Genomic DNA, 56449 nt, shown 5'->3' with positions numbered 1-56449 from the left:
CTTATATCTGCCAGTTCGCGAATATGATCAGGATGATAGGGCGCATAGAAGCTGGGCCAGCCGGATCCCGACTCGAACTTGCAGGCGGACGAAAACAGCGGCAGAGCGCACAACCGGCAGATGTAGCTGCCTTCCTCATGGTTATCAAGCAAGCCGCCACAAAAGGGGGGCTCTGTGCCCTGGCTCAGCAGAATGCGGCGTTCTTCCGGGCTCAGCTGTTCGGCCAGAGCCTGCAGCTGAGCCTGGCCAGGTGCTGAAAGATCATACGGGCTGGGAGTCTGGGCCATGATTCAGATGTCCTTTTTCAACCGGTTTTTATAGTAGTGATGCACCTTGGCTACCTTGGGCTGAGCCACGGCGGCGATATAGGGCTGGTTCGGGTTCCGGGCCGCATAGTCCTGATGATAGTCCTCGGCCGGATAGAAGATATCCAGCGGCTCCAGGGTTGTGACAATGGGCCGTTTGAAAGCACCGGCCTGCTCCAGCCGGGCAATATAGTCTTCCGCCAGCTCCCGCTCCTGCTCGTCTTGCCAGAAGACGGCTGAGCGGTACTGAGTACCGGTATCATTTCCCTGACGATTAAGCTGGGTGGGATCGTGAGCGATACCGAAAAATACCTTCAGCAGGGTGGCAGGGCCGATCAGGGCACTGTTGTAGCTGATGCGAATGGCTTCTGCATGCCGGGTGGTGCCGGTGCAGACTGCTTCATAATTTGCATTTTGTGCTTCGCCACCGGCATAACCGGATATGACATCCATCACACCGTCGAGCTGGCGATAGACGGCTTCAGTGCACCAGAAACAGCCACCGGCCAGTATCAGGCTGCGTTCACCCGTGTTATGGAAGGCACTGTCGTCGATATCGGGAAAATCGCTGGGCAGCAGACCCAGAACGGAATCTGTCATCGTTAACTGTCTCCTAGGTAGGCATGGGCCTAAGTTATCACAGCGTGAGCCCGGGACAAGAGTGCATGGGGAATTGGAGGGTGTGATAGGGCGGTAAATGCCAGCGACGAGGTGGGTCCTGAGTCAGGCAAAACGCCGGTAAGAGCCGGGTTTTCAGATTATAAGTAAATATCAAAAAAAGAGCATGAAATGGAAATGATTTGCGTTTCTTTTTATAGAGTTTTTGCTATTGTTTATATATTCTTCAATGTTCTGAAAAACATTTTCAATATCAAGTACCCGAATAAATAGGACGCTGTGCCGTCTCGGCAACGGGATCGGGCCTGATGGTACCTGAGCAGGATGCGATCCGGCTGATGGTCGACAGCCGGGGAACCCTTGCCAACATACTGGTACTCGAAGGCAAGGAAGCTGAGTCTGGCGCTCTGTTTTATCGGCAGGATATCGAGGATTATAACAATATGCGAATGACCGATCTGGATGTAGAAGCAGAAAAAATAGTGCAAGAAAACAGGCTTTTTATGGCGCTTGTTGGTAAATCCAGTATTTTTGCGATGGTCTTTATTCTTCTGGGGGACGAAGTAAAAAGCTTGGGGTTAAGCAGTGATGTAATGAATTATATAGATATATGGCTGTCCTTTTCCATTATCTGTCTTTGTGTAATGGGAACCTCAATCAGCTCATTTGTTCAAGGGAAGTTTGATGGACAGAGAGAAATAAAAGAAACAGAAAGTAAAGCAAGAATTTTTTTGGAGTATGCCTTCTATATTGGGATGATGATATCAGGGGGGCTGTTACTCAGCGTGGTGCCCGAGTTTTATGAGGAAACATATACTTCCATAACCTGTGGCTTTGTGCTGGCAGGAGCAGGGTTCTCCCTGTTTTACTGGAACCTCAGGCTGCGTATAAAAGGGTAATTCCAGCGGTGAATACGCGTTAGTTATTATTGTGAGTACTTGCAACTCCGGATTTTTGATATGTGTAATGTAGATAATGAGCTTTTGTGTAATCTTGCCAAAACCGACGGGCTGTGGATCTTTTGCTTCGCGATAGCAGCATCAACCCTTCTCAGTCTGGCCTACCGGCTTTCCATTGCGATGTACGTTTTTATAACAGGTAATAAGGGAAGCATGTCTCATAAAAAGCTTCATTTCTTTTTCGTTGCCTTTTGTATTGCCATTTCAGGAGCAGTAAGAGACTTCATTTTAAAGTAAGCAGCGTTGGTGAGGCAGTTTGGCTAAGGGGGATCCGGACATGTTCACCCGCGATGATGTTTACCCGGTATCTGGCAGAGCGATAGCAGTATAGCCGGGCAAGAGAACGAACATGTTATGGTCGGCCCGGGTGTTAACGTCTTCGGGCCAATCGACGCAAACGACCGGTCGTTTGCGTTATCACAGTCAAAGGCCGGGGCAAGGCTCACTGTTTCCTGAAGGCGCATCCTGTTAATCTTGGCACCCTTCATTCTTTTGAGTCCTGCATATCATGGAACTGGATTTACTTACCCTGGGGTTACTGGCACTGGCGGCGTTGCTGGCAGGCTTTATCGACGCCATTGCCGGCGGTGGTGGCCTGATCACGGTGCCGGCGTTGCTGGCCACCGGCATGCCGCCCACCATGGCACTGGCCACCAATAAGTTGCAAGGCTGCTTTGGTTCTTTTTCGGCATCTGTTTATTACCTCCGCCGTGGCCTTATTGACTGGCGCAATATGAAATGGGCCGTGGTCTGTACCTTTGTGGGGAGTGTGCTGGGTACCCTGCTGGTGCAGTATATTGATGCCTCAGTGCTGGAAAAGGTACTGCCTTTTTTGCTGGCGGTATTTGCCCTGTATTTTTTGTTTTCGCCCCGTATTGGAGATGAAGACCGCCAACGCCGGCTGGGGGTTATTCCGTTTGCGTTGCTGGTTGGCACCGGTGTGGGTTTTTATGACGGCTTTTTTGGCCCGGGGGCTGGCTCTTTCTTCGCGCTCGGTTTTATTGCGCTGGCCGGTTACAGCATGGGCAAGGCCACGGCTCACACCAAGGTACTGAATTTTACCTCCAATATTGCGTCGTTATTGTTTTTCATCCTGGGCGGCCAGGTGGTGTGGGTGGCCGGGCTGGCCATGGCCGGTGGCCAGTTCCTGGGGGCGCGGCTGGGTTCTAACATGGTGGTGACCAAAGGCACCCGCATTATTCGTCCCATGCTGGTCACGGTGTCACTGATCATGTCGGTACGGCTGCTGTGGCAGCAATACCCGCAATGGTTCAGCTGGATCAGCTGAATATGAGTGCCCACAGGAATGGACTGCACGGCCTGTTTGGTGCTCAGCAACGGCGTTATCGCCGCTGGTTGCTAAGCCTTGCGGTGGTGCTGATGGCTGCCGTCGTACTCAGCCTGCAGTCCGGTGCCGTAGGCGTGGGGCTGGATGTGCTGTGGCGGCCGGTGTCGGCGCTGGAGCAGCAGGTGTTCTGGCAGTTACGTCTGCCGCGTACTCTGTTGGCAGTGCTGGTAGGGGCCAGTCTTGCGCTGTGTGGGGCCGTGTTGCAGGTGCTGCTGCACAACCCGCTGGCAGAGCCCGGGCTGATAGGTATTTCCAGCGGTGCCAGCCTGGCGGCAGTATTAACCTTGTCACTGGCAGCATGGCTGGGCTGGCATTTGCCCCACTGGGGGGTGTCGCTGTCCGCCTTTGCCGGCGCGCTGGTGGTGACTTTGCTGCTGATGCTGTTGTCCCGGCGTCGGCTCGGGCAGGGAGCGCTGCTACTGTTTGGAGTGGCGGTGGGCATTTTTGCCAATGCCATTCTTACCTGGTTGTTGTATCTGGCCGACGATGCCTCGCTGCGCACGTTTCTGTTCTGGATGATGGGCAGCCTGGGCTATGGTCAGCGCCTGCCCTGGGGCTGGTGGCTGCCGGCGATTTTTGCGTTGTTGTGGCTGGTGCGCCAGGGGCGCCGGCTGGATCTGCTGGCACTGGGGGAGCAACAGGCCCGGTTGCAGGGGCTGAATGCTCACCAATTGCGGCCCCGTCTGGTGCTGGCGGTGTGCCTGCTTACCGCGTTCAGTGTGGCCATGTCCGGCGTCATTGGTTTTGTTGGGCTGCTCGTGCCGCATTTGCTGCGGCTGCTGGCCGGTGGCCGCCAGCGCTTTCTGTTACCGGCCTCGGCGCTGGCCGGTGCCGCCCTGCTGGTGCTGGCTGATGTACTGGCCCGGCAAACGCTGGTAAGTGGTGAGCTGCCGATTGGGGCGGTGACGGCGACGCTGGGAGCACCGGTATTTGTCTGGTTATTGGTGAAACGCCATGCTGACGCTTGATGCGCTTAATGTCAGTGATCGGGTCGGGCCGGTAAGCGGTTGCCTGGCTGCCGGGCGTCTGACTTTGCTGGCCGGTCCCAACGGCAGCGGCAAGTCGAGTCTGCTGCTGGCGACGGCCGGACTGCTGGCTGCCGAAGGCCATGTGCAGCTTGACGGTGAGCGGATGGATTTGTTGGATCTGACCGAGCTGGCCCGCTATCGCGCCATGCTGGTACAGCATTCCGTTTTGCCGGCAGGGCTGAAAGGGTATGAGCTGCTGGCGTTGGGAATACAGGGGGAGGTCAGTGAGGCTGCCTGTGAGCAAATGGCATGGCTAAGCGGTTTTCTGAAACTGGATTCCCTTTATGCCCGGCCGTTGTCGGCGCTGTCCGGCGGTGAACAGCAACGGTTATTGATTGCCAAAACACTGCTTCAGGTCTCTCCCCGGCTTAACCCCAGCGGTCGTGTGTTGCTGCTGGATGAGCCGCTGGCCGGGCTCGACTGGCAACATCAGCTGACCACCTTGCGGTTATTGCGCCACTATGCCGGGCTGGGCCTGACGGTGGTTGCCTCCATTCACGATATCAACCTGGCCGCTCAGTTCGGTGATGACATCTGGTGCCTGCATCAGGGGCGGCTGGTAGCCTACGGCGGCCCCGAGGTGCTCACACCCGAGCTTGTTGCTGAGGTATTTGAGGTGAAGGTGAAGCTGCTGGAGCAGGATGGACAGCGGTTGCTGTTACCGGAATAGAGCCGGAAGTCGTGCTGAACGGGGCTCCGGCGTTATGCTTGCAGGGGGTGAGGTCGGTGATACAGACGCCGGATTATGCCCCGCCTGACGCGGGGCCTGTCATTTTCCGGCTTTCAGCTTCCTGACGGGGTTGCCTGATATAACCGTTCCAGCAGCCGTTCGCTGTCGTCCCAGCCCAGACAGCCATCAGTGATGCTTTGGCCAAAGACCAGGGGCTTGCCCACCTCAACGTTCTGACGTCCCGGCTCGATAAAGCTTTCTATCATCACGCCAGCGATATAGCGGCTGCCATTCTCCAGCTGACGGGCAATATCGTCCGCGACCTCCAGCTGGCGCTGATATTGTTTCTGGCTGTTGCCGTGACTCAGGTCAACGACCAGTCTGGCTGGCAGGTCTGCACTTTTGAGGCCATCGGCGGCCTGAGCAATGCTGTGCTCATCGTAATTGGGCCCTTTACCGCCACGTAAAATGATATGGCCGTAGGGGTTGCCATCGGTCTGGTAAATGCTCATCTGGCCATGTTTGTCGGGAGAGCCGAAGATATGGCCGTGAGCGGCAGCACGCACGGCATCCAGGGCAATCTGAATATTGCCGTCGGTCCCGTTTTTAAAGCCGACCGGGCATGACAGGGCTGACGCCATCTCCCGGTGGATCTGAGATTCAGTGGTGCGTGCGCCAATGGCACCCCAGCTGATGAGATCGGCAATATACTGGCCGGTGACCATGTCGAGAAATTCGGTGGCAGTGGGCAATCCCAGCGCATTGATATCGCACAGCAGCTTGCGGGCCAGGGCCAGGCCGGTGTTCACGTCAAAACTGCCGTCGAGCTGAGGGTCGTTGATCAGACCTTTCCAGCCGACAATGGTGCGGGGCTTTTCAAAGTAAGTGCGCATCACGATACACAGCCTGTCGGCATAGCGTGCTCTAAGCGGAGCCAGCCATTTGGCATAAGCCAGGGCAGCCTCAGGATCGTGAACGGAGCAGGGGCCGATGATGACCAGCAGCTTATGGCTGTGACCAGTCAGGATGGCTTCAATCTCGGCGCGGGCGGTGGTGACCGTCTCGATCATGGCGGGGGTAAGCGGGTAACGCTCGGCGAGTTGGTGTGGCGTGATCAGGGCCGCCAGCGGGCGACTTCTCAGTTCGTCGGTAGATGAGGGCATTATATGGCCTGCTTGAATGATGACGTGCAGCAGCACAATGCCCTTAACATAACCAAAAGCCGTGGCAGGGAAAACCACGGCTTTGGAATTTTATGATTTAATTTATTTTTTCGGGACTTAGCTAAAGCGTTGGCCGGAAATGGCCGGATGATAAATAGGCTGGATCACATTGCCGGCAGGATCGGTAATGTGGAAGCTGCGGGCACCGTCACGGTGATCGTGGGGTTGATCCAGCATGGTCACGCCCTTGGCCTTGAAGTAATTGAACCAGGCATCCAGCTGTTCTTTGGTGTCCACGATAAAACCGAAGTGATCCATGCTCTGCACGCCGCTGGCGGGCAAGTCGGAACGGCCCAGAGACAGATTATCGTTGCCGCAGGTGAGGTACACCAGATTGTCGCTGGCGTGGTTAAGAATTTCCATGCCCATGATCTCGGTGTAGAACTGGACGCATTCCTCCAGATTAGGCATGGTAAAGGCGATATGGCGCATGCCGTTAAAACGACCGGGTCTTTCCATTGCTGGGCTCCTTGGCACTGACACTTGTATTTGTGTACTATTTGTTGAAATTAGTTAAACAATTGGAGTTTACAATGTATTCAATTATTGTCAAAACCAAGCTCAAGCCGGGCACCAGTCAGGCTTTTCTGGATGCCATGCTGCCTAATGCCGCCGCTTCCGTGCGAGACGAGCCCGGTTGCCACACCTTTGACGTGCTGCAGGACCGTGCCGATCCCGAACTGTTTTGGCTCTATGAAATTTATCAGGATGAAGCGGCTCTGGCCGCGCATAAGGAAACGCCGCATTACAAGGCCAGTCGTGCGGTGGTGACCGAGCTGATTGCCGAGCAGTCGGTGATCCGCGCCGATGTGCTGGCGGCTAATCCGGCGCGTTAAGCTGATGGATATCATGGAGCGGCTGGCAGGCTGGCATATTACCCCGCCGTTGATTGAGCACCCGCCGTTGCACACCTGTGATGATGCCGACCGCCTGCTGGTCAACCGGCCCGGTACCCGGCTTAAAAACCTGTTTCTGCGGGACAACTATGGTCGCCGGCATGCACTGTTGCTGACGCCGCCGGACAAGCAGGTGGATCTTAAGGCACTGTCGCGCCAGCAGGGCTGGTCGCGGCTGGGCTTTGCCTCTGCCGAGCGGCTTGATCGCTATCTGGGGGTGGCCCCGGGCCATGTATCGGTGCTGGCGCTGATCAACGACCGGCAGCAGCAGGTGGAACTGTGGCTGGATGAAGAGTTGCAAAATGGAGATGACTTTCACTGTCACCCGCTGCGCAATACCGCTACTGTTTTGCTGAGCCGTACCGATCTGCTTACATTTACCGAACAAACCGGCCATACACCTCTCTGGCTGCCGGTTCCTTCTCGATAAGGGGTTGGGGATTAGATAATGGGGGGAATAGGGGGTCTTCTGCAGGCCCCCATTTATTGAGTTTATTGGGGCAACCCCTGCATCATGTAGCACTGTTGCCCCGTTTAAATGGCGTTAAAACAGCGCCTTGTACTTGTCATTCCGGCCTGTATTTTAGTCACCAATATTATCCTTTGCAGAGCAGTGCGCTACCGTCGGTCAAGGCGCACTGGTGCTTCGTTGTGCATATCCTCCAGAGCTTATAGTGCTTCGATTTTTGCCGGCAGTCCCTGCCGTACCGCCGCGCCACTGGTCCAGTCGAGCCAAACGTTGGCCACTTCCTTGCGGGTAGGGTCCATCAGCCCCAGCTCGTTCTGGTTTACTCCGGCACCCAGCCGAGGGTTGGTGGGAGTGGGTTCGCCGTTGATCACATGCTCTCGGGCTCCCAGCTCGGTGTGGCCATAGCCATGTTCAATGGCCACGGCACCTTCCACAATGCCGTCGCGCACCAGGGCAATGCCTTCCACACTGCCACCCGGCGTGGTAATCCGCACCGCCTGGCCGTGCTGAATGCCAGCCCGTTCGGCATCCTTGCGGTGAATACTGACGGGATTTTCCGGATGGATCATACGCAGCCGTTCGGCTCCGATACTGGAGGAACTCATCAGGTGTGATTTGTAGGAGGTGACCAGCAGCGGCCATTCGGCTTCGGAATAGTGCGTCCGCATGGGGCTGCCGTCGGCAAAGCGTGGCTCATAGAGGGCGGCACATCCCGACAGCCGTTCACCGGTCATGGAATGAATACTGGTGCCGATGGTAGGGTTCCAGATGCACAGGCTTTCTTTGGTGCGTTTGTTCATCAGCTCGCCCTGCCAGCCCGATTCAAAGGGAGCAAAGCGGCCGCCCCGGCTGAATACAAAGCCGGCCTTGCGTCGTTCGTCCGGAGCCAGAGTGTTATCGATAAGTGGCATTAACCGGGCGGCGTTGGTCAGCACCAGATCATCTGCGCTGGCATCGGGCACAGGAGTGCCTGCAAAAGCCAGGTTGGCGGCGGCGCGCAGGTAAAAGTCGGCTCCGGTATGCAGACCGTGCAGTTCGCCCTGGTGATCACGAATGGCATTATCACCATAGCCTGGCAGCCCCATGGTTTTTCCGAGGTTGATGATAAAGGCTTCCAGCCCCAGATAATCGCCATTGGCCAGTTTTGGGGTGGCCGGGGTAACCACCGGCCAGCGTGCCGTGGTAGTGGCCTGGGGCACACCGCTCCAGGGCTTGGTAAAGCCATAGCTTTCATAGGTGAGTGTGTCGGGCACAATGTAATCCGCCAGCGCCGTGGTTTCGTTGATAAAGCCATCCACGGCAATAAACAGCGGCAGATTTTTCGGATCCTTCAGTTTTTCACCCAGAAAGGCCTGGGCACCGCTGATGCCGTACAACGGGTTGGTCATGTGGCTGATCCAGGCCTTGAGCCTGTAGGGGTAGCCGGCAAAGGCCGCCGCCAGATGCTCGGTGAGCAGGGGCGAGGAGAACGAAAACCAGGGCGCTTTGGACGGATAAGGGGCGTCACCGGCAGCCACCTTGCGCTGATATTCGCTGCTGTTTTCATAGGCAAAGCGGTTGCGGGACAAAAACAGGCCTTTGGGGGCGACCATGCCGTCGAACTCGGCCAATTGATATCGGGGGCCGTTTTCCACCGCGGCCACGCCACCGGCCCCCAGCGCCAGGCCGCCTCTGGCATTAACGTTACCCAGCAACGTATTCAGCGTCATGACCGCCATGGCAGTATAAAAGGCGTTGCCGCTCATCATGCCGCCATGGGCATCAATCACGGCTTTGGGACCATGGCGTTTCAACTCCCGGCCCAGTCCTTCAATAATATTGACAGGTACACCGCAGCGCGCACTGTAGTCATCGAGAGAATGCGCCAAGGCAGATTCCCGCAAGCACTGCAGCGCCGATTTCACCCGCACCGGATTACCGTTGAGTTGTACCTCCTTGTTTACCCAGAGCGCGGCGGCACGGCCGTTGCTATGCTCAGTCAGCTCGCCGCTTTGGGCATCCACCACCAGCAGGGTATCGCTATCGCCCAGGCTCAGGTCGGCAGCAGTCAAAAAACGGCCGGCTTGCGGATGAGGGGCCTGCAGTACCAGGTGGGTGGCATTGCTGTAGCTCGGCTGACCGGCTTTTGCCTGAGCCTCGGGGCCGGGCTGTGCCAGATAGTCCGCATTAATGCCGTCGTTTTCCATCAGCCAGCGTATCAGCGCCAGCGCCAGCGCATCATCGGTGGCAGGTTTGATTGGTACCCAACGGCCCCGGCCATCGTTCAGCCGGCTGATGCTGTTGGGCAGAGTGGGGGCCACCACTACATAGTCCAGACCACCGTCGCTGCGGGCGGAGGCCAGCTGTCGGCCCTGACGTTTGAAGGGGTTACCTGCCTGGGCCGGTGAGGTGCCGATACACAGTACAAAGTCGGTGTGCTCCCAGTCGGGTTTGCCGTGGGCGAATTTTTTCAGATCGTTAAATACGGCCCCGGCCCCGGCACGAAAACCAAATCCGCAATAGCCTCCATGGTGGCCGAAGTTGCGGGTACCAAAGCTGTTAAAGGCGAAGCGCTTGAGAAAACTGTCCCGGCCTTCATCACCGGCATTGGTAACCAGCAACTGGTTGGCTTTGGGGCCGAACTCCGGATTGCCGGCATCCACGGGGGTACCGAGATCGCGAATGGCATTCAGGCCGTCGACATGGCCTTCTCCAAAGAGGTCGCCTCCTTCGGTGACCTCCTGCAACAGTTGCTCAAACGAAATGGTCTGCCATTTGCCTTCGCCCCGTTTACCGGCGCGTTTCAGTATCTGAGTCACCCGGTAGGGGCTTTGCAATTGCTCAGCCAGCGCAGCCCCCCTGGCGCAGGCGGTAGAGCGCTGCTCCAGCCCAGCCTCGCCGGCCAGACCGCTATACACTTCCCGCACCGGTGTTTCCTGGGCAGGTGGCTTGAGATTGGATAAGGGATGGTAAGGGTTACCGGCAATGCGCAGCACCTTGTTTTGGGCAAGGTCCACCCGGGCGCGCAGACCGCACTGGGTCCAGCAACCAAAACACTGTACCGGGCTGACTACCTGGTTTTCTGCCATCACCAGTGTGCCGGCAGCATCAACCATAAACTCCGGAGCCAGGGCGTTACCGGCTATACGATCATTGGCGGGGACGCCACTGGTGCCGTTCAATATGCCATTTACCGCCTTGCTTACCGGGGTGGCGTAGCCCAGGGCAAAAGCACCGGTGCCACCGGCAATCATGCCCGCCTGTAACAGGGCGCGTCGTTTTTTATCCATGGCGGACTCCTGAATTATCCAGCAGGGCCCATACTGCGCCGGCCAGCGCCAGCCACAGGCCCAGGGTGCCGGCAACAATATAGCCGGCGGAAGAAAGCATCTGAGAATCGAGGTGATACAGGCCGGCTCCGTATTTGGGGACGGTCTGTACGTTCATCAGCACCACCCAGCGAAAGCCCCAGGCGCATAATATGGCCAGGCCCGCAGGCAGCAGATCAAAGGAAGAAAGCGAGCTGTTCATACGCCATACCGCCAGCAGCCAGAGCACCATGCCGCCGGCAACAGAGAGAAACATCAGGTGACGCCAGAACGGAAAGTGTACAAACAGGCGCTGGGCTTCCTGCCAGGATCCGCTGTCCTGCCAGTGCCCGGTGACCGCCCATAGCAGCATGGTGACGGTCAGCGCTGCCAGCACCATGACCAGTGTGCGGCGCAGCAGAGCGGTGTTTTGGCCACGTGGCTGCAGGCATTCCAGCATCATCAGTAGTCCAACCAGTGCCAGCAAGGCGGTGAGCAGCAAGTTGACCGGCAGCCAGCCGGTATGCCATAGCGGCCGGGAACGGACCACCATAATTTCCATGCCGGTATAAAGCAAAATGCCTACTGCCGACAGTGCACACAGCCAGACCAGACAGGTGAGCAGACGGCCTTGTGGCCAGAACGGCAGGTTCAGCCACCATTTCAGCCAGGGCTGTTCAAAACGCAAATGTGTCCGCAACAGGCTGAGGGTGATTATCAACGCCAGGGTGACAAACACAGGTAAGATAAGTGCCCCCAGCCACATCCAGGAACTGGGAGTCAGCTGGGTGTAAAAATGCCAGAAGCGGGCGGGCTGGTGCAGATCTGCCAGCAAAGCCACCGGGCCTACCAGCGCGCTGATGCCCAGAATCAGCGCAAGCCGGTCGCGCCAGGGGTGCCAGACACTGCCTGTGTTCAAGGCCAGGGGCAGCAGCAAGGCTGCACCGGCAGCCAGACCGATAAAAAAGAAATATTGCACGGCCCAGGGCAGCCAGGGGGCTTCGGCATGGGTGGTTAACAGTTCAAGCATGATGCGCTCCTTGACTGAGGAGTAAGTTAGGCATGAGACGGAGACCAGAGCCCTGGCTGGCCATCGATGCGCTCGAGAAATTCGTCGCCCAGCCCGATGTAGTACACTTGCGGGCTGGTGCCCTGCTCGGGCTTGAGCACTTTGATGTCATCGGCATGGTCGGTCAGCAGCCGGCGGGCCTGGCTGTCGGGATCGTTCAGATCACCAATGATCCGTGCTCCTCCTACGCAGGACTCCACACATGCCGGTAGCAGACCTACCTCCAGCCGGTGTACACAAAAGGTGCATTTGTCGGCAGTCTGGGTATCGTGGTTAATAAAACGGGCATCGTAAGGACAGGCCTGCACACAGTAAGCGCAGCCCACACATTGCTGGTTATCCACCACCACAATGCCATCGTCACGCTGATAGGTGGCCTGTGTGGGACACACCGGAATGCAGGGCGGGTTGGCGCAATGGTTGCAAAGCCGGGGCAGCATGACCTGAGTGGGGATGTCGTGGTTTTCCACCTGTACTTCGTATTGTTGTACCGTGGTACGGAACTGGCCTACCGGTGGCAGGTTTTCCATACTGCAACTGACGGTGCAGGCCTGGCAGCCAATGCATTTTCGCAGATCGATCACCATGCCGTAGCGTTTGCCGGAGGTGTCCGGCGCTGCCTGCACCTGAGTGACGGGAATAAGGCTGGCACCGGCGGTCAGGCCGGTCATTTTTTTAAGAAACTGTCGTTTGCTGGTGTCCATCTCAGACTCCTTTAATAAGGAACAGGGCTATTGTCTTGGCGGGACGGAGCGGGCTCTATTGTGGTTTTCCACAATAACGACGTGGCCTTGATCCAGGACAAGTTATCTTTGATACCAAACTATTTAATTACCCAAATGAGACTATTTTTTCGGCACTTGTATACCTTTGGCATCTGTTGTCTGCTGTGCCTGCCGTTGCAGGCCAAAGAGTATCGTATTGGCTTTCTGGCATACCGGGGCGAGGCTCAGGGACGGGCGGAGTGGCAGCCGGTGCTTGACGGGTTGAACCGGGCACTGCCGGCGCATGTCTTTAGTGGTGTTTTTCTGACTCAGCAGCAGCTGGACAGGGCGCTGGCCGATCAGCAACTTGATTTTGTGGTGACCAATCCGGCGCATTATGTACTGAACCGTAGTCAGGGACTGAACTGGCTGGCGTCTTATCTGGATCCGCGGTTTGGCTCTGCCCGGGAAAGTGTGGCAGCCACCCTGCTGATACGGGCAGACAGCGGCATCAGCACCCTTAGGCAGTTGCATGGCCTCCGGATCGGGGCGGTGCATGAACAGGCGTTCGGAGGCTATTTGCTGGTGGCGGAACAGCTGCGCCGGCGCGGAGTGACGATGGCAAACATGGATCTGCAGTTCCGGGGCTACCCGGTGGATGCACTGGTGTATTTACTGCGCGACGGTGCCCTGGATGCGGCCATGGTGCCGGCCTGTACGCTGGAGCAAATGGCGGAGGAGGGGCTGGTTAACCCGGCGGACTTCAGTGCCCTGATGCTGCAGGCCCGGACGCCCTGCGTACGCTCTACACCGCTTTATCCGGGATGGAGTTTTGCCGCGGTAAATAATCAGGATGAAACCTTGTTGCGTGATATTACCCGGGCCTTGTTGGCCGAAGCGCATCAGGGGAAGCCGTTATGGGGTGCTCCCATCCGTCTTGATGAGGTTGAGCAACTTCTGCGGGGCTGGCAGCTGAATACGGAACAAAAACCGCCTTTACATGTGCTGCGTACTGTCCTGCTGGGATACTGGCAGTGGCTGGCGGGGCTGATGCTGGTATTGCTGGTGATCGGTCTGCATCATGTGCGGGTGACCCGGTTGTTGCTGAAACGTACCGATGAACGGGATCGGCTGCACAGTCTGATCCAGAGTCGCGAACAGGAACTGACCCGAGCGCGTCAGGCCACCCTACTGGGAGAAATGGCCACCGGCCTGGCCCATGAACTGAACCAGCCGCTGTCGGCCATAAAGGCCTATGCTCAGGCGGGTGAACTGATGACCACGGAAGCCAGCAGCCAGGAGGTGCTTCAGCATATTGTTGAAGAAACCGAGCGGGGTGCCGATATTATCCGACGCTTTCGTCAATGGGCCAGCCAGCCGTTGCCGGGACCTGAAACATTTGAACCGGCGGCATTGTGCCGGGAGTTGTCCGGGCGGGTGATGCCCCGGGCCAATGCTGCCGGCGTCCGCATTGAGCTGGAAACAGAGGAAGGAAGTTTGTTTTGCGTATTGCCAGCAGTGGAGCAAATTGTGTCTAACCTGCTGGGTAATAGTCTCGATGCGTTTGAGCGTCGCGGACAGGGAGGCTGGCTGCGGCTGCAGGCCGGACGTACGGAAGCGGGCTGGCATATTTACGTGCAGGATAATGCCGGTGGTGTCTCTTCGGTGGTGATAGAAGCGTTGGGCCACACACTGCCTGCCAGCCGTATTCATGGAATGGGCATTGGGTTAATGGTGAGTTACCGGCTGGCCCGGCGGCTGGGAGGAGCGTTGACCCTGCTTAATGTTAACCAGGGTACTCAGGCCGAACTGTTTTTGCCAAAGGAGCAGTAATGCGAATTTATTTGCTGGATGACGATCCCAAAGTACTGGCGGCAAATGGCTTTTTATTAAAAGCCATGGGCCATGAGAGTTCGGGCTGGAGTGAGCCGGCGCGTTTTCTGGAAGAGCTGGATGACAGCACGGAAGCGGTGTTACTGCTCGATCTGGCCATGCCGGGGATGGACGGCCTGGAGGTACTGGCCGAGCTTAACCGGCGTCGATGTCCGGTGGCGGTGGTGCTGCTGACCGGTCATGGGGATGTGCCCCAGGCAGTTGAGGCCATGAAACGGGGGGCGGTGGACTTTCTGGAAAAGCCGGTAGATGCTCGCCGGCTGGCAGAGGTGCTGGCCAGGGCCATGAAATGCGCTGCCGATCTGGGGGCCGGGGCTCGGGCACGCCAGCGCTTTGCCAGACTATCGGTCCGGGAGCATGAAGTCGTCAGCCTGGTTGCCCAAGGGATGACCAATAAAGCCATTGCAGAAAGCCTGTGTGTAGCGGTGCGCACCGTGGAGGTGCACAGGGCGTCGGCCATGGCCAAGCTGGAAGTGGCCAATATGGCCGAGCTGCTGCACTGCTGGCAGTTGTATCAGGGATAAGTTGCCGTCATGTCCATCTTCATGGGCATGACGGGAAACGCAGCTCCGCGCTCCCCTTGTCGCTCCCGCGCAAGCGGGAGCCCATATCCGGCAAGGCGGCTATCAGCCGTTCGCTTCCATCCAGGATTCGAGAATAAGCTGGGCCGAGACGGCATCGACGGCGTCTTTGCCCAGGGCTTTATAGCCACCGGCGTCAAATAACCGGGCGCGGGCATCGGTGGTGGTCAGCCGTTCGTCCTGCAGCTCCACCGGCAGACCAAAGCGGCCGTGCAGCCGGTTGGCAAACTTGCGCGCACGACGGCTGATCTCCTGCTCGGTGCCGTCCATATTGAGCGGCAGCCCTACCACCAGCAGAGCGGGTTGCCATTCCTTCAGCAGCTGTTCAATCTGATCCCAGTTGGGTACGCCATCGTTGGCTTTCAGTGCCCGTAGTGGCCGGGCGGTTGCCGTCAGCTCCTGGCCCACCGCCACGCCAATACTTTTCAGACCGTAGTCAAAACCCAGCAGGGTGCGGTTCATGCGTGTCCCACCTGAGAAGATAACTGACGGGAGTCAATGCCGAGCCGGCCAATGGCCTGATGCCAGCGCTGACCAATGGGCGTGTCGAAAATCAGGCTGCTGTCGGCAGGCACGGTCAGCCAGCTGTTTTCCACCAGCTCCTGCTCCAGCTGGCCCGGGGTCCACCCGGCATAGCCCAGAGTGACCAGATATTTTTCCGGTGCCGCCTCTGTACCCAGTGTTTCCAGTACATCGCGGGAGGTGGTGACCATCAGATCGTCAGACAGCATCCGGCTTGAGCCAAACCCGTCTGCCGGGGTATGCAGCACAAACCCCCGGTCGGCGGCAACGGGGCCGCCTTGCAGTACGGGCTGATCCAGCTCAGGGACATCGCCGGGCTCAAGTTCCAATTGGTGCAGCAGTTCGTGCAGCTGCATGTCGACCGGAATATTAATCACCAGCCCCATGGCACCTTCTTCGTTATGCTCACAGATATAGGTAACGGAGCCGGCAAAGAAAGGATCCTTGAGGCTGGGCATGGCGATCAGAAAATGATGTTCCAGTGAATCCATGGTCTCTCTGTTTTGCGTTCAGGCCGGTGCCCGCGCGGACACCGGCGCAGTGGGTGTTACTGTCAGGATAGCCGTTTTTCAATGGCGTCCATCAGCATGCCGGTAATGTTGACCGGAAAAGCGGCCTCAATTTCACGCACGCAGGTAGGGCTGGTCACGTTCACTTCGGTGAGCTTGTCGCCGATGATATCGAGCCCCACAAAGATCAGCCCCTTGCGCTTTAAGACCGGACCCAGGGCTTCGGCGATACGGCGATCACTGTCGCTTAGCGGACGGGCTTCTCCGCGACCACCGGCGGCCAGGTTGCCCCGGGTTTCTCCTCCTTGAGGAATACGGGCCAGGCAATAGGGCACCGGCTCGCCGTCCACCACCAGTACCCGCTTGTCGCCGTCCTTGATGGCGGGCAAATAGGTCTGCACCATACAGTAGCGGGTGCCATGCTCGGTGAGAGTTTCGATGATCACCCCCAGGTTGGGATCGTCTTCCTTTACCCGGAAAATGGAAGCGCCGCCCATGCCGTCAAGGGGTTTGAGAATGATGTCTTTATGCTCGGCATGAAAAGCACGGATGTCGGTCGCGTTGCGGGTGACCAGGGTACTGGGGGTGTGTTCGGCAAACCAGGCCGTGTAGAGCTTTTCATTGGCATCACGCAGGCTCTGAGGCTTGTTGACGATAAGGGTACCTTCGCCTTCGGCCCGCTCCAGCAGATAGGTGGCGTAAATAAATTCGGTGTCAAAGGGCGGATCCTTACGCATCAGGATCACATCCAGGCTGTGCAGTGGCGCCAGCGCCGGCTCTTCCAGGGTAAACCACTGGCTGGCATCTTCCCGGACCGTGAGCCGGGCCATGCGGCCAAAGGCTTCGCCATCACGCAGACTGAGATCGCTCATTTCCATATACCAGAGTTCATAGCCCCGGCGCTGGGCCTCCAGCAACATGGCAAAGCTGGTGTCTTTTTTGATGTTGATGGACTGAATAGGGTCCATCACGATTCCCAGTTTAATGGTCATGCAAGATCTCCAAATCGGCATTGCAGGGCGGTAATGGCGGTCAGTGCCGCGGTTTCGGTGCGCAGCACGCGCGGTCCGAGCAGTATATCAATAAAGCCCTGCTCGCGGGCGGCAACAATTTCGTCGTCGGACAGGCCGCCTTCGGGGCCAATCAGTAAACGCACGCCGGCCTCCGGGGCGGGCAGGGTATTAACGCTGTAATCGGCCCGGGGATGCAGGTTGAGTTTGAGCTCACCGGTTTCTTCTGCCAGCCATTGCTCCAGTGACATGGCGGGGCGCACTTCGGGTATGTGGTTGCGGCCACATTGCTCGCAGGCGGCGATGGCAATTTTTTGCCACTGCTGCAGCTTTTTATCCAGCCGCTCACCCGTGAGTTTGACACCGCAGCGGCTTGAAAACAGCGGGGTAATGACATTGACCCCGAGCTCCACCGACTTCTGAATGGTGAACTCCATTTTCTCGCCCCGGCTGATCACCTGGCCGAGGTGAAAGTGCAGCGGCGATTCCACTTCACCGGCATCAAACTCGTCCACGCGTACCCGAACGGTTTTTTTCCCGGCTTCAATAATCTCTGCAGCATACTGACCGCCTTCACCGTTAAACAGCACCAGATGCTGGCCGGTCTGCATACGCAGCACTCGCCCTACATGGTTGGCACCGTCTTCAGACAAGGTGATCTCGGTGCCGCTGACCAGGGGACTCGGCTCATGGATTCGGGGTATACGCATAGTGTTTGCATTGCTCCTGCACAAAGGGGTTATGGTTGCCCTGAACACGGCTAATCCGGTGGTCCCGCTCGCATTCCCAGTTGCTGGCCGGATATTGCCGGTTCCAGGCCTCAAACAGCCTCTGTTGCTGAGAGGCGATTTTCAGCTGGTATTGCTGCTGCATATACAGATAAGTGCGGGCAATGGCGCCCCGGCTTTCACCAGGGGGGGGTTGTACCTTCCGGCCCTTGAAGTCCACCAGTATCTGACAGCTGCCATATTGATCGGGTTTGCCGTTCCATTCGGAGAAACGGTAGTTGGAACGATCGCCGTTCACTTCACCCACAGCCGGTACCAGATTATGCAGATCCCCTTCCATTTGCTTGAAGATGTTATCTTTACGGGTGCAGTTTTTGCGCCCTCCCTGTTGCCAGCACTGGCGTTGATGACCGAACTCCCAGGCAGGGACCACGTGTTCCCACTCAATACGATTGGCACGTCGCTCCTGTTTGCGAACCTGGTAGCCGCAGCTGGACAGGTCGGGGATCAGTTTTTTACCTTGTTTTTGAATATTACAGCCACAGTAAAAAGTGAACGGGTGATCATTATAAATTTCCGGGGCTACCTGTTTGGCCTGGCGAAACGACAAGGCGTCGCCATAAGCCAGTGAGGAGCACAGGCTCAGGATAAGAATAAAATAGCGCACGACTCAATATTGTTTTGTTGTTTGTGGGCGCAAGCTTACCACTGGCGACAGGGCAGGTAAAAGCGGGAGCAGGCTGAGTGAGTAAAGCTTATGCCGTCACCCCGGAGCAGGCCGGAGGCGACGGCATGGTGCTGCATGCCAATGCACATGCAGGCAGGATTACACCAGTTTGAGCATGGCCTCGGCAGACGAGACCTCAAATTGGCCGGGGGCCTCGGCACATACTTGCGTGACCACACCGTTATCTACCAGCAGGGCAAAGCGCTGGGCGCGCAGGCCGCCGAACTCGCCGGTATCCTTTGCCAGACCCAGAGCTTGGGTAAAGCTGCCGGCACCGTCGGCCAGCATGGTAATGGCTTCTGCATTCTGCTGTTGCTGCCAGGCACGCATCACGAAGGCATCGTTCACCGACAGGCAAAACAGTGCCACCCCTTTGCGCTGAAACTCGTCCTCAAGCGCGACAAAGCCCGGCAGGTGCGCCTGTGAGCAGGTGGGGGTAAAGGCACCGGGCACGGCAAAGATCACGGCTTTTTTGCCGGCAAACAGCGTGTGTGTGTCGGCGGTGCTTTTGCCGCTGTCGGTTACAAAGGTAAATTCGTGCCCGGGCAGGGCGTCACCGGTTTGTATCATGATGGTTTCCTTTTTCTGGATGAAATAACCGCATGCAGTGGCTGACCGCAGTGCAGACACTGGTAGCGCTTCTGGCCGCGTTTCACGCTATTGTGCCGGCGCAGGCTGAGCTTGTGAATACGGCAGCCGCAATCGTAGGGAAAAACCGGCGAGGCTTTTTCGGTATTGAGCCGGTGCCGGGTACGGGGCTCAAGGCCAAATACCCCGGTCATGATGGACTGCCACTCCCGGCCATGGGGGCGAACCTTACCGTGCAGGGCAAAGGCCACCAGATGGGCCACTTCGTGGGGTACAATTTCGGTCAGAAACGCCTCGGCGTTATCGGCCAGCAGCACGGGGTTAAAGCGCAGCTCCCACTGCTCCAGCCAGGCAGAGCCGGCAATACGACCGCGCTGGTTGAAGCGCACCATAGGAGGGTCAAAATTCCGCCCAGTGTGACGGGCGGCCAGGTCCAGGCACTCGGTGACCCTGTCCTGTATGCGCTTAAAAAGGGAATTGTCAGGTTTCATGTTCGTAAAGCTGCGAGCCCGTCTTGGTCACCAGTATTACTGTGTGCAGAGCTGCGCTCTGTCGTCGGTCAAGGCGCACTGCTGCTTCGCATGATGGTTGGGTAACCGCATACAAAAAGGGGAAGCAAATGCTTCCCCTTGATGCTTATTTCAGGCCGGCGGCATCGCGCAGCAGGGTCGCCTTGTCGGTGGCTTCCCACGGGAACTCGTCCCGGCCGAAGTGGCCGTAGGCGGCAGTTGCCTGGTAAATGGGACGGTTCAGATCCAGCATCTGGATAAGGCCGTAGGGGCGCAGGTCGAAGTGCTCACGTACCAGGGCGTCGATGAGCTCCTCGGCGACCTTGCCGGTGCCGAAGGTTTCCACGCTGATGGACGTCGGCTCGGCCACGCCGATGGCATAGGACACCTGGATTTCGCAGCGTTCAGCCAGGCCGGCGGCCACGATGTTCTTGGCCACGTAGCGTGCGGCATAGGCAGCGGAGCGGTCCACCTTGGACGGATCCTTGCCGGAGAAGGCCCCACCACCGTGACGGGCCATGCCGCCGTAGGTGTCTACGATGATCTTGCGGCCGGTCAGACCACAGTCACCCATGGGGCCGCCGATGATGAACTGGCCGGTGGGGTTGATGTGATACTTGGTGTCCTTGCTCAGCCATTCGGCGGGCAGCACCGGCTTGATGATCAGCTCCATCACCGCTTCACGCAGGGTGGCCTGATCGATATCGGGACTGTGCTGGGTAGACAGCACCACGGTGTCGATGGCCACGGGCTTGCCGTTGTCGTAAACAAAGGTCACCTGGGACTTGGCATCCGGACGCAGCCAAGGCAGTTCCTTGGCCTTGCGTACATGGGCCTGACGCTTCACCAGACGGTGGGCGTAGGTGACCGGAGCGGGCATCAGCACGTCGGTTTCGTTGGATGCATAACCAAACATCAGCCCCTGATCGCCGGCACCCTGAGCGTAGGGATCTTCGTCTTCCCGGTCCACGCCCATGGCAATATCGGGAGACTGCTTGCCGATGGCGTTGAGCACGGCGCAGCTGTCGCCGTCAAAGCCCATGTCGGAGCTGGTGTAGCCGATATCACGCACGGTACGGCGGGCCAGCTCTTCGATGTCGACCCAGGCGCTGGTGGAAATTTCACCACCCACGATGACCATGCCGGTCTTGACGTAGGTTTCGCAGGCTACGCGGGCCTTGGGGTCCTGCTTGATGATGGCATCGAGGACCGCATCGGAGATCTGGTCGGCAATCTTGTCGGGATGACCTTCGGACACGGACTCGGAGGTAAACAGTCTGGCCATGTTACTTCACTTCCTGAAAATGTAATGAATTCGGTGTTGTCAGGGACCGCATAAATGGCGGTATTAACATCTGGACGGCTATTCTAGATAGGCGAGGGCGGGATTGCCAGCAAAATGTGACCATGACGGCAACCGGCAGCAAGGAGCGGGGAGAATAATTTGCGCCCCTTCTCTGTCTTTGGGACAATAACCGCCGTTTTGTTCACCCTTCTTAAATAAAAAATTTCTCAGGAGATGTCGATGCCTTCTCGTCAAGTGCTGGCCAATGCCGTGCGTGCACTCAGTATGGATGCGGTACAGAAAGCCAATTCCGGTCACCCCGGAGCCCCCATGGGCATGGCGGATATCGCCGAAGTATTGTGGCGTGATTACCTGAAGCACAACCCTGCCAACCCGGAGTGGGCGGACCGCGACCGTTTTATTCTGTCCAACGGCCACGGCTCCATGCTGCTGTACTCCCTGCTGCATCTGACCGGGTATGAGCTGTCCATCGACGATCTGAAACAGTTCCGCCAGCTGCACTCCAAGACCCCGGGCCACCCGGAATATGGCTATGCTCCGGGCGTAGAAACCACCACCGGCCCGCTGGGTCAGGGCATCACCAATGCCGTGGGCATGGCCATTGCCGAAAAAGCGCTGGCCGCCCAGTTTAACCAGCCCGGCCATGAGGTGGTGGATCACTTCACTTACTGCTTCCTGGGCGACGGCTGCCTGATGGAAGGCATCTCCCATGAAGCCTGCTCCCTGGCGGGTACTCTGGGTCTGGGCAAGCTTGTTGCCTTCTGGGATGACAACGGTATCTCTATCGACGGTGAAGTGGACGGCTGGTTCAGCGACGACACCCCCAAACGCTTTGAGGCCTACGGCTGGCAGGTGATCCCCGCCGTTGACGGTCACGACAGCGCCGCCGTGGCCGCCGCCATCGACGCCGCCCGTGCCGATACCACGCGTCCGACCCTGATCTGCTGCAAGACCGTGATCGGTTTTGGCTCGCCCAACAAGGGCGGCAGCCACGACTGCCACGGTGCGCCCCTGGGCGAGGCCGAAATTGCTGCCACCCGCGAGCAGCTGGGCTGGCATCATGCTCCGTTTGACATCCCTGCCGACGTGTACGGTGAGTGGGATGCCAAGGCCAAGGGTGCCGAGCAGGAAGCAGGCTGGAACGAGAAATTCGGTGCCTACGCCGCCGAATTCCCCGAGCTGGCAGCCGAGCTCAAGCGTCGCCTGAACGGCGAACTGCCCGCCGACTGGGCCCAGCAAAGCGCCGATTTCATCAAGGGTCTGCAGGCCGCGCCGGCCAAGATTGCCACCCGTAAAGCCTCTCAGAACGCCCTCGATGCTTTTGGTAACCTGTTGCCCGAGCTGCTGGGCGGCAGTGCCGATCTGGCACCCAGCAACCTGACCATGCACAAGGCTTCAAAGGCCATCAGCGCCGACGACGCTTCCGGCAACTACCTGCACTACGGTGTGCGTGAGTTTGGCATGAGCGCCATCATGAACGGCATCGCCCTGCACGGCGGTTTCGTGCCCTACGGCGGTACCTTCCTGATGTTCGTGGAATACGCCCGCAACGCGGTGCGTATGGCCGCGCTGATGAAGCAGCGCTCCATCTTCGTTTATACCCACGACTCCATTGGTCTGGGTGAAGACGGCCCCACCCATCAGCCGGTGGAGCAAATCGCGTCTCTGCGTCTGACTCCCAATATGAGCACCTGGCGTCCCTGTGACCAGGTGGAGTCTGCCGTGGCCTGGAAACACGCCATTGAGCGCCAGGACGGCCCCACCTCGCTGATCTTCTCCCGTCAGAACCTGGGGCAGATGGAGCGCACCGAGGCCCAGCTGGCCGACGTGGCCAAGGGGGGCTATGTGCTGCGCGACTGTGCCGGCACCCCGGAGCTTATTCTGATTGCCACCGGCTCTGAAGTGGAGCTGGCCATGGCTGCCGCCGAGCAACTGACTGCCAAGGGCCGCGCCGTGCGCGTAGTGTCCATGCCGTCCACCGACGTGTTCGACGCCCAGAGCGCCGAGTATCGTGAAAGCGTACTGCCTGCTGCTGTCACCAAGCGGGTGGCGGTAGAAGCTGGCATCAAGGACTTCTGGTTCAAGTATGTGGGCTTTGGTGGCGACATCATCGGCATGACCAGTTTCGGTGAATCGGCCCCGGCCGGTGAGCTGTTCAAGCTGTTCGGTTTCACCGTGGAGAACGTGGTGGAAAAGGCCGAGGCCCTGCTGGCCTGAGCCATTTCAGGCAATGAAAAAAACCGGCTTTCGAGCCGGTTTTTTTATGCTTTGCTCAGCGCTGGCCTGGCATAAGCAGCCCTGCCTGGGCATGGCTCGGTGCGACCGTGCTTACCGGCTGCTGCCCAGCCACTCCAGCAACTGCGATTCAGGCATGGGGCGGGCCATCAGAAAGCCTTGGCAGGCCGGACAGCCGAGTTCAAGCAACTGGCTGCGTTGGGCCTCGGTCTCTACTCCTTCTGCTACCACGGTCAGTTGCAGCTGACGTGCCAGTTCCATAATGCAGGCGATAATGGCTCTGTCTCTGTCGTTGCTATCCACCTGACGTATAAAAGAGCGATCCAGCTTGAGCTCGTCTACGGGTAATTCTTTCAGATAGGCGAAAGACGAATAACCGGTACCAAAATCATCGATAGACAGATTCAGCCCCAGTCGTTTCAGCCGGGCCATACGGGTACGGCTTTCGGTTAAACTTTCCAGAATCACCCCTTCGGTCACTTCCAGGGTCAGCCGCTGCCGGCAGGCGGGATATTGCAGCAGAAGACCTTCCAGACGAGCGACAAAGTCGTGGCTGTGGAAGTGCCGGGCGCTGATATTGACCGACAACCGCGCTGGCCCTGTGTTGCTTTGGTGCCAGTGCTGCAGTCGTGCGCAGGCCTGCTGCAATACCCAGTTACCGATATCGCAGATAAGTGACGTTTCTTCTGCTACCGGAATAAAATGCCCGGGCGGTACCGCCGGCTGCCCGGGGGGGTGCCAGCGCAGCAGGGCTTCAACACCGATGACCTCCTGGTTATCCAGCAGAAGCTGAGGCTGAAAATGCAGGAGCAACTCATTATTAAGCAGCGCCTGCTGCAGATCATTGGTCAGCTGAAGCCGTTCCTGCACTTCTTCTGCCATTTCCGGGCTGAAAAATACATGGCTGCCCTGGGCGATGCGTTTGGCCATATGGGTGGCGGTATCGGCCTGCCGTAAATATTCTTCAAGGCTAACCCCGCTTGCCGGGAACAGGCTGATACCGGCACTGACACTGATATGCAGGCGCAAACCATTCAGTTCGAACGGCATGGAAAACAGTTCGTGCAGGGCATTGGCCAGCTGCTCGGCTCGGGTTTTGGTGGCGGAAAAACCATGACCCAGTCGCGGCATCAATAAGACAAACTCGTCACTGGCCATGCGTGCCAGGCTGATATCGTCATACTCCCGGCTGAATTGCCGCAGCCGCTCGGCGACCTTGATTAACAGTTGATCGCCAATCATGTAGCCCAGAGAGTCGTTAATGTTTTTAAAATCGTCGATATCCAGCAGCAGCAGGGCGCCACGGTTTGATTCATGCTCCGCCAGGGCCACCGTATGGCTGATGTGATCGACCATAAAGCGGCGATTGTGCAAACCGGTCAGCTCATCAAAATAGGCCATCTTTTCAATGCGATCACGATTGGCCTTATGCTCGGAAATATCTTCGACATGGCAAACGTAATGGGTAATACCCAGACCATCCTGCATGCTGCTGATCCGCAGGTTAATGGGCAGTGCGTGGCCGTCTGTGCGTGCCAGTTGCTGCTCACCCTGCCACCAGCCCTGGCGGCCCAGGGTCCGCATGATGATATTGGCATCGGTCATGCCGGGGGCATTGTCACGCAAAGACAGCACCGGTGTGCCAACCAGGCTGTCCGGATCGGTGCCACACATACGGGAAAAGGCCTGGTTGGCCTGCTGAATGCGCATGTTGGCGCTGGCAATAAAAATACCTTCCCGGGTTTCAAAGGCGGCGGCGGCCAGCATCAGGTTTTCCTGATCCCGCCGGTGATAGAATTCGGCGGTCAGGCGGGGCTTGAGCAGGGTCAGCAAGGTATTGAGCCAGCCGGTGTTCTGCAGCGGCTGTTCAAACAACAGGACCAGAATACCCAGTGGCTGATTGCGTTGATCGTTCACCGACAGGCCGGCATATGCCTGCAGGTCAAGCTCGGCGAGCATTTTGTCTTCAGGGAACTGCCGGGCGAGATCATGGGCATGGATACAGATGCTCTCATTGCTCTGATGGCTGAAGGAGCAGGGGGTGCCGGGCAGGTCATAATGAAAGGACTGTTGCAGCTGTCCTTCATGGTAGCAGGCGATAGCATAAACCTGCTCTGTTGCCAGTTGCTGCAGTCCGGCCAGTACCATGCTGGCACCGGTGAGGGTGGCGAGCTGCAGCATCAGCTGATTAAAAAAGTCTTGTCCGGTGTGCTGGCATAGCAGTGGCATTAACCGGGCCATAATATCGTTGGCACACAGGGACTGTGATGACAGATCCGGTGTCTGCTCAAGCGCAGTACCAATGCGTGCGGCCAGCGTGGCGACAAACTGCATAGTGGCCGCCGGTATGGCTTCATGGGGCTGGGTATATTCCAGACTGAGGATCCCCCCGGGGCCCTCGGAAAAGGGCAGGGGGACATCCAGCCGGTGACGGATGCCGTCGGTAGCCAGATAATCAAAAGCACCCAGTAAAGGCTGTTCAGGACAGTTACTGAAACTGAGTCCGCCACGCTGATGCAGTGTGCGTAAATAGCGGCGATCGGCCCGGACCGGCTGTAATACAAAGGACTGACCCTGGCTGTATAGCGGGCGCAGCAGCTCCTCAGCCTCGTGGTGACGCCACAAAATGAGGCGATCGGGCTGCAGTTCGCTGCTCAGCAGATCCAGCAATTCGGGAAGCTGCCCGGCATCGGTGGCCGTACTCCACTTGCGCTGCAGTTGCCACTCCAGTAACCCCAGCTTGTCGGACTGTTCAGGCTGACCGACATGGACACTGAGCAACCAGCTTCCGCCCTCAACGGGCGCAAGGTGGCACTGCCAGCGCTGCCCGGCTACGGCCAGGTTCAGCCGCCCTGCCTGACCTCGGGACAGGGTTTGAGCCAGGCGCTGGCTGTCTTCATGGCTCAGATAGTCTGGCAGTGGCGTGTTGTTCTGCTGCCAGGCCAGCCCGGCCGGCAGGGGAGTGAGCGGATAAAGATGATAACGGGAATCCAGTCTGAAAAAGCACGCTCCGTGCTGGGCCTGAGGTAACGCAGGCAATGACATTATGTGGCGTCCTTGTACTATGAGCTGGCGGGATCGCCTTATGTTGTAACTGATGGAAGTGATTGTAAAGCATTACAAAAGCAGCTCTCCAGGATTATTTAAATAAGTATTTTCTAATTTAAATTTTGCTTGTATTATTGGTATGGCTTGTTAATCAGGAGAGCATGATGACCATAGTCAATTTTACGCCACTCAGTGCGTTGGCCGGTGGTTTGTTAATCGGGGTTGCAGCGCTGCTGTTACTGCTGGTGGGAGGACGCATCGCCGGCATCAGCGGCATTGTGGCCGGAATCGGGTCTCAGTCCGATAAAGGCTGGCGTATCGCCTTTACGGCCGGGCTGATTGCCGTGCCATTTGGTGTGTTTACACTGAATCTGGCCGAGGCTTATTCACTGCAGGACTATTCGCCCTGGCGGCTGCTCATTGCCGGTTTACTGGTGGGCATCGGAACCCGCCTGGGTAATGGCTGTACCAGCGGTCATGGTATCTGTGGCATGGGCCGGCTGTCGCCCCGATCGATAGTGGCTACTCTGGTCTTTATGGCGGCAGGCATTGCCACCGTGACCTTATCCGGATTGGGAGGCTGAATATGTTGATGCTGGTGGCCTTGTTTTCAGGTGCCTTGTTTGGCTTTGGCTTATTACTTTCAGGGATGATGAATCCGGACAAAGTGTTGGGGTTTCTCGATCTGTTCGGCCAGTGGGATCCGAGTCTGGCGTTGGTGATGGGAGGAGCGCTGGGCGTGTTTGCCCCCGGCTACTGGTGGTGGCGCAAACAAGGTCGAACCCGGTGCGCGCTGGGTGATGCCTTGCCTGAGGTACCTGCGGCCCGGTTTGATTACAAACTGATCGTGGGGGCCTTATTATTTGGCATTGGCTGGGGCGTGGCCGGCATTTGTCCAGGGCCGGCACTGGGCATGCTGGGCAGCCTGCAATGGCAGGCCGGTCTGTTTGTGGTGGCCATGATCACCGGCTTCTGGCTGGCAGGACGGTGGCAAAAGGGCTGAAGCGGGCCCCCAACCAGCAGCGTCGGCCGCAGCAGCGCGATTGTGCTCCGCCGACATGCTGCATTGGACATGCTGCATTGAATGCCATTCACTACAAATGCCTGCTGCGAACATACTCAATGTCCGGTCAGGCGTTTTTACTTGGTCACGGCGAGCAGGTTAGCCCCATGGGCGCTCGGCCAAGGTATCTGACCGCCAAGGATGGCGGGAATGCTGAAAATGCAGGAGCAACTTTTCGGCCGTGGCATGTGACGGTCTGCTCTGGCAAACCCCGCTGTTGCTTGGTGTAACTGGGGAGTTGCCTGTCAGTCGTTAACAGACAACTCGGTGCTGATGCCGGAGAAACAGTGCGCTTTGTCTGACGAAGATGAAGCCAAAGCCGGGAAGTGAACGGGTTTATAACTGCTTCAGGTAGTCCAGTACCACTTCGTGGTGATCCTTGGTCTTGAACTTGTTAAATACCTTGGCCACGGTACCGGCTTCGTCAATCAGAAAGCTGATACGGTGAATGCCGTCATATTCCTTGCCCATGAATTTCTTTGGACCCCAGACGCCAAAGGCATCGGCCACGGCGTGATTTTCATCTGAGAGCAGGGTAAAGTTGAGCTCGTCTTTGTCTTCAAACTTCTTCAGCCGGGCGACCGGATCCGGGCTGATGCCCAGCACTACCACGTTCAGTGCATCAAGTTCATTACGGCTGTCACGCAGGCCGCAGGCCTGTACCTTGCAACCGGGGGTCATGGCTTTGGGATAGAAATACACCAGCACTTTCTGGCCGCTGAAATCGTTCAGGCTCACACGCTGCCCGTTCTGGTCACAAAGGGTAAAGGCGGGTGCCCGGGTGCCTTCCTGCAGATAGGTCATTGGTTGCTTCCTGTGGTTGGTTTGCGTTTTAAACGAAAGCTGTACTGCTCGCATTCCAGCTCGGTGCACAGCGTGTCAAAAATGGTACCGGCCTGTTCGTCGCTTAGTTGCTCAGGCAGGTTCAGCTGAAAGTGGGCCTGGAATTTTCCGCTGAGTTCGCCGCTCAGGGTCTGGTTTTGCATCGCCTGAATATCCCAGCCTGCATCACTGAAAAACTGGGTACAGCGATTCACAATACCGGGCCGGTCGGCCAGCATGATGTCGGCATCGGCACTCAGAATATAGCTGGGCTGGCTCAGCACTTGCGTGCGTTTCATCATGGTGATCAACTGCTGACTCTGGCCAAATAACGGCAGGGTGGTTTCCAGCCGGGTGATCTGGTTCCAGCTGCCCGACAGCAACAGAATGAAGGTGAACTCGTTGCCGAATATGCCCAGCCGGCTGTCAACAATATTGCAGCCGCAATCGGAAACATGGCGGGCTACTTCATTGACAATGCCAGCTCTGTTCTCGCCTATGGCGGTCACCACAAGATGATGGGTCATCGGCTGTCCGGAATGATGCGAATGAAAAGAGCTGGCATGTTAGCATAAAAGCCGGTTGGCTCCAGTGCCTGTCTTGTATTAGGGTAGGGCCGGCACTACCATAACCGCCTTTGCCCTTGTTTTGCTTTACCCGTTCCCGGTAAAAGCAGACAAGGGTCGGGTTGAACCAAGTGAATTTAAGGGCATGGACCAAGCGTGAACGTACCAACTATGATGATGAGCCTGCTGGCCGTGACCGTGCTGGCCGGCTGCAGTAACCCGGAAACCCGCAGCCAGGCTAACCGTGGTTTTGATTATGAAAATGAATCTTTGCGCACAGTTCCGCTGATGATCCCGGAGGGACTGGAGGCACCGCGCTTTAATACCGAATACGTGATCCCCAAAAACAGCACTGCCGGAGCTCTGGGTGAGGCGCTGGATATTCGTCCGCCTACTCAGGTGTTGCCGCTGGTGCGTGGCTCCGAGAGCATGGATGAAGGCACCGGTCTGTGGTTCTATCAGCAACAGCTGGATCAGCCGCTGGAGCAACAGCTGAACGAGGCGCTGGCCGGCTTTTTTGAGCGTACCGATGCCAAACACCGGCGTGTTAATGACGGTTTTGAGAGCAACGGTAAAGTTATCGGTGCCCCCAAGCAGCAATTCCGCTGGCAGTTGATTCCCGATCCCGTACGCCGGGCCGTGGCGGTGAAAGTTCAGGCGACCGAAGGGACGGGTGCCTTTATCCGGGATCGTCAGCGTGCTGAAGCCTCCATCCTCAATGCATTTTCACTGTCTTATCAACAGACCCTGAGCCATCAGCAAGAGCTGCTGGATCAAAGCCCAATTGCACTGACGCTGGATAGCGAACAGCAGCGGTTGATCTCGGAGCAAAGCTACGATCGTACCTGGAAGCGGCTGATCACCCTGTTGCCCAAGCTTGGCTTTGACATCAGCAACCGCCAGCAGGCACTAGGCTACGTGGATGTGGAATTTGACGGTCTGAGCAAGGGTGACTGGCAGGAGCTTAATCTGCCGGCGCTGAATATTCCCGAGCAGGAATATCGCATTCAGCTGGGAGATCTGGGCAACCGCACCAGCCTGAGTCTGAGCAACAAGGAGCGTGAGCCGGTGGACGCCGAGGTGCTGAGTGGCCTGGCCACCACACTGGGCAGTGCTTTTGAGCGCAGCGAGCTGGCTCGCTGAGCAATCCCTCTCTGGAAGCGGCAAGTGGATAGCCTGCAGGCTCCGTGTTAACGGGATCTGCAGGCATCACCTGTCGTCTCTCAATTCCCGGATCCCCCATTCCCACTCCCGAACATGAATCCCATCCAGCAGGGCTTTGTGCTGACCCGCCACAGCCGGGATCGTCACGGCCAGATCGATATTCACTACTGGCTGTGCACACCACAGGGGCCAGCACGGGTGACCGTGCCGGGTGAGCGTGCCCTGCTGATGATACCGGTGGCTGAACGTGGTCAGGCAGAAAAGGTGCTCAGCGGGCAGCGTTATGAGTGGGCCGAGCCCGGGCTGCAAAGCTTTTCACGGCAGTCACTGGCAGTGCTTTACTTTCATACCATGCGTGAGCAGTCGCTGGCAGTTCAGCGGTTGCAGGCCGCCGGCATTGAAGTACTGGAGCACGACTTCCGTCCCCATGAGCGTTACCTTATCAGCCGCTTTATTCGTGGCAGCGCTGAGTTTACGGGCAAGGTGCGACGGCAACACAGCGTAGTACAGGTGGATAATGCCAGACTCAGGGCTGGTAACTGGCAGCCACAATTCCGGGTGCTGTCGCTGGATATAGAGTGCTCGGGAAAGGGAGAACTGTATTCCATCGGCCTTTATGGCGACGGGCTGGCCAGGGTTCTGATGATTGGCACACCCGAGCCGGCGGCGACCGACATGCGCTGGGTGGAAAATGAACGGGCATTGCTGCACAGGCTGGAAGAAGAGCTGGCCGCTTACGATCCCGATATTCTTATTGGCTGGAACCTGGTGGCGTTTGATGTGCGTCTGCTGCTGAAGCGGGCGGAATTGTACGGTATCCGGCTAAAGCTGGGCAGAGGCGGCGAAAGTGCGTTCTTGCGGGAGCGGGCTCACACCGGGCAGGTGTTTGTTACGGTGCCGGGCAGGGTGGCCATTGATGGTATCGACGCCCTTAAAACCGCCTGCTATCAGTTTGACAGCTTCAGTCTGGAATCGGTGGCGCAGAGTCTGCTGGGACGAGGCAAACAAACGGAGGATGTGGCCAACCGGCTTGCCGCCATCATGCACGACTTTCGTCACAACAAGCCAAAACTCGCCGCTTACAATCTGGAGGACTGCCGGCTGGTCTGGGATATCTTTGCGCACACCCGGGTGCTCGATTTTCTCCGGCTGCGCAGTCAGCTGACCGGCCTGGAGCTTGATCGTAGCGGCGGCTCGGTGGCTGCTTTTGTGCAGGTGTATCTTCCCCACCTGCACCGGGCCGGTTTTGTCGCGCCCAATCTGCCACCCGGCGGTGGTCTGGCAAGTCCGGGTGGTTATGTGATGAACTCACGGCCCGGATTATACCGCCATGTGCTGGTGCTGGATTTTAAAAGCCTGTACCCGTCCATTATCCGTACTTTCCGTATCGATCCCCTCGGGCTGGTGCTGGGTCAGCAAGAAGAGGATGCCATTCCGGGTTTCAGGGGCGCGCGTTTCTCCCGTACTCATCACTTTTTGCCAGATATTATTGCCGGGTTGTGGCGGGAGCGCGATCAGGCCAAGCAAGAGCACGATGCTCCGCGTTCTCAGGCCATTAAAATTCTGATGAACTCCTTTTATGGGGTACTGGGCTCCGGCGGGTGCCGTTTCTACGATACCCGGCTGGCGTCTTCCATTACCCTGCGCGGACACGACATCATGCAGCAAAGTGCGCGCCGCATTGAGGCTGAAGGTCATGAGGTGATTTACGGGGACACCGATTCCGTGTTTGTGCTGTTAACTGGCGAATACGATGAATCTTCTGCCAGTACGGAAGGTAAACGGCTGGCGGCACTGGTGAACGAGCACTGGCGTGCGTGGCTTCAGCATGAACTGCAGCTGGAAAGTTTTCTTGAACTGCAGTTTGAAAGCTATTTCGCCCGCTTTTTTATGCCCACCATTCGCGGTCGTGAAGAAGGTTCAAAGAAGCGCTATGCGGGCCTGCGTATTCACCACGGTGATGCCGGACTGGTATTCAAGGGGCTGGAAACCGTACGCTCCGACTGGACACCATTAGCACGGACCTTTCAGACCGAGTTGTTCCGGCTGGTGTTTAATGAGGAAGATCCGAGTGATTTTGTACAGTTGACTCTGGCTCAGACTCTTGGCGGGGAACGGGATGAGCAGCTGGTGTACCGCAAGCGGCTGCGCCGGCCGTTGGATCAGTATGTAAAGTCACAGCCTCCGCAGGTGCGGGCGGCCCGCCTGGCGGACATGCATAATGCCCGGCTGGGCAAGCCACTGCGTTATCAGCGCAAGGGCATCATCGCCTATGTGATCACGGTAAATGGGCCGGAGCCGGTGGAGTATCGTCAGTCAGTGATCGACTACCAGCACTATGTGGAAAAGCAGCTCAAGCCGGTGGCTGATGCCATTCTGCCCTTTGTGGGGCTGAGCTTTGAAGGCATTACCAGCCAGCAGCTGGGGTTGTTTTGAGTTAGGAGGATTGGAACTTCCGTGCCTGCCGTCACTCCCGCTTTCGCGAGGGTGACGAGCTGTCGCGGAGATGACGATGATTAACTTTTGTGCTTGTCGTCGGATTGATGGTCGTCCTTATTTTCCTCGGAATGATATTTTCCGGGCGGAACGCCCCAGTCATCTTTGCCGTCCTCCCAGCGACGCAGGTGCATTTTATCGCGGTTTTTACGCACGCTTTTTTCTATCTGCTTGGTGTCTTTGAGGGCACCGACAAACAGGCCCACCAAAAACAGCAGAGGCAGCGCAATCCAGAGCCAGGCACTCATAATAAATTCCTCATTGATAAATGTAGCGGTCGAAAATCTCGTCCAGCATAGTAAGGATATGTGATTTGCCGCTGACAGGCTGCATGTTCAGGGCCGGAGCCAGCAGGGCCGGGGTCAGCTGGCGCTGATAGTGTGCGGACAGCGGCCGGTAACTCAGATGCCAGGGTTCGACGCCCACACCTCCGGCCCTGGCATAGGGCAGATAAAAGCCAAAGCGGCTCATGTTCGCTTGCAGCCACTCGCTCAGCGGATAAAAGTAACCCCCTTGCTGATATTCCCAGGGCTCCAGCTGCAGCTTGCTGCCGGCGGGCAGCAGGGTGGGATCGTAAATATCGAGATCCGTCCCCCAGTGGTGACGGCTGGTGCCGGGCAGGGCGCTCCAGCGCAGAATGGCGTGAATACGTTCGGGTTCGCTTAAGGCGAGCGCGTTCAGTGGCCGGCTGTCTGCATCCAGCAACGGCCGGCTGCCCTCGAACTTGCCGTTCCAGATCCCGAGCTGGCGCTCGAAGCCGCGAAAGCTTGAGGCCGGTACCAGCGAAAAGCCGGCATCGGCCGCTGCCGCCTGCATGGCCACAAAGGCCTCTCTGGCGTCGCGCTGCAACCGGTGACCCGGTTCGGCCAGCGGAACCAGATGGCTGTCATTCAGGCCAAGCAGGCAGTCGGTGTTCATGCCAGCAGACGCTCCAGAATGCCCTCATACATATCGGCAAGCTGCTCCAGATCGGCAATTTTTACGCATTCATTGAGCTTGTGAATGGTGGCATTGACCGGACCCAGTTCAATGACCTGTGCACCGGTCTGAGCAATAAAACGCCCATCGGAGGTGCCGCCGGTAGTCAGCAACGCCGGTTCCTGATGGCGCACTGCCTGTACAGCACCCACGGTAGCGGTCAGCAGATCGCCGGTGTCGGTCAGGAAGGGCTTGCCGTTCAGCAGCCAGTCGATGTGATAGTCCAGACCGTGGGCATCCAGAATGCTGTGTACCCGGGCCTTGATTTTGGCTTCATCCAGTTCGGTGCTGAAGCGGAAATTGAACTGTACCTTGAGCTCACCGGGGATCACGTTGGAGGCACCGGTGCCGGCGTGAATGTTGGCAATCTGGAAACTGGTGGGCGGAAAATACTCGTTGCCTTTGTCCCACTCAATGGCGGCCAGTTCGGCCAGCGCCGGAGACGCCTTATGCACCGGGTTATCCGCCAGGTGAGGATAGGCCACATGGCCCTGTATGCCCTTAACGGTGAGATCGCCGGTCAGGGAGCCCCGCCGGCCGTTTTTGACCACGTCACCGACTTCATGGGTGGAGGAAGGCTCACCCACCAGGCACCAGGTGATTTTTTCATTGCGCGCTTCCAGGGTGTCTACCACCCGGGTCGTGCCGTTGATAAAAGGACCTTCTTCATCACTGGTGATCAAAAAGGCAATGGAGCCCTTGTGATCCGGGAAGCGGGTTACAAAACGCTCAGTGGCGACCACCATGGCTGCCAGCGAGCCTTTCATATCAGCGGCTCCCCGGCCGTGCAGGTAGCCTTCGATTTCGGTGGCTTCAAAAGGCGGCGTATGCCACTGGTCCAGCGGACCGGGAGGCACTACATCGGTATGGCCGGCAAAGCAGAACAGCGGGCCGTCGGTGCCGCGGCGGGCCCACAGGTTCGTGGTGTCTTCAAACACCATGGTTTCCAGGCCAAAGCCCAGCGCAGCCAGCCGTTCGCCCATCAGCTCCTGACAGCCTTCATCTTCGGGGGTCACCGAGGGGCGGTTAATCAGTGCCTTGGTGAGGGCCAGCACGGCAGAGTCAGTCATGTTTGTCCTTAACGTGATTATTGATTGAACAGGCGTGCATATTGCTCGGGCTTGAAGCCCAGATGCAGCTCGCCATCGATATTCAGCAGTGGCCGTTTAATCATGGCCGGGTTGGCCAGCAACAGAGTAGCGGCGGTATCGGCGTCCAGGCTGGCTTTCTGCTCATCGCTCAGAGCGCGCCAGGTGGTTCCCCGTTTGTTGACCAGTGCCTCATGGCCAAGCACATTCAGCCAGTGATCCAGCTGCTTAGCATCGATCCCGTCGGCACGATGGTCTGTAAAGCGGTAGTCTATACCGGCCTGCTCCAGCCATTTGCGGGCTTTTTTAACGGTATCGCAGTTTTTGATGCCGTAGAGAATAACGGTCATGATGTTGTCTTTAAAGAAGGGTGGGCGGAATTTTGTCACTTAACACCCAAGGCTGCAACCGGACCGGGCAATGGCAAAAATACGCTGGCGCACAGGAACGGCTTTGGGTAGTGTTAGCCTCTTTCTGATTCCCGTTACTGCCGCGACCCGTTTTGTGATGACGACGGGTTGCACGGCTTTTCATTCGCTTTGCCTTAACAATAAAGAGGGGAAAGGCTTGGAACTCAAGGAATACTGGAGTGACAGCTATCACTCCGGCGACTTTAAACTGACCCGCATTGGCTTTGTCGCCATCCGTTTTCGCTGGCTGATTACGCTGTTGATCATCGGTATTGCCGGCTGGATAGCAGTAGACTGGTGGGTACTGGATCCGGCGCATTTTCAGCTTCTCTGGAAAATACGGCTGATCACCGGTGCCATGCTGACGCCTTTATTACCGCTCAGTTATCTGTGCAAACTGAACCGGCGCTGGATGTTTGCCTCTCTGTACTTTCTGCTGGGGGTGTTGCTGATTTTCAACCTGGTGAGCCTGTGGAGTTTCCGTGATGGCACCCCCATTCCCATTGGTTATATCGCGTTTCCCTATTTTTTACTGACTCTGCTGAGCGTGTTGCCGCTGCCGGTTAAATCCGGGCTGCGGGTAGCGGTGATGGTGATTGGCTGTGTGCTGGCCACTGATTACTGGCTGGACTCCCGCAGTCTGAGCAATGGCGCTTTGCTTGATCGGTTATGGCTGCTGATTTGTTTTAGCCTGGCGATGATCTGGGTGCAGGCGGGGCAGCTGCGTATGCTGCTGGATTTGTACCGGGAATCCACCCGCGATCCGCTTACCCGGCTGATGAACCGGCGTTTGTTTATGGGGCAGCTCCGGCAGGTGCAGCAGGAAAACCCAGGTCAGCCTTTCACCCTGATTTTGTTTGATCTGGACAGGTTCAAGCGCATCAATGATGTGCACGGACACCTGATGGGAGACGAAGTGCTGGTGCGGGTGGCCAACACCCTTGGTGATATTTTTGGTCCCGATGCCATTATGGCTCGTTATGGTGGCGAAGAATTTATGGTCTTGCTGCCCGGGACAACCCTGGAGCAGGGCATGCGCAAGGCAGAAACATTGCGGTTGGCGGTAGAGTCGCAGCCGGTGGAGAACCCGCTGGGTGATGGGGAAATTACCGTTACGCTCAGTGCCGGCGTGGTGCAGGGGCAGCACGACAGTGACTTGCAGCAATTGCTCAATCAGGCCGATGAGGCGCTGTATGATGCCAAACGCAATGGCCGTAACTGTGTACAAGCGGCGGCCTGATTAATAAGCCTTCTGAGTGGTGGTTTGTATACGAGGCTTGGCTTATACTGCTTGCCAAGCCCCCGTACTGTAACTTCAAATCATGACTTTCCTGCGGAAAAATAACTAAGCGAGACGTCTATGCCCCAAGACTATCAGGACAAACGTGCCCTTTACATTCCCTATGCCGGCCCCGCGCTGCTTGAAACCCCCTTGCTGAACAAGGGCAGTGCGTTTACCAAGGAAGAACGGCTGGCATTCAACCTGGACGGTCTCCTTCCGAATAATATTGAAACCATTGAAGAGCAAGTTGAGCGGGCCTATAAGCAATACTGCGGGTTTCAGAACAACCTCGATAAACACATCTACTTGCGCAATATTCAGGATACCAACGAAACCCTGTTTTATCGTCTGGTAGAAAACCACCTTACCGAGATGATGCCCATCATCTATACCCCCACCGTGGGGCAGGCGTGCGAAGAGTTTTCCAATATATATCGTCGCGCCCGGGGTCTGTTTATCTCTTACGCCGATAAAGATCATATTGACGATATTCTGCAAAATGCCACCAAGCGCAATGTCAAGGTCATCGTGGTGACCGACGGTGAGCGTATTCTGGGGCTGGGTGACCAGGGTATCGGTGGTATGGGTATTCCCATCGGCAAGCTGTCTTTGTATGTGGCCTGTGGTGGTATTTCACCGGCTTACACTCTGCCGGTGGTGCTGGATCCGGGCACCAACAATCCGCAGTTGCTGAAAGATCCCATGTATATGGGCTGGCGCAATCCGCGGGTAACCGGTGAAGAATACGAAGAATTTGTTGACGCCTTTATTCAGGCCGTTAAGCGCCGCTGGCCCAATGTGCTGCTGCAGTTTGAAGACTTTGCGCAGAAAAACGCCATGCCGGTGCTGAACCGTTATAAGGACGAGTTGTGCTGCTTTAACGACGACATTCAGGGCACCGCTGCCGTGACCCTGGGCTCGTTGATTGCCGCCTGTCAGGCCAGTGGCAGCAAGCTGTCCGAGAAAAAGGTGGCGTTCCTGGGCTCCGGCTCTGCCGGTTGCGGCATTGCCGAGCAGATCGTGGCCCAGATGAAGGCTGAAGGCCTGAGTGACGCCAAGGCCCGGGAGCGGGTGTTCATGGTCGACCGCTTTGGTCTGATCACCGACAACATGCCCAACCTGGTGGATTTCCAGCGTCCGCTGGCGCAGTCGCCGGAAAATCTGCAGGACTGGAACGTGGCCGGTGACAATATTTCGTTGCTGGAAGTCATGCAAAACGCCAAGCCCGATATTCTGATCGGGGTGTCCGGACAGCCGGGTCTGTTTACCAAAGAAGTGATTCAGACCATGCATGCCCACTGCGAGCGGCCTATTGTCTTCCCGCTGTCCAACCCCACCTCGCGGGTAGAGGCAACACCGGAAGAAATTATCAACTGGACCGATGGCAAGGCCCTGGTTGCCACCGGCAGTCCCTTTGCTCCGGTGGAGTACAAGGGCACTTTGTATGAGATTGCCCAGTGCAACAACTCTTACATCTTCCCGGGTATTGGTCTGGGTGTGCTTGCCTGTGGTGCCAAGCGGGTGACGGATGCCATGCTGATGGCTTCCAGCCGTGCACTGGCAACCTGTTCGCCGCTGGCACAAAACGGTGAGGGTGCGCTGTTGCCGCCGCTGTCTGAAATTCAACAGGTAAGCCGTCATATTGCCAAAATGGTGGCCAAGACCGCCCAGTTGCAGGGACAGGCACTGCAGACTTCTGATGATGCGCTGGAGCAGGCCATTGAGGCCAATTACTGGAGTCCTGAATACCGCCAGTACCGTCGCGTTTCATTCTGATAACAGGTTACCTGAATGACAAAGGCATGCTCAGGCATGCCTTTTTTATGCACGGGTGACCATGGTGCGTTGGGGGTAATGTTTTCATGCCGGAGCTGGTAAGTGAGCCTGATTTTTATGGCAGGTTAGCGGCCGGTGGAGCACGGTATTGCAGACAGAATGGTCCGCTGCAGCGGCATGCCGTGCTAAAAATTGCGCAAAAGCCTTGAAAAGTAGCGTTACAGTCCCATATTCAGTAGCCATGGCGCACTATCGTCACTCGACGCTGGCAAACAGCACCGTTATAATGCCGCGTCTGTTTTTAGCGAAGACCGAGTCTTCATCAGGATTCAAGGAGCAGCCCGGGCTGTTTCAAACATCACAGGGTCAGCACCGCTGTGCTGAAGAACATTGAGGTAAAAGAATGCAAGTTTCTGTAGAGACGACCCAGGGCCTGGAGCGCCGCCTGACCATTACTGTTCCCGCCGAGCAGGTTTCCGGCGAAGTGAACAGCCGTCTGCGTCAGCTGGCTAAGACCCGCCGTATCGACGGTTTCCGTCCCGGCAAAGCCCCGCTGGCCGTTATCAAGAAAATGTTCGGCCCCTCTGTAGAAGCCGACGTAGCCGGCGAGCTGATGCAGCGTAATTTCTTTGAAGCCGTGATGAGCGAAAAGCTCAACCCGGCCGGTATGCCTGCGATGGAGCCGGCTCCTATCAAGAGCGGCGAAGATTTTACCTTCACTGCTACCTTTGAAGTGTATCCGGAAGTAGAAGTAAAAGGTCTGGATGCAGTTGCCGTTGAAAAACCGCAGGCCGAAGTGACTGACGCTGATCTGGACAAGATGATCGACACCCTGCGTAAGCAGCACGCCGACTGGACTGAAGCCGACCGTGCAGCCGAAGATGGCGATCGTGTCACCATGAACTTCGTGGGCTCGGTAGACGGCGAAGAGTTTGAAGGCGGCAAGGCCGATGACTTCGTTCTGGTTCTGGGCTCCGGCCGTATGATCCCGGGCTTTGAAGACGGTCTGCTGGGTAAGAAAGCTGGTGAAGAGTTCACCATTGAAGTGAGCTTCCCTGAGGAATATCACGCCGAAAACCTGAAGGGCAAGCCCGCCAGCTTTGCCATCACCCTGACCAAGGTTGAAGCTCAGCAGCTGCCCGAGCTGACCGAAGAATTCGTTAAGCGTTTCGGCATTGCCGATGGCACCGTTGACGGTCTGAAAGCCGAAGTACGCAAAAACATGGAGCGCGAGCTGGCCCAGGCCCTGAAAGCGTCTGTGAAAGAGCAGGTGATCGACGGTCTGCTGGAGCAGAACGCCATTGACGTACCCCAGTCTCTGATCAACGGTGAAGTGGACACCCTGCGCAAGCAGGCGCTGCAGCGCTTTGGTGGTCTGGATGCCAAGAACGCACCTGAGCTGCCTGCCGAGTTGTTCAAGGATCAAGCCGAGCGTCGCGTACGCGTGGGCCTGGTGCTGGGCGAGCTGATCAAGACCAACGAGATCAAGGCTGACGACGCCAAGGTACAGGAAATCATCACTTCCATGGCCTCTGCCTACGAAGATCCGTCTGAAGTTGTGGCCTACTACAACGACAACCCTCAGCTGCTGGAAAACGTACGCAGTCTGGCGGTGGAAGATCAGGCCATCGAGTTTGTTCTGTCCCAGGCCAAGGTAACCGACAAGCAGGTTTCCTTTGATGAAGTGATGAACAAGCCGGGCATGGGCGCTTAAGATCATTTGACTTAAGCATCAAGCTCTTGCGTATAATGGCCCAAGTGTAAGTGCACTCGGGCCATTTTGTTTTAGGGACAAGAATTTATGTCGAACAACCAGAATCCGATGATGGACGGCCCTCTGGCCGCCCTGATCCCCATGGTGGTGGAGCAGACAGCCAAGGGCGAACGTTCCTACGATATTTACTCGCGACTGCTGAAAGAGCGGGTGATTTTCCTTACCGGCCAGGTGGAAGATCACATGGCCAACCTGATTTGTGCGCAGCTGCTGTTTCTGGAGTCGGAAAATCCGGAAAAGGATATCCACCTTTATATCAACTCGCCGGGTGGTTCGGTGACTGCGGGCATGTCTATCTACGACACCATGCAGTTTATCAAGCCAAATGTGAGCACGGTATGCATGGGGCAGGCCTGCTCCATGGGGGCATTTCTGCTGGCCGGTGGTGCACCGGGCAAGCGTTTTGCCCTGCCCAACAGCCGGGTGATGATCCATCAGCCTCTGGGCGGCTTTCAGGGCCAGGCGTCGGACATTCAGATCCACGCCAAGGAAATTCTGTATATCAAGGAAAAGCTCAACCGGTTGCTGGCCGAACATACGGGTCAGGACTTGTCGGTGATCGAGCGTGATACTGACCGTGACAACTTTATGTCGGCAGAGCAGGCCAAAGAATATGGCCTGGTTGACGAGGTGTTTCTCAAGCGTGACTGAGCAAAGCAGAGCGGGGTGCTGTACACTGTGCAGTAGACACCCGGTAAGGGTACACCCTGCGCTGCATCCACACGAGGTGACTGAATGACAGACAAACGCAAGGGCGAAGGGGACGGCGGCAAATTGCTGTACTGTTCCTTTTGCGGTAAAAGCCAACATGAAGTGCGCAAGCTGATCGCCGGCCCTTCCGTCTATATTTGTGACGAATGTGTCGAGTTGTGTGAAGACATCATTCGGGAAGAGATCAAGGATATTTCACCCAAGCGTGAAGGTGATGCCCTGCCTACGCCTCACGAAATCCGCGCTCATCTGGACGATTATGTCATCGGTCAGGACCACGCTAAAAAAGTACTGGCGGTGGCGGTATACAACCACTATAAACGGTTGCGCAATGCCACCAGTGCCGATGGTGTTGAACTTGGCAAGTCCAATATTCTGCTGATTGGTCCTACCGGCTCGGGCAAGACCCTGCTGGCTGAAACCCTGGCCCGGCTGCTGGATGTGCCCTTTACCATGGCCGATGCGACCACTCTGACCGAAGCCGGTTATGTCGGGGAAGATGTTGAGAACATCATTCAGAAGTTGCTGCAGAAGTGCGATTACGATGTTGATAAGGCTCAGCGTGGCATTGTTTACATCGATGAAATCGACAAAATCTCCCGCAAGTCCGACAACCCGTCCATTACCCGGGACGTGTCAGGTGAAGGTGTGCAGCAGGCACTGCTCAAACTCATTGAGGGTACGGTGGCCTCGGTACCGCCCCAGGGCGGGCGCAAGCATCCGCAGCAGGAGTTTCTGCAGGTAGATACCTCTAAAATCCTGTTTGTCTGTGGCGGGGCCTTTGCCGGGCTCGATAAAGTGATTGAACAGCGTATGGATCACGGCACTGGCATCGGCTTTGGTGCCGATGTGAAAGCCCGGGATCAAAAAGCATCGCTGAGCGACATTTTCACCCGGGTAGAGCCGGAAGATCTGGTCAAATATGGTCTTATTCCGGAATTTATCGGTCGTCTGCCGGTGGTGGCTACTCTGACCGAGCTCGATGAAGATGCCCTGGTACAAATTTTGTCGGAGCCCAAGAACGCCCTCACCAAGCAGTATGCGGCGCTGTTCTCGCTGGAAGAAGTTGAGCTGGAATTCCGTGATGACGCTCTGCGTGCCATTGCCCGCAAGGCGATGGAGCGCAAGACCGGCGCCCGGGGCCTGCGTTCCATCGTGGAAGCCGTGCTGCTCGATACCATGTACGACCTGCCTTCGATGGAGGAAGTCAGCAAGGTGGTGATCGATGAAACCGTGATCAAGGGTGAGTCTGACCCCATTCTTATTTATGAGAAAGGGGAAACTCAGGTAGCATCCGGCGACTGAATGCGGCTTTTTTGAGCTGAAAAAGGGGCTTTTTGCCCCTTTTTTCGTTTTTGCCGCCGTAGTGATTGAATCTTGAGATCCCGCCCCCATATACTCACCCAAGCGCTAATACTTTGCATTCAAGCCGAGAGGACATTATGACCCTAGAGCGTTCCGAACGCATCGAAACTCCCGTCCTGCCTCTCCGTGACGTGGTTGTTTATCCCCATATGGTGATCCCGCTGTTCGTGGGACGGGAAAAATCCATTCGCTGTCTGGAAGCGGCCATGGAGCAGGATAAGAAAGTACTGCTGATTGCCCAGAAAGATGCGTCTACCGACGATCCGGGTGCGGATGATGTCTATCAGGTCGGCACTGTGGCCAATGTGCTGCAAATGCTGAAACTGCCCGATGGTACCGTTAAGGTACTGGTGGAAGGTGCCCAGCGTGCTCAGCTGGAAGATTTGCGTGAAGAGGACGGCTACTTTGTGGCCGGGGCGCAATATCTGGCTACCGAAGCCCTGAATGAGCGTGAACAGGAAGTCCTGGTGCGTTCTGCCATCACCCAGTTTGAAGGCTATATCAAGCTCAACAAGAAAATCCCGCCCGAGGTCTTAACCTCGCTGTCTGCCATTGAAGACGCCGCTCGTCTGGCGGACACCATGGCCGCCCATATGCCGCTGAAGCTGGAAGACAAGCAAAAGGTACTGGAGATCGCCGGTGTCGGTGAGCGTCTTGAGTTCCTGATGGCGATGATGGAATCGGAAATGGATCTGCTGCAGGTGGAGCGCCGTATTCGTGCCCGCGTGAAAAAGCAGATGGAAAAGAGCCAGCGTGAGTACTATCTGAATGAGCAGATGAAAGCCATTCAGAAAGAGCTGGGCGAGCTGGACGATGTGCCTGACGAGTTTGAAGCCCTGCAGCAAAAGATTGATGAAGCGGGCATGACCGACGAGGCCAAGCAAAAGACCGAAGCGGAACTGGCCAAGCTGAAAATGATGTCGCCGATGTCGGCGGAAGCCACCGTGGTACGGGGCTACATCGACTGGATGATCTCGGTACCCTGGAAGAAAAAGTCCAAGGTGAAAAAGGATCTGGCCAAGGCCGAAGAAGTGCTGAATGCCGATCACTATGGCCTGGAAAAGGTCAAGGAACGCATTATCGAGTATCTGGCGGTGCAGAGCCGGACCAACAAGATTAAAGGGCCGATTCTGTGCCTGGTGGGACCGCCCGGCGTGGGTAAAACCTCACTTGGCCAATCCATTGCCAAGTCGACCGGTCGTAAATATGTACGCATGGCGCTGGGCGGCGTGCGTGACGAAGCGGAAATCCGTGGTCACCGCCGAACCTATATCGGCTCCATGCCTGGCAAGCTTATCCAGAAAATGGCCAAGGTGGGAGTACGTAACCCGTTATTCCTGCTGGATGAAATCGACAAAATGTCGTCGGACATGCGCGGTGATCCTTCCTCGGCACTGCTGGAAGTACTGGATCCGGAGCAGAACCACAGCTTTAACGATCACTATATGGAAGTAGATTACGATCTCTCCGATGTGATGTTTGTGGCCACCTCCAACTCCATGCATATTCCGGGTCCGCTGCTGGATCGGATGGAAGTGATCCGGTTGTCCGGTTACACCGAAGATGAAAAACTGAATATTGCCAAGCGTCATCTGCTGGCCAAACAAATCAGCCGCAACGGCCTGAAAGACACGGAGCTGGTGGTGGAAGACTCCGCCATTATCGGCATTATCCGTTACTACACCCGGGAAGCCGGAGTACGTAGTCTTGAGCGGGAAATTTCCAAGCTGTGCCGTAAGGCGGTGAAGGAAATTCTGCTTAACAAAGACATTCAACAGGTCGTTATTAACGGTGATAACCTGAAGAAATATCTGGGTGTGGTCCGCTTTGATTATGGCAAGGCAGAAGAAAGCAACCAGATTGGTCAGGTTACCGGACTTGCCTGGACCGAAGTGGGCGGTGATCTGCTGACCATTGAAGTGGCCAACGTACCGGGCAAGGGTAAGCTCAGTTACACTGGCTCTCTGGGCGATGTGATGCAGGAGTCCATCCAGGCCGCGATGACGGTCGTGCGCTCCCGCGCCGAAAAATGGCGTATTAATGCCGACTTTTATGAAAAGCGGGATATTCATGTGCATGTGCCTGAAGGAGCAACGCCCAAGGATGGCCCTAGTGCCGGTATTGCCATGTGCACCGCCCTGGTGTCCAGCCTGACCGGCAACCCGGTGCGCGCTGATGTCGCCATGACCGGTGAAATCACGCTGCGCGGTGAGGTGCTGCCCATTGGTGGTCTTAAAGAAAAACTGCTGGCGGCGCATCGTGGTGGCATTAAGCGGGTCGTTATCCCTGCAGAAAATGAGCGGGATCTGGAAGAAATTCCGGAAAACGTGAAAGGTGATCTGGAGATTCATCCGGTGCGCTGGGTGGATGAAGTGCTGGAATTGGCGCTGGAACAACCGCCGGAAGGCTTTTCGGTAGCGTCTGCCTGAGGTTTTTCGCTTCCGTCTGTGGTTTGAGGCTTGTCAGTAGCCGAGAGTCGCAGTAGCCTTGGAAAGCTATGGTGGCAGGGCCGGGATAACGCCTTGTCACCAGATTCAAATAACAGGGTTGTGTCATCCGACCAACGCCAAATATAAAATGAAGGGGAATGACCGTGAATAAATCTCAACTGATTGACAGAATCGCTGACGGCGCCGACATCACCAAGGCATCTGCCGGTCGTGCACTGGATGCATTCGTGGAAGCGATCACCGAAACCCTGAAAGACGGTGATTCTGTCTCTCTGGTTGGTTTTGGTACCTTTGAAGTGCGTGAGCGTGCAGCCCGCACCGGCCGTAACCCGCAAACTGGTGCTACCATTCAGATTGCCGCTGCCAAAACCCCGGCATTTAAGGCAGGCAAGGCTCTGAAAGACGCCGTAAACTGATATCAGCACGCCGGTACGATTGCCGGTGACACTGACTCCGAACAAGGCGCATCCGGTGGTGCGCTTTTTTTTCGGTACAGGCGGCATACCGCCATCGGGAGCAATAGCAACATATGTTTTTTGACAAACTGAGAGAAGGTGCCCAGGGCACTACCTCCAAGATTATTCTGGGTGCGATTATCTTGTCCTTTGCGCTGGCCGGTGTTGGCAGCTACGTCACCCAGCCGGCCAAACAAGTGGCTGCGGTGGTCAATGACGAGGAAATCTCGGCCCAGGCGCTGGAAAATGCCTATCGTAATGAGCGTGACCGCCTGCAAAGTCAGCTGGGCGAGCAGTTCAGCCAGCTGCTGGCGGATCCCACCTACGTGGCGCAAATTCGCCGCTCTGTGCTGGAGCAGATGATCGAGCAGAGCCTGATCGACCAGAAAATTGCCGAGCTGGGACTGCGTGCCAGTGACGAGCAGGTCCGCCAGGCGATTCGTGCACTGCCGGAGTTTCAGACTGACGGCAAGTTCGATAATGACCGGTACCTGCAGCTGCTGGGGCGTAACAATCTGACTCCGGAGCAACTGCGTGACAGTATTCGTCAGGATCTGAACCGTCAGATGCTGCTGAATGCCATTGTCGGCTCTGCCTTTTCCCTGCAAAACGAAGCCGGCCTGCTGGACCGTCTGACTCATCAACAGCGCAGTGCAACCCTGGTTCGTCTGCCGCTGGCTGAGTTTGAGTCCGGAGCTGAAGTGACGGATGACGAGGCCAAAGCCTGGTATGAAGCTCATCCCGAACAGTTCCAGCGTCCTGAGCAGGTGAAGCTGAATTATGTGCTGCTGGATGCGAATACTGTTTCTGCACAGGACATTGACGAGCTGGCCATTGAGGACTTTTACGCCGCCAATCAGGCCAGCTACACGCAGCCTGAACAGCGTCGTGTGGCTCACATTATGGTGAACAAGGACGGCGATGCCGAGCAGAAGATTCAGGCTATTCTGGAGCGGCTGAACGCCGGTGAAGAGTTTGCCGAGCTGGCAGCCAGCGAATCTGACGATGCCTTTACCGGTGAGAAGGGTGGCGAGCTGGACTGGATGGAGGCGGGCACGCTGGATCCGGCTTTTGATAAGGCGGCTTTTGCTCTTGCCAATGTTGGTGATGTATCCGAGGTAGTTGAAAGCGACTTTGGTCTGCATCTGATCAAGCTGCTGGAAGTACGCGAGGCCCAGGTGAAGCCGTTGAGCGACGTGCGTGACAGCATTGCCGAGCGTCTGGCTGCAGACCAGGCTGGTGACGACTTTTATCAGCGTGAGCAGCGACTGGCAGAGCTGGCATTCGAATTTCCCGATTCACTCGACATGGCTGCCGATGATCTGGAACTGACCGTACAGTCTACCGATTTCGTCTCTGCGGGTGAATTTCCCCAGGAACTGAGCGACACCCGGGTGATCAGCAAGGCATTTTCGCCCGAGCTGCGTGAGCAGGCTATGAACTCGGACATTATTGAACTGGGTGATAATCAGGCTGCAGTTATTCGTGTGCTGGACTATCGTCCGGCGGCGGTGCGTGATTTCGACGAAGTCAAAACCCAGGCCCTTGAGCTGGCACGCAAAGACAAGGCGGCCGAACAGGCACAGCAGGCAGCTGACGCACTCGAACAGGCCTGGCGTGACGGCAATGCCGAAGCCTGGCTGAGCGAGCGTGAGCTGGATAAGACGGAACTTGCCGATGTTACCCGGGAAAGTGCACAGGATCCGGCATTACTGAATGCTTTGTTCGCCATGCCGGTACCGTCAGAGCAGCCCAGCCTGCAGACCGTCACCTTGATGGGCGGGGATATTGCCGTGTTGAAACTGAATGCGGTGAACACCCCGGCAGAGCCGTCTGAGCAGGCAGCACTGGTGCGCCAGGGGCAGGGCAGGGTACAGGGCCAGCGGGATTTCCAGAGCCTGATCAGTGCGCTGAAGGCGACTGCCGACATTGAGTACCGGCAGGTCGACAGCGAAGAAGACAGTTTTTTCTGATTCGCTAAAAACACGTTAAGTAAAACAGACGCTGCGGCGTCTGTTTTACTTTTTGGCAGCCTTCACAATTTATGGGTTCATGCAGTCTTCGAGTTGCCAAGTCTTTACCGATTTGATACTAAGATTATTTACAGCAGGCGAACGCCTGCGTTTTTCGTTATGATGCGAAGCATGGGTAAGTGATATATGCTAAGCAGGGCATAGTAGTCGGAGAACAACTTTGATAAACGTATTCCTGGTTGATGACCATGAGTTAGTGCGCACAGGGATCCGACGCATTTTAGAAGACGTCAAGGGAATGAAGGTGACTGGCGAGGCCAAAAGCGGTGAAGAAGCCGTCCAGTGGTGTCGTGAGCATCATCCTGACGTGATCTTGATGGACATGAACATGCCGGGTATCGGTGGCCTTGAGGCTACCCGCAAGATTTTGCGTTTTAACCCGGATGTGAAAATCATCGTCCTTACCATTCACACAGAAAATCCGTTCCCTACCAAGGTGATGCAGGCCGGTGCTGCCGGGTATCTGACCAAGGGAGCCGGGCCGGAAGAAATGATTAACGCCATCCGGCTGGTGAACAGCGGTCAGCGTTATCTGTCACCGGAAATAGCCCAGCGCATGGCCCTGAGCCAGTTTTCCAATGAGGAAAACCCGTTCAAGGAGCTGTCGGAGCGGGAGCTGCAGATTATGTTGATGATCACGCGGGGACAGCGGGTAACCGATATTTCCGAGCAGCTTAACCTCAGCCCGAAAACCGTGAACAGCTATCGTTACCGGCTGTTCAGCAAGCTCAACATCAACGGTGATGTGGAGCTGACCCATCTGGCCATTCGCTACGGTATGCTCGACGCCGAGAAAATTTAGGCCCATGAGCGAGCACTTCGATGCCAAAGCCTTTCTTAAGGTGGTGACCGAACAGCCCGGTGTTTACATGATGTATGACGCCGGGCAGGAAGTCATTTATGTGGGCAAGGCCAAAAACCTGAAGAAACGGTTGTCTTCCTATTTTCGTACACATGTCAGCGGCGAAAAAACCCGGGCCCTGGTGCGCCAGATCCATGATGTACAGGTGACAGTCACCCACACTGAAACCGAAGCGCTGATCCTTGAGCACAACCTGATTAAACAGCACTTGCCTAAATACAATGTGCTGCTGCGGGATGACAAGTCTTACCCTTATATCCTGATCTCCGAACATTCGCATCCGCGTATCAGTCTTCATCGCGGGGTGCGTAAAAAACGGGGGGAATATTTTGGTCCTTATCCCAACGGGGCTGCCGTGCGGGAAAGCCTGCACCTGATGCAAAAGCTGTTTCCGGTGCGTCAGTGCGAAGACAGTGTCTATGCCAACCGCAGTCGTCCCTGTCTGCTGTATCAGCTCAAACGCTGTGCCGGCCCTTGCGTGCCAGGACTGGTCAGTGATGAGGAATATGCGCATCAGGTGCAGCTGGCCAGGTTGTTTCTGCAAGGCAAGAATCAACAGGTACTGACCGATCTGGCCGACAGCATGGAGCAGGCCAGCGGAGAGTTGCGTTTTGAAGACGCGGCCCGGTTCCGGGATCAGTTGCAGGCCTTGCGGCGGGTACAGGAGCAGCAGTTTGTCAGTGGCAATGTGCTCGACGACCTCGATGTGATTGGCCTGGCGGTGGAGCGCAGCCAGGCTTGCGTGCAGGTGCTGTTTATCCGTCAGGGTAAGGTGCTGGGCGGGCGTAGTTACTTTCCGCGCATGGCTCCCGACACCGATGCCGAAGAAATTCTGCAAAGCTTTGTGCTGCAGTTTTATCTTTCCGGTATTAATGGCCGGGAAGCACCGTCGGAAGTGCTGCTGGATCGTACCCTGCCGGATGAAGCCGTGTTGGGTGAGACCTTGAGCCAGCACTATGGCCGCAGAGTACGGCTGCGAAGTGCTGTGCGCAGCGAGCGGGCCCGGTTTGTCAAACTGGCCTGCACCAATGCCGAAACCGCTCTGGCCAGCCGGCTGGCCCACCGCAGCACTCAGCGCCAGCGGCTGGCACAACTGCAGGAAGTGCTGTCGTTACCGGACATTACCCGCATGGAGTGCTTTGATATCTCCCATACCATGGGGGAGAAAACCGTAGCCTCCTGTGTGGTGTTTGATCAGGACGGCCCCCGCAAGAGCGATTATCGCCGTTTTAACATCAGTGGTATTACGCCAGGTGATGACTACGCGGCGATGGAGCAGGCCCTGTATAAACGCTTTGACGGGGCGGATCCCGATACCCTTCCCGATGTGCTGTTTATTGACGGCGGCCTGGGCCAGCTGAGCAAGGCCGAGGCGGTGCTCAGTGAGGCGCTTGCCGACAGCCCGAAACAGCCGTTCCTGGTGGGTGTGGCCAAGGGAGTAAGCCGCAAACCCGGGCTGGAAACATTGATCATGGGGCACAGCCATGAAGAACGGCACCTGCCTGCCGATTTGCCGGCTCTGCATCTTATTCAGCATATCCGCGATGAATCCCACCGTTTTGCCATTACCGGACACCGGGCCCAGCGGGGCAAGGCAAGGGTTACCAGCAGCCTGGAAGCCATTCCCGGCATTGGAGCCAGGCGGCGGCAGGCACTGCTGAAATACCTGGGGGGGCTGCAGGAGGTGAAGCGGGCCAGCGTGGAAGAGCTGGCCAAGGTGCCCGGCATCAGCCGTGCCCTGGCAGAAAAGATACACGATGCGTTGCATCACTGAGTCTCATCATGCACCATGTAGCTGCATCGTCTTTTGGTTTGAATAACAATGATAAATGTCCCTAATTCTCTGACGTTCTTTCGTATTCTGCTGATCCCCGTATTCATCGTGCTGTTCTATCTGCCCGTGGAATGGGGGTATTTCTGGGCGGCAGCGGTATTTGCTTTTGCTGCTGCCACTGACTGGCTGGATGGATTTCTGGCTCGCCGGCTGGAGCAAAGCACACCTTTCGGAGCTTTTCTTGATCCGGTGGCCGACAAGGTCATGGTGGCGGCCGCTCTGGTGCTGATTGTGGATGATTACAGCAGTGCGCTGGTAACCATTCCAGCCATGTTTATGATTGGCCGGGAGATCATGATTTCGGCGTTGCGGGAGTGGATGGCCGAAATCGGCCAGCGTTCGCGGGTAGCGGTAAGCTGGATTGGAAAATGGAAAACCACCATTCAGATGCTGGCACTGATCGGCCTTATCTGGCAGCAGAGCATTTACATGGTGTGGATAAGCTATGTGCTGCTGTATGTGGCCACCGGCCTGACCTTGTTCTCTGCCTATGATTACCTCAGAGCGGCCTGGGGTGATCTGACCCGCAGCGAGTAAATTCGCTGTACATGACCATTTGCGCATAAAAAATATGCGAACGGCTGCAAAACCCTTAAAAGAAGTTGACTGGGCTGCATGGACCATTAAAATGCAGCCCATATCAAAGACTTGTATGGCGCGTTAGCAAAGTGGTTATGCAGCGGATTGCAAATCCGTTTAGTCCGGTTCGATTCCGGAACGCGCCTCCATTTATCCTTCCAGAAATGTCTACGCCCGGATGGTGAAATCGGTAGACACAAGGGATTTAAAATCCCTCGCTGGTAACAGCGTGCCGGTTCAAGTCCGGCTCCGGGCACCATTATAAATCAAGCACTTGCGCTAGATTTACCCCACTTCCAGTTTTTAACTTTTGCCCTGAATGGCGACAAAGTGGCGACAGCGATTTTTTTTGCCTTGTTGTGGGCGGCGCTGTGAAGCTGATTGAAATTCCTATTTTCATATTTTTCAGGTTTGGCGCGGCTTTGCGCTGGGCTGGTGGTTTCCCTGTGTCAGGCTAGTGCCCACGTAAACGGCACGAACATCGGGCACGGCGTGGCTTCACTGATCCTGCTGCTGATCTGCCAGCACTGTAATTCCTTCATTTTCGTGCGATGTCTTTCACTGTTTGCAGAGCCTCAGATCCCCGTGAATTCCCATTAACGGTGGGGGGGCGGTTGGTTTTGCACACCCGCAGAATTTCATAATTTTTATGACGCAAAGCGCTAAGGCGGGCGCGGAGGAGCGCGGTTTCCGTCGGGCGAGCGCGTGCGTGGACGGTTTACGTGTGTGCTCGTGGTCGGGGGCTTATACGGGGCTGGGATACAAGAAAACGGCCACTGTGGGTCGCCTGGGGGGATGGGATGTGGTTGCCGGCTGGGGAAAGTCTTGCTCCATTTGCCGTTGCTGGGTGGTTTTCTGTTTACCCTGCCGGCGGCAATCACGTTATGAACCGTGGTTTTGGTCATGCCTGAGCGCTCACAAAAGCGGCCCACACTGACCACGGGTGTGTCGAAATGGATAGCTATTTGAGTCATAATTGACACCTATTGCTTGTTATTGCGCTTTGTTGATTTTGTTTGAACTGAATTTTCGGTTCATTCGTTTGTGTGAAGTGGCTGCTGCTGGTCAAGGCAGCTGTTCTGTGGACAGAAGTGATACCGGTTCACAAAAACACAAGTACTCTGGGCCGACAGCCATGATGTTGTCGTCTCGGCGGGTAATGCTGCCCACAACGAATGGGATCATCAGGGAGCCCGGGTGCCATTCTCTACCGCCTGGCTGGAAAACCAGGTCTGTCTGGCAAACGGCTGCAGTCTGCCCAGGTGGGCGGCCTCTACATCAAAAGTGATAACCCGGCCTACCGGTAGGTCTACCTGAGGCAAAGCAACAAACCCGACGAGATACGCATTATTGCCAGATGGACGGGGAAGAAGATTTAAACACGCGCTGTATTGATGGGTTACGGACAGCACAGTGGCATCAGTGAGTGACGGGCTGACTGATGGCACCACTGATATGGTGAAGAAAGGCCTGGTGACCTGTAACACCCGGGCGGTAGCGTGCTTTTTACATGTTTTATCGCTTCGTATCGGTAACGAAGCAACAAGAGGAATATCTGTTTTTTTTAATTCAAACAAGCAATACATATGTAGTGTTAGTGTGTTAGCAGTACGGGGTAAATAAATGCCATCTTTAAACTTTGAAAATGCAAAGCAAGAATTTCGTGATTACTACAACGAAAACTATGATTTGTTAGATGGGGCAATGAATTCATTTGTTACCTTGGTTAACTCACTAATCAGAAATTCCAGCGACATAACCATATCTAAAATAGAAGGTCGCGTTAAAGAAAGAAATGAATGTGTAAAGAAATTCAGCCGTAAATACAGAGCGACACTAGAAGCAGAAGGTCATGAATATCAAATTATTGACCACATATCTGATTTGATCGGGGTTCGAGTGGTCTGCTTGTACGAAGATGATATTGAGAAGATAAAAGAACTGCTATGTGCACACTTTGAAGTGGTTGATATTACAGACAAGATAGCCCAGATTGAAAGCACTGAAAATTACTTTGGGTATAAAGGCCTGCACCTTGACCTGAAGTTGAACGAGCAGAGAAGAACGCTTCCTGAGTATTCCAAGTTTGTTGATTTTGGATTCGAAATTCAAATCAGAACAATAATTCAGGACTCATGGAGTGTGCTTGATCATAAGATTAAGTATAAAAAGTCTATTCCCAACTCTCTGAAAAGAAGAATTAACTCACTGGCGGCATTGTTTGAAGTCGCAGACCGTGAGTTTCGTGAAATTCGTAACGCGACAGAAGCCATACTACAGGCTGAAGATTTAACACAAGAGCAAATTGCCAAAGAAACTGATCTGGTTCAGGTAGGAGAAGCAACCTCTAAAACGAAAGCCTATATCCTGAATGCGTTCAGTTTCCTTAAAATCGCCAATCACTTTTTCCCAGGGTTTGACTTTGAACCACACAAGGTTGATGGGTTTACTGAAGAAATTGTTTCACTGAAGAAAGGTATTACCCGTGGCAAGTTCAACTTCTACTTGAGGGAAAACATAGCCACAGTCAAAAAGTATAAAGAGTTCTTTGAGAATAAAAACACAGGTGAAACGCTGAACCCATACACAATGATCAGGCATTGTCTTTACCTGGGTGATAAAGAAGCCTTCTCAAATCTTTTGAGCAGCCATGTAATGGAAGCATTTAAAGAATGGCTGGTAGATAACGGCTGACATGTAATTGTGTTAACTACTGAGCAAGTACCCGCAGCCCGTTTTTATGGGCTGCTTTTACAAATGGGATCATCTGGAAGCCTGGGTGCCGTTTTCCACCACCTGGCTGGAAGAGCATGGCTTGCAGGGTAAGCGCCTGGCGGTAATCAAGGTGCAGGGCGACTCCATGACTCCGACCCTCGATAACGGCGACACCCCGCTGGTGGAAATGCTGCCCGAAGACGCAGTAGAGAACCTGCCCGACAGCGTGTACGTGCTCCGCCTACTGATCAAGCGCCTGCAGTCCGACCTGATGGTGATGGGCGGCCTCTACATCAAAAACGACAACCCGGCTTACGACAAGATCCACCTGACCCAAAGCAACAAACCCGACGACATACGCATCATCGCCAGATGGACGGGTAAGAAGATTTAGGCGTGCTCACTATTAAAATGTTAGGTGAAACCTAGGATAAATAATGAACCAAGATTCAAAAGGTATACCTTCGACTAGTAAAACGGCTTTTAATTGCCCCCACTGTGGTGCGTATACAACTCAGCAATGGTCATCTCTTTACGCAAAAAAATATATAAATGGACGAAGAGTTCCTGTTGTTTCTAACGCAAACAGAAAGCTGGTTTCGGCATTGGGATGCGATGTCGAACATCTAAATTTGCATATGCAAAACCTCAGTGTAGCTGAATGTTTCAACTGTCACGGAATTTCAGTCTGGGTTCAAAACCAGATTGTGCACCCTCCATCTAAAGTGGATATACAGCCAAATCAAGATTTACCCCCATATATAATTAATCTATTTGAGGAAGCCAGAGAGATCGTCGACGCATCTCCTAAGGGGGCTGCAGCGTTACTGCGATTAAGCATTCAGTATCTATGCGCAGAGCTTGGCGGAACAGGTAAAAACATAGACAAAGATATCGCTAGCCTGGTCTCTAAAGGTTTGAATCCGATGATACAACAAGCATTAGATGTGGTTCGAGTCATTGGTAATGAAGCAGTGCATCCAGGTGAGATAGATCTTAATGATAACCAGGATATAGCACTTCAGCTATTCAGTCTTATCAACCTTATCGCAGAACAAATGATCACGCACCCTAAGCATGTTGAAGCTATTTATAGCAGCCTTCCTGAAGGTAAGTTACGCGGTATTGAACAGAGAAATAAAAAAGCAACAGAAAGCAATGGCGGCACCTAACGTCAAGTAGCCAGTAGCGCGGGGATTAAAAATGGATCACATGAGTGAAGAACTTGAACAACTGAAAGGATTTACTCCTTACGATTTGATGGAGCACTTGCGGCAAAGCGGCTTTTCAGAATGGCGGTGCAGCATGTGCGGACACGAGACCATCAACATCATCGGCACAGCCGAGCAGTTGTTCTTCTTTCAGATGAAGGCATCATTGACCGACACAGAAAGCGATACTCGGGGGTTCGATGTGGCCATGGCCGTTTGTGACAACTGCGCCCATGTGCACCTCTACTCTTGCCAGGATCTGGTAAAAAAGCTTAAGCAAAAAGATTCAAAAGCATCTGAAAGTTCAGAAAAAGGCGAGTGATATGAAGAATGTGGTAACCTTTCCTTCAGTATCAACAGGTGGTACCACTTCAGGTGGTGATGGCGGAGGACACGACATGTTAGAGCAAAGAGTCGCACATCTGGAGAAAGAAGTAGGTGCCCTGCGGGCCGATGTGGCCGTGATCAAGTCAAACTACGCTACGAAGGAAGATCTTTCCGCGATTCGAGAAGACGTTGCCATCATCAAAGCCAGCTATGCAACCAAAGAAGACATAGCCAACTTGCGTGTTGAGCTGCATAACAGCCTGCGTAATCAAACAGTCTGGCTTATCGCCTCCATGTTGGCTGTGCTCGGTATTGGGCTGACAGCTGCTCGATTTCTCTTTTGATTGAGAGAAGTGTTTTCTCAGAGTCTTGACTATTTTTTATGATTTTTATTGCGCTTTGGTGTGGGTTCCGTTAGTGTCTAACCAGCATGAGCGTATCGCTCAGCTTGCTGCAGTTGATGTAATCGTATTTGTCGCCTGCTCTATGTTGTTAGATAGAGCGCTGGACGAAAGTTCAGCATGTTCCTAGGCTGCACCCTATGCGCCCCTCCCGGCCCTCCGGACCGAGAGTAGCGATAGACGATGAGCTTAGCCAGAGAAGTGGTGGCTGCTGACAAATATAATCAACGAATGCAACACTACTTCTCGGTCTCTAGAGTATGAGTGGCTAAGCTCTTATTGTTAAAGTCTACTTTCCTATGCAAAAAGACAAACCTTACATCACAACTACTAACGTCATATCTTCCATCCCCAATCTTTGTAAATCTCTTAACATTACTGAAGATGAGCTATCACAAGCTTTGTCTTTGGGTAGTGATATGTATGTTAGAGATAGAGTAGAGAAAAGTGATGGTTCATATAGAGTCATTCATAAACCTCATTATTTGTTAAGGAAAATTCAGCGGAGGATAAATAAGCGTATCTTTCAAAAGCTGGTTGGATGGCCCAGTTATATTTTCGGTTCGGTCCCTAATACAGTGAACTATAAAGGTGAGGTTGTTGAACCAAAGGATTACGTGAGTTGTGCGGCCCAGCATTGTGGGGCTAAAAGTTTACTAAAGCTGGATATCAAAGATTTCTTCGATAATATTCACATCTATCATGTTGAGAGAATATTTAGTGGTTTCTTCCACTATAATGAAGAAGTATCCAAGACTCTCAGTCAGATTTGTACTTATAATAATGTGGTTGTGCAAGGGGCTTTAACTTCAAGTTATATCGCTAGTTTATGTTTATGGGATAAAGAACTTGAGGTTGTTGAAAGATTAAAAAGAAAAAATCTAGTATACACACGCCTAGTTGATGATATTACTGTTTCTTCAAAGGTTTCAAATTATCAGTTTGATAACGCATCTGCTCTTATAGTGGAAATGTTGCGTTCGAAAGACCTTCCGGTTAACAATAATAAGACAAAAGTTTTTCACGCGACTATTGAGCCATTAATGGTTCACGGCATGCGAGTTAATTTTAAAGAGCCCAGATACCCATCTGATGAAGTTAGACGCTTACGTGCCGCAGTAAGAAATGTCGAAATGTTAGCATCGGAGCCTGGTTATAGAACCACTTTTGCTTACAGAAAAGATTTTAACCGATGTATGGGGAGAGTTAGTAAGTTAAAACGTGTGAAACATGAAAAGCATAAACATTTAGTTGAGCGTCTAAATAAAGTATTGCCATTGCCATCTAGAACAGACTTGAGAAGGTGTAAGCTTTCTGTTAGGAGGCTTGAAAATGATTATAATAAAAAAAGAGAATCATATTGGTATAAAAAAAGATTCTATATGGTTCATGATAGATTGAATGTTTTGCAGCGGACTTATTTTAAAACTGCATATCAGTTAAGAGAACGTTTGAAAAAAATAAGGCCATGGTACGATCATGTTGAAAATGAATAATTCACAAAAGCTATTCTCTAGATTGTTATGGTTATTTTTAAGCGTTGCGATTTTAGGGTCTTCTATAGGAGGGTGGTCCGCACTGAGTACAATTCTAGAAAAAAAGATGTACTCATTAGATTTTTGTATGAGTAACGATTGCATCATTTATTTCGGGAAGGAGTTCAGGGCAAGATCATGAAAAACCCTTGCGTGGCAAGGCTTTCAGCGGGGTAAAAATGAAAACATTAGTAGCCACTTTTTACACCGGAACGCGCGTTTTCTGAAGAAAAATGTCGATTTTCGAGGATCGCTTTGACGATCAGATCTCACTGTGATCATATGCTGTCTTTTGAACAGCAGCTTATCACTATGAATGG

General features: G+C 55.4%; 53 protein-coding genes and 2 tRNA genes (1 of these 55 cut by a window edge). 32 read left to right on the top strand and 23 right to left on the bottom strand.

Going from position 1 to position 56449, the window contains the following annotated elements:
* Together msrB and msrA are read right to left on the bottom strand one after the other, a co-directional pair.
* A protein-coding gene (gene msrB, locus B6S09_RS06945) for a peptide-methionine (R)-S-oxide reductase MsrB (protein ID WP_094277785.1) crosses the window boundary here: on the bottom strand, window positions 1-287 show its 5' portion. It extends 184 nt beyond the left edge of the window; 287 of the gene's 471 nt are visible here — the first part of the coding sequence; the start codon lies at window positions 285-287; its stop codon lies off the left edge, out of view.
* 3 nt (window positions 288-290) lie between these two features.
* Window positions 291-905, bottom strand: a complete 615-nt coding sequence (gene msrA, locus B6S09_RS06940) for a peptide-methionine (S)-S-oxide reductase MsrA (RefSeq protein WP_094277784.1) — start codon at window positions 903-905, stop codon at window positions 291-293.
* A 326-nt stretch (window positions 906-1231) separates the two neighbouring features.
* Between msrA and B6S09_RS06935 the strand changes: the two genes are divergently transcribed.
* The 4 genes from B6S09_RS06935 to B6S09_RS06915 all read left to right on the top strand — a co-directional run bounded on the left by B6S09_RS06935 (window position 1232) and on the right by B6S09_RS06915 (window position 4928).
* Entirely contained in the window at window positions 1232-1822 is a 591-nt protein-coding gene (locus B6S09_RS06935; RefSeq protein ID WP_094277783.1) for a hypothetical protein, read from the top strand.
* 568 nt (window positions 1823-2390) lie between these two features.
* On the top strand, window positions 2391-3170 hold the full coding sequence (locus tag B6S09_RS06925) for a TSUP family transporter (RefSeq protein ID WP_094277781.1): 780 nt from the start codon (window positions 2391-2393) through the stop codon (window positions 3168-3170).
* A gap of 2 nt (window positions 3171-3172) precedes the next feature.
* Window positions 3173-4198: a vitamin B12 ABC transporter permease BtuC gene (btuC, locus tag B6S09_RS06920; protein WP_094277942.1), complete on the top strand. Its 1026-nt coding sequence runs from the start codon at window positions 3173-3175 to the stop codon at window positions 4196-4198.
* Window positions 4185-4928 carry an ATP-binding cassette domain-containing protein gene (locus B6S09_RS06915; protein WP_094277780.1) on the top strand — a complete coding sequence of 248 codons (744 nt, stop codon included), beginning with the start codon at window positions 4185-4187 and terminating at the stop codon, window positions 4926-4928. The genes btuC and B6S09_RS06915 overlap by 14 nt, the downstream gene beginning before the upstream one ends.
* 113 nt (window positions 4929-5041) lie before the next feature.
* Here the strand turns inward: B6S09_RS06915 and B6S09_RS06910 are convergent, their stop codons facing one another.
* Both B6S09_RS06910 and B6S09_RS06905 read right to left on the bottom strand, forming a co-directional pair.
* Complete coding sequence (locus B6S09_RS06910) at window positions 5042-6091, bottom strand: 3-deoxy-7-phosphoheptulonate synthase (protein ID WP_094277779.1); 1050 nt, start codon at window positions 6089-6091, stop codon at window positions 5042-5044.
* Window positions 6092-6208: 117 nt separating this feature from the next.
* A complete protein-coding gene (locus tag B6S09_RS06905; protein WP_094277778.1) occupies window positions 6209-6610 on the bottom strand; it encodes a VOC family protein in 402 nt (133 codons plus the stop codon).
* 74 nt (window positions 6611-6684) lie between these two features.
* Here B6S09_RS06905 and B6S09_RS06900 point away from each other — a divergent pair, with 74 nt between their 5' ends.
* Both B6S09_RS06900 and B6S09_RS06895 read left to right on the top strand, forming a co-directional pair.
* Window positions 6685-6987, top strand: a complete 303-nt coding sequence (locus B6S09_RS06900) for a putative quinol monooxygenase (protein ID WP_094277777.1) — start codon at window positions 6685-6687, stop codon at window positions 6985-6987.
* A 4-nt stretch (window positions 6988-6991) separates the two neighbouring features.
* Complete coding sequence (locus B6S09_RS06895) at window positions 6992-7477, top strand: prolyl-tRNA synthetase associated domain-containing protein (RefSeq protein WP_094277776.1); 486 nt, start codon at window positions 6992-6994, stop codon at window positions 7475-7477.
* Window positions 7478-7716: 239 nt separating this feature from the next.
* Here B6S09_RS06895 and B6S09_RS06890 read toward each other — a convergent pair whose 3' ends face one another.
* The 3 genes from B6S09_RS06890 to dsrO are packed head-to-tail and all read right to left on the bottom strand — an operon-like array spanning window position 7717 to window position 12576.
* Window positions 7717-10785 (bottom strand): molybdopterin dinucleotide binding domain-containing protein, encoded by a 3069-nt coding sequence (locus B6S09_RS06890; RefSeq protein ID WP_094277775.1) that lies wholly within the window; start codon window positions 10783-10785, stop codon window positions 7717-7719.
* A complete protein-coding gene (nrfD, locus tag B6S09_RS06885) occupies window positions 10778-11833 on the bottom strand; it encodes an NrfD/PsrC family molybdoenzyme membrane anchor subunit (RefSeq protein ID WP_094277774.1) in 1056 nt (351 codons plus the stop codon). The genes B6S09_RS06890 and nrfD overlap by 8 nt, the downstream gene beginning before the upstream one ends.
* A gap of 26 nt (window positions 11834-11859) precedes the next feature.
* The gene (dsrO, locus tag B6S09_RS06880; protein WP_094277773.1) at window positions 11860-12576 is read right to left on the bottom strand and encodes a sulfate reduction electron transfer complex DsrMKJOP subunit DsrO; all 717 of its coding nucleotides are present in this window, start codon (window positions 12574-12576) and stop codon (window positions 11860-11862) included.
* Window positions 12577-12711: 135 nt separating this feature from the next.
* On the opposite strand from dsrO, the gene B6S09_RS06875 reads away from it, so the two are divergent.
* Together B6S09_RS06875 and B6S09_RS06870 are read left to right on the top strand one after the other, a co-directional pair.
* The gene (locus B6S09_RS06875; protein WP_094277941.1) at window positions 12712-14409 is read left to right on the top strand and encodes a PhnD/SsuA/transferrin family substrate-binding protein; all 1698 of its coding nucleotides are present in this window, start codon (window positions 12712-12714) and stop codon (window positions 14407-14409) included.
* Window positions 14409-14993, top strand: coding sequence for a response regulator transcription factor (locus B6S09_RS06870; RefSeq protein WP_094277772.1), 585 nt, complete (start codon window positions 14409-14411; stop codon window positions 14991-14993). Before B6S09_RS06875 ends, B6S09_RS06870 begins: the two co-directional genes overlap by 1 nt.
* 102 nt (window positions 14994-15095) lie before the next feature.
* Here the strand turns inward: B6S09_RS06870 and ruvX are convergent, their stop codons facing one another.
* The 8 genes from ruvX to metK all read right to left on the bottom strand — a co-directional run bounded on the left by ruvX (window position 15096) and on the right by metK (window position 20928).
* Entirely contained in the window at window positions 15096-15512 is a 417-nt protein-coding gene (gene ruvX / locus B6S09_RS06865) for a Holliday junction resolvase RuvX (RefSeq protein ID WP_094277771.1), read from the bottom strand.
* Window positions 15509-16063: a YqgE/AlgH family protein gene (locus B6S09_RS06860; RefSeq protein WP_094277770.1), complete on the bottom strand. Its 555-nt coding sequence runs from the start codon at window positions 16061-16063 to the stop codon at window positions 15509-15511. Before B6S09_RS06860 ends, ruvX begins: the two co-directional genes overlap by 4 nt.
* Window positions 16064-16125: 62 nt before the next feature.
* Window positions 16126-17073, bottom strand: a complete 948-nt coding sequence (gene gshB / locus B6S09_RS06855) for a glutathione synthase (RefSeq protein ID WP_094277769.1) — start codon at window positions 17071-17073, stop codon at window positions 16126-16128.
* A complete protein-coding gene (gene rsmE, locus B6S09_RS06850; protein WP_094277768.1) occupies window positions 17070-17801 on the bottom strand; it encodes a 16S rRNA (uracil(1498)-N(3))-methyltransferase in 732 nt (243 codons plus the stop codon). The genes gshB and rsmE overlap by 4 nt, the downstream gene beginning before the upstream one ends.
* A complete protein-coding gene (locus tag B6S09_RS06845) occupies window positions 17779-18486 on the bottom strand; it encodes an endonuclease (RefSeq protein WP_094277767.1) in 708 nt (235 codons plus the stop codon). Before B6S09_RS06845 ends, rsmE begins: the two co-directional genes overlap by 23 nt.
* Before the next feature lie 159 nt (window positions 18487-18645).
* On the bottom strand, window positions 18646-19116 hold the full coding sequence (locus B6S09_RS06840) for a peroxiredoxin (protein ID WP_094277766.1): 471 nt from the start codon (window positions 19114-19116) through the stop codon (window positions 18646-18648).
* The gene (locus B6S09_RS06835) at window positions 19113-19625 is read right to left on the bottom strand and encodes a SprT family zinc-dependent metalloprotease (RefSeq protein ID WP_094277765.1); all 513 of its coding nucleotides are present in this window, start codon (window positions 19623-19625) and stop codon (window positions 19113-19115) included. The genes B6S09_RS06840 and B6S09_RS06835 overlap by 4 nt, the downstream gene beginning before the upstream one ends.
* Before the next feature lie 145 nt (window positions 19626-19770).
* On the bottom strand, window positions 19771-20928 hold the full coding sequence (gene metK / locus B6S09_RS06830) for a methionine adenosyltransferase (protein WP_094277764.1): 1158 nt from the start codon (window positions 20926-20928) through the stop codon (window positions 19771-19773).
* 240 nt (window positions 20929-21168) lie between these two features.
* On the opposite strand from metK, the gene tkt reads away from it, so the two are divergent.
* Complete coding sequence (gene tkt, locus B6S09_RS06825) at window positions 21169-23166, top strand: transketolase (protein WP_094277763.1); 1998 nt, start codon at window positions 21169-21171, stop codon at window positions 23164-23166.
* A 111-nt stretch (window positions 23167-23277) separates the two neighbouring features.
* On the opposite strand, the gene B6S09_RS06820 is transcribed toward tkt, so the two are convergent.
* Complete coding sequence (locus B6S09_RS06820; protein ID WP_094277762.1) at window positions 23278-26229, bottom strand: putative bifunctional diguanylate cyclase/phosphodiesterase; 2952 nt, start codon at window positions 26227-26229, stop codon at window positions 23278-23280.
* A gap of 167 nt (window positions 26230-26396) precedes the next feature.
* Here B6S09_RS06820 and B6S09_RS06815 point away from each other — a divergent pair, with 167 nt between their 5' ends.
* A complete protein-coding gene (locus B6S09_RS06815) occupies window positions 26397-26816 on the top strand; it encodes a YeeE/YedE family protein (RefSeq protein ID WP_094277761.1) in 420 nt (139 codons plus the stop codon).
* Between the two features lie 2 nt (window positions 26817-26818).
* Window positions 26819-27235, top strand: coding sequence for a DUF6691 family protein (locus B6S09_RS06810; RefSeq protein WP_094277760.1), 417 nt, complete (start codon window positions 26819-26821; stop codon window positions 27233-27235).
* Between the two features lie 396 nt (window positions 27236-27631).
* Here the strand turns inward: B6S09_RS06810 and bcp are convergent, their stop codons facing one another.
* Entirely contained in the window at window positions 27632-28099 is a 468-nt protein-coding gene (bcp, locus tag B6S09_RS06805) for a thioredoxin-dependent thiol peroxidase (protein ID WP_094277759.1), read from the bottom strand.
* Window positions 28096-28644, bottom strand: coding sequence for a glycine cleavage system transcriptional repressor (locus B6S09_RS06800; protein WP_094277758.1), 549 nt, complete (start codon window positions 28642-28644; stop codon window positions 28096-28098). Before B6S09_RS06800 ends, bcp begins: the two co-directional genes overlap by 4 nt.
* A 195-nt stretch (window positions 28645-28839) precedes the next feature.
* Here B6S09_RS06800 and bamC point away from each other — a divergent pair, with 195 nt between their 5' ends.
* Window positions 28840-29826, top strand: coding sequence for an NlpB/DapX family lipoprotein (gene bamC, locus B6S09_RS06795; protein WP_243832799.1), 987 nt, complete (start codon window positions 28840-28842; stop codon window positions 29824-29826).
* A 114-nt stretch (window positions 29827-29940) separates the two neighbouring features.
* Window positions 29941-32283: a DNA polymerase II gene (locus B6S09_RS06790; protein ID WP_094277757.1), complete on the top strand. Its 2343-nt coding sequence runs from the start codon at window positions 29941-29943 to the stop codon at window positions 32281-32283.
* An 80-nt stretch (window positions 32284-32363) separates the two neighbouring features.
* Here B6S09_RS06790 and B6S09_RS06785 read toward each other — a convergent pair whose 3' ends face one another.
* Genes B6S09_RS06785 through B6S09_RS06770 form a run of 4 tightly spaced genes read right to left on the bottom strand, consistent with a single transcriptional unit; the run spans window position 32364 to window position 34759 of the window.
* Window positions 32364-32591: a hypothetical protein gene (locus B6S09_RS06785; protein WP_094277756.1), complete on the bottom strand. Its 228-nt coding sequence runs from the start codon at window positions 32589-32591 to the stop codon at window positions 32364-32366.
* 10 nt (window positions 32592-32601) lie between these two features.
* Window positions 32602-33261: a M15 family metallopeptidase gene (locus tag B6S09_RS06780; RefSeq protein ID WP_094277755.1), complete on the bottom strand. Its 660-nt coding sequence runs from the start codon at window positions 33259-33261 to the stop codon at window positions 32602-32604.
* On the bottom strand, window positions 33258-34391 hold the full coding sequence (gene dapE, locus B6S09_RS06775) for a succinyl-diaminopimelate desuccinylase (RefSeq protein ID WP_094277754.1): 1134 nt from the start codon (window positions 34389-34391) through the stop codon (window positions 33258-33260). The genes B6S09_RS06780 and dapE overlap by 4 nt, the downstream gene beginning before the upstream one ends.
* A 17-nt stretch (window positions 34392-34408) precedes the next feature.
* On the bottom strand, window positions 34409-34759 hold the full coding sequence (locus tag B6S09_RS06770; RefSeq protein WP_094277753.1) for an ArsC family reductase: 351 nt from the start codon (window positions 34757-34759) through the stop codon (window positions 34409-34411).
* A 217-nt stretch (window positions 34760-34976) separates the two neighbouring features.
* On the opposite strand from B6S09_RS06770, the gene B6S09_RS06765 reads away from it, so the two are divergent.
* The 13 genes from B6S09_RS06765 to B6S09_RS06705 all read left to right on the top strand — a co-directional run bounded on the left by B6S09_RS06765 (window position 34977) and on the right by B6S09_RS06705 (window position 50199).
* On the top strand, window positions 34977-36059 hold the full coding sequence (locus tag B6S09_RS06765) for a GGDEF domain-containing protein (RefSeq protein WP_094277752.1): 1083 nt from the start codon (window positions 34977-34979) through the stop codon (window positions 36057-36059).
* A gap of 120 nt (window positions 36060-36179) precedes the next feature.
* The gene (locus tag B6S09_RS06760; RefSeq protein WP_094277751.1) at window positions 36180-37877 is read left to right on the top strand and encodes an NAD-dependent malic enzyme; all 1698 of its coding nucleotides are present in this window, start codon (window positions 36180-36182) and stop codon (window positions 37875-37877) included.
* 403 nt (window positions 37878-38280) lie between these two features.
* The gene (tig, locus tag B6S09_RS06755; protein ID WP_094277750.1) at window positions 38281-39591 is read left to right on the top strand and encodes a trigger factor; all 1311 of its coding nucleotides are present in this window, start codon (window positions 38281-38283) and stop codon (window positions 39589-39591) included.
* Between the two features lie 87 nt (window positions 39592-39678).
* Window positions 39679-40302, top strand: a complete 624-nt coding sequence (gene clpP, locus B6S09_RS06750; protein WP_094277749.1) for an ATP-dependent Clp endopeptidase proteolytic subunit ClpP — start codon at window positions 39679-39681, stop codon at window positions 40300-40302.
* Window positions 40303-40386: 84 nt separating this feature from the next.
* Window positions 40387-41667, top strand: a complete 1281-nt coding sequence (gene clpX / locus B6S09_RS06745; protein ID WP_094277748.1) for an ATP-dependent protease ATP-binding subunit ClpX — start codon at window positions 40387-40389, stop codon at window positions 41665-41667.
* Between the two features lie 137 nt (window positions 41668-41804).
* Window positions 41805-44156 carry an endopeptidase La gene (lon, locus tag B6S09_RS06740; protein WP_094277747.1) on the top strand — a complete coding sequence of 784 codons (2352 nt, stop codon included), beginning with the start codon at window positions 41805-41807 and terminating at the stop codon, window positions 44154-44156.
* 164 nt (window positions 44157-44320) lie between these two features.
* Window positions 44321-44593 (top strand): non-specific DNA-binding protein Hbs, encoded by a 273-nt coding sequence (gene hbs / locus B6S09_RS06735; RefSeq protein WP_094277939.1) that lies wholly within the window; start codon window positions 44321-44323, stop codon window positions 44591-44593.
* 113 nt (window positions 44594-44706) lie between these two features.
* Window positions 44707-46605 (top strand): SurA N-terminal domain-containing protein, encoded by a 1899-nt coding sequence (locus tag B6S09_RS06730; RefSeq protein WP_094277746.1) that lies wholly within the window; start codon window positions 44707-44709, stop codon window positions 46603-46605.
* 220 nt (window positions 46606-46825) lie between these two features.
* Window positions 46826-47467, top strand: a complete 642-nt coding sequence (gene uvrY / locus B6S09_RS06725) for a UvrY/SirA/GacA family response regulator transcription factor (protein ID WP_094277745.1) — start codon at window positions 46826-46828, stop codon at window positions 47465-47467.
* A 4-nt stretch (window positions 47468-47471) separates the two neighbouring features.
* On the top strand, window positions 47472-49301 hold the full coding sequence (uvrC, locus tag B6S09_RS06720) for an excinuclease ABC subunit UvrC (protein ID WP_094277744.1): 1830 nt from the start codon (window positions 47472-47474) through the stop codon (window positions 49299-49301).
* Window positions 49302-49349: 48 nt separating this feature from the next.
* Window positions 49350-49898: a CDP-diacylglycerol--glycerol-3-phosphate 3-phosphatidyltransferase gene (gene pgsA, locus B6S09_RS06715; RefSeq protein WP_094277743.1), complete on the top strand. Its 549-nt coding sequence runs from the start codon at window positions 49350-49352 to the stop codon at window positions 49896-49898.
* Window positions 49899-50015: 117 nt separating this feature from the next.
* Window positions 50016-50089, top strand: a tRNA-Cys gene (locus B6S09_RS06710).
* 23 nt (window positions 50090-50112) lie between these two features.
* Window positions 50113-50199, top strand: a tRNA-Leu gene (locus tag B6S09_RS06705).
* A gap of 925 nt (window positions 50200-51124) precedes the next feature.
* Here B6S09_RS06705 and B6S09_RS18435 read toward each other — a convergent pair.
* Window positions 51125-51262, bottom strand: a complete 138-nt coding sequence (locus B6S09_RS18435) for a hypothetical protein (RefSeq protein ID WP_166670283.1) — start codon at window positions 51260-51262, stop codon at window positions 51125-51127.
* A gap of 301 nt (window positions 51263-51563) precedes the next feature.
* Here B6S09_RS18435 and B6S09_RS06690 point away from each other — a divergent pair, with 301 nt between their 5' ends.
* The 6 genes from B6S09_RS06690 (at window position 51564) to B6S09_RS06665 (ending at window position 56090) form a co-directional block, all read left to right on the top strand.
* The gene (locus tag B6S09_RS06690) at window positions 51564-52634 is read left to right on the top strand and encodes a GTP pyrophosphokinase (RefSeq protein ID WP_094277741.1); all 1071 of its coding nucleotides are present in this window, start codon (window positions 51564-51566) and stop codon (window positions 52632-52634) included.
* A 46-nt stretch (window positions 52635-52680) separates the two neighbouring features.
* Window positions 52681-53049, top strand: a complete 369-nt coding sequence (locus tag B6S09_RS06685) for a S24 family peptidase (protein ID WP_094277740.1) — start codon at window positions 52681-52683, stop codon at window positions 53047-53049.
* Between the two features lie 43 nt (window positions 53050-53092).
* Window positions 53093-53827 carry a DUF4145 domain-containing protein gene (locus B6S09_RS06680; RefSeq protein WP_094277739.1) on the top strand — a complete coding sequence of 245 codons (735 nt, stop codon included), beginning with the start codon at window positions 53093-53095 and terminating at the stop codon, window positions 53825-53827.
* Window positions 53828-53867: 40 nt separating this feature from the next.
* Entirely contained in the window at window positions 53868-54188 is a 321-nt protein-coding gene (locus B6S09_RS06675; RefSeq protein ID WP_134113966.1) for a hypothetical protein, read from the top strand.
* A 1-nt stretch (window position 54189) separates the two neighbouring features.
* The gene (locus tag B6S09_RS06670; protein WP_208321702.1) at window positions 54190-54537 is read left to right on the top strand and encodes a hypothetical protein; all 348 of its coding nucleotides are present in this window, start codon (window positions 54190-54192) and stop codon (window positions 54535-54537) included.
* A 356-nt stretch (window positions 54538-54893) separates the two neighbouring features.
* Entirely contained in the window at window positions 54894-56090 is a 1197-nt protein-coding gene (locus B6S09_RS06665) for a reverse transcriptase family protein (RefSeq protein ID WP_094277737.1), read from the top strand.
* Window positions 56091-56449 lie beyond the last annotated feature (359 nt).

Origin of the sequence: Oceanimonas baumannii (assembly GCF_002245495.1) — a bacterium.
GTDB lineage: Bacteria > Pseudomonadota > Gammaproteobacteria > Enterobacterales > Aeromonadaceae > Oceanimonas > Oceanimonas baumannii.
Note: the sequence above shows the minus strand (reverse complement) of the source record. Positions and strands in the feature narration are given on the sequence as shown.

What these genes read in the sequence shown, in the direction of transcription:
- msrA (WP_094277784.1), bottom strand. Translation starts at nt 905, where the DNA reads ATGACAGATTCCGTTCTGGGTCTGCTGCCCAGCGATTTTCCCGATATC.
- B6S09_RS06935 (WP_094277783.1), top strand. Translation starts at nt 1,232, where the DNA reads ATGGTACCTGAGCAGGATGCGATCCGGCTGATGGTCGACAGCCGGGGA.
- B6S09_RS06925 (WP_094277781.1), top strand. Translation starts at nt 2,391, where the DNA reads ATGGAACTGGATTTACTTACCCTGGGGTTACTGGCACTGGCGGCGTTG.
- btuC (WP_094277942.1), top strand. Translation starts at nt 3,173, where the DNA reads ATGAGTGCCCACAGGAATGGACTGCACGGCCTGTTTGGTGCTCAGCAA.
- B6S09_RS06915 (WP_094277780.1), top strand. Translation starts at nt 4,185, where the DNA reads ATGCTGACGCTTGATGCGCTTAATGTCAGTGATCGGGTCGGGCCGGTA.
- B6S09_RS06910 (WP_094277779.1), bottom strand. Translation starts at nt 6,091, where the DNA reads ATGCCCTCATCTACCGACGAACTGAGAAGTCGCCCGCTGGCGGCCCTG.
- B6S09_RS06905 (WP_094277778.1), bottom strand. Translation starts at nt 6,610, where the DNA reads ATGGAAAGACCCGGTCGTTTTAACGGCATGCGCCATATCGCCTTTACC.
- B6S09_RS06900 (WP_094277777.1), top strand. Translation starts at nt 6,685, where the DNA reads ATGTATTCAATTATTGTCAAAACCAAGCTCAAGCCGGGCACCAGTCAG.
- B6S09_RS06895 (WP_094277776.1), top strand. Translation starts at nt 6,992, where the DNA reads ATGGATATCATGGAGCGGCTGGCAGGCTGGCATATTACCCCGCCGTTG.
- B6S09_RS06890 (WP_094277775.1), bottom strand. Translation starts at nt 10,785, where the DNA reads ATGGATAAAAAACGACGCGCCCTGTTACAGGCGGGCATGATTGCCGGT.
- nrfD (WP_094277774.1), bottom strand. Translation starts at nt 11,833, where the DNA reads ATGCTTGAACTGTTAACCACCCATGCCGAAGCCCCCTGGCTGCCCTGG.
- dsrO (WP_094277773.1), bottom strand. Translation starts at nt 12,576, where the DNA reads ATGGACACCAGCAAACGACAGTTTCTTAAAAAAATGACCGGCCTGACC.
- B6S09_RS06875 (WP_094277941.1), top strand. Translation starts at nt 12,712, where the DNA reads ATGAGACTATTTTTTCGGCACTTGTATACCTTTGGCATCTGTTGTCTG.
- B6S09_RS06870 (WP_094277772.1), top strand. Translation starts at nt 14,409, where the DNA reads ATGCGAATTTATTTGCTGGATGACGATCCCAAAGTACTGGCGGCAAAT.
- ruvX (WP_094277771.1), bottom strand. Translation starts at nt 15,512, where the DNA reads ATGAACCGCACCCTGCTGGGTTTTGACTACGGTCTGAAAAGTATTGGC.
- B6S09_RS06860 (WP_094277770.1), bottom strand. Translation starts at nt 16,063, where the DNA reads ATGGATTCACTGGAACATCATTTTCTGATCGCCATGCCCAGCCTCAAG.
- gshB (WP_094277769.1), bottom strand. Translation starts at nt 17,073, where the DNA reads ATGACCATTAAACTGGGAATCGTGATGGACCCTATTCAGTCCATCAAC.
- rsmE (WP_094277768.1), bottom strand. Translation starts at nt 17,801, where the DNA reads ATGCGTATACCCCGAATCCATGAGCCGAGTCCCCTGGTCAGCGGCACC.
- B6S09_RS06840 (WP_094277766.1), bottom strand. Translation starts at nt 19,116, where the DNA reads ATGATACAAACCGGTGACGCCCTGCCCGGGCACGAATTTACCTTTGTA.
- B6S09_RS06835 (WP_094277765.1), bottom strand. Translation starts at nt 19,625, where the DNA reads ATGAAACCTGACAATTCCCTTTTTAAGCGCATACAGGACAGGGTCACC.
- metK (WP_094277764.1), bottom strand. Translation starts at nt 20,928, where the DNA reads ATGGCCAGACTGTTTACCTCCGAGTCCGTGTCCGAAGGTCATCCCGAC.
- tkt (WP_094277763.1), top strand. Translation starts at nt 21,169, where the DNA reads ATGCCTTCTCGTCAAGTGCTGGCCAATGCCGTGCGTGCACTCAGTATG.
- B6S09_RS06820 (WP_094277762.1), bottom strand. Translation starts at nt 26,229, where the DNA reads ATGTCATTGCCTGCGTTACCTCAGGCCCAGCACGGAGCGTGCTTTTTC.
- B6S09_RS06815 (WP_094277761.1), top strand. Translation starts at nt 26,397, where the DNA reads ATGACCATAGTCAATTTTACGCCACTCAGTGCGTTGGCCGGTGGTTTG.
- B6S09_RS06810 (WP_094277760.1), top strand. Translation starts at nt 26,819, where the DNA reads ATGTTGATGCTGGTGGCCTTGTTTTCAGGTGCCTTGTTTGGCTTTGGC.
- bcp (WP_094277759.1), bottom strand. Translation starts at nt 28,099, where the DNA reads ATGACCTATCTGCAGGAAGGCACCCGGGCACCCGCCTTTACCCTTTGT.
- B6S09_RS06800 (WP_094277758.1), bottom strand. Translation starts at nt 28,644, where the DNA reads ATGACCCATCATCTTGTGGTGACCGCCATAGGCGAGAACAGAGCTGGC.
- B6S09_RS06790 (WP_094277757.1), top strand. Translation starts at nt 29,941, where the DNA reads ATGAATCCCATCCAGCAGGGCTTTGTGCTGACCCGCCACAGCCGGGAT.
- B6S09_RS06785 (WP_094277756.1), bottom strand. Translation starts at nt 32,591, where the DNA reads ATGAGTGCCTGGCTCTGGATTGCGCTGCCTCTGCTGTTTTTGGTGGGC.
- B6S09_RS06780 (WP_094277755.1), bottom strand. Translation starts at nt 33,261, where the DNA reads ATGAACACCGACTGCCTGCTTGGCCTGAATGACAGCCATCTGGTTCCG.
- dapE (WP_094277754.1), bottom strand. Translation starts at nt 34,391, where the DNA reads ATGACTGACTCTGCCGTGCTGGCCCTCACCAAGGCACTGATTAACCGC.
- B6S09_RS06770 (WP_094277753.1), bottom strand. Translation starts at nt 34,759, where the DNA reads ATGACCGTTATTCTCTACGGCATCAAAAACTGCGATACCGTTAAAAAA.
- B6S09_RS06760 (WP_094277751.1), top strand. Translation starts at nt 36,180, where the DNA reads ATGCCCCAAGACTATCAGGACAAACGTGCCCTTTACATTCCCTATGCC.
- tig (WP_094277750.1), top strand. Translation starts at nt 38,281, where the DNA reads ATGCAAGTTTCTGTAGAGACGACCCAGGGCCTGGAGCGCCGCCTGACC.
- clpP (WP_094277749.1), top strand. Translation starts at nt 39,679, where the DNA reads ATGTCGAACAACCAGAATCCGATGATGGACGGCCCTCTGGCCGCCCTG.
- clpX (WP_094277748.1), top strand. Translation starts at nt 40,387, where the DNA reads ATGACAGACAAACGCAAGGGCGAAGGGGACGGCGGCAAATTGCTGTAC.
- lon (WP_094277747.1), top strand. Translation starts at nt 41,805, where the DNA reads ATGACCCTAGAGCGTTCCGAACGCATCGAAACTCCCGTCCTGCCTCTC.
- B6S09_RS06730 (WP_094277746.1), top strand. Translation starts at nt 44,707, where the DNA reads ATGTTTTTTGACAAACTGAGAGAAGGTGCCCAGGGCACTACCTCCAAG.
- uvrC (WP_094277744.1), top strand. Translation starts at nt 47,472, where the DNA reads ATGAGCGAGCACTTCGATGCCAAAGCCTTTCTTAAGGTGGTGACCGAA.
- pgsA (WP_094277743.1), top strand. Translation starts at nt 49,350, where the DNA reads ATGATAAATGTCCCTAATTCTCTGACGTTCTTTCGTATTCTGCTGATC.
- B6S09_RS06690 (WP_094277741.1), top strand. Translation starts at nt 51,564, where the DNA reads ATGCCATCTTTAAACTTTGAAAATGCAAAGCAAGAATTTCGTGATTAC.
- B6S09_RS06685 (WP_094277740.1), top strand. Translation starts at nt 52,681, where the DNA reads ATGGGCTGCTTTTACAAATGGGATCATCTGGAAGCCTGGGTGCCGTTT.
- B6S09_RS06680 (WP_094277739.1), top strand. Translation starts at nt 53,093, where the DNA reads ATGAACCAAGATTCAAAAGGTATACCTTCGACTAGTAAAACGGCTTTT.
- B6S09_RS06675 (WP_134113966.1), top strand. Translation starts at nt 53,868, where the DNA reads ATGAGTGAAGAACTTGAACAACTGAAAGGATTTACTCCTTACGATTTG.
- B6S09_RS06670 (WP_208321702.1), top strand. Translation starts at nt 54,190, where the DNA reads ATGAAGAATGTGGTAACCTTTCCTTCAGTATCAACAGGTGGTACCACT.
- B6S09_RS06665 (WP_094277737.1), top strand. Translation starts at nt 54,894, where the DNA reads ATGCAAAAAGACAAACCTTACATCACAACTACTAACGTCATATCTTCC.